Below are 56,722 nucleotides of genomic sequence, written 5' to 3' on the forward strand. Positions count from 1 at the left end.
TCAAGCGCTCAAGGAGTGGCAGCATAAGAAACCAGAGTTATTCGTCAAACGCGTTTATGACCAGGCGAGACTTGACATCTATGAACGCATGGGCGAGGCTATGAGCGAAGCAACGAGTATCATTTGCACATTACCTGAAAACGAGCGGACTGCGCACTTGCATGGCCTTGGCCACATGATGGGGCACCTCTGGCTGAAGCTTCAGCTTCCGATTGTTCGCGAACACAGCGATCTGGATCCGGATGGCGATCGTTTCCGGAAAAATCCGAGTGAAGAGCGATAAGATATGGCCACACGGGGTCGCTATTGAACGATCGAGACCCACTTGAACCGTGATCAAAGCGGTCACCCGAGCACGGTAGCGGGCTCTGCTGAAGCAGCGATTTGCCCCAACTTTTTTTGCAGCTATGGTTTGGTAGCATCTACCCGATGCGGAATCCCCGCGGCGCCTTGTGGAATCTTGAATTTTGCGACGTTGAGCTGCATCGAGAGATGCACGTAAAATGCAGTAAGACTGGTCAGATCGACCACGCCTTTGCTTCCGAATCGTCGTTTCACGCGATCAAACGTTTGATCCGCTACCTGATGATTCCGCACGATTTCGTTCACGAATGCATACACGGCATCTTCGTCATCGTTCATGTTCGTCGGCTTTTGACCGTAGCCAAGTGCGTCCACATTGGCCTGGGCGAGACCGGCCTTCAACGCCAAAGGTACATGCTGATACCACACGTAGTCTTGATTCCATTCCTTTGCGATGTAAAGAATTGCGAGCTCCGCCAGATTGCGCGGTATCGCCGAACCCGCCTTCATATAATCCCCCACTTCCTGGGCATTGGTCATCATTGTCGGGCTATACAACATCACTTCAAACGGCCCGAAAATTGGTGCCTTCCGAACGGCTTCATATTGCGTGACAGCTTGCTTTTGTTCGGCAGTGTACTGCTCAAGGGGAATCGCAGGAAGGCGATCTGCCGCCTGCGTTACTTGAAAAAAGAAAAGATTCGTAAGAGCCGCTCCGATGTAGAGCGCTCTGCGCAAAATAGTCGTCATAGTATTAAAATCAATTAAGAAACGTAAATTATAGAGGATTTTTGCCAAGCGTCGTGATAACGCGATGATGATTGCGCCAATGCGAATTGGGTAGCAGCACGATAATTGCGGGTATCGACTGGGTACACTGGATTGGACCCGGCAAAAAAACCGCTTCGGAGGAATAATTGCGTATGGATGACGCCGAAACGAAGCTCATTGCCAATGCGCTGTATGAAATACGTCTGCTCTTAAGTTGATACTTGGGGAGCGAGAATGACGCCCCATGTGACGTGCGCTTTGCGGCAATTCGTTTGCTGCTCTTCCAGCCTCCTTGGGTTTTGATCTGCGGTTGCCACAGGCTGCACCCGGCCCAAACTGTGTAAAGACGCAAAACGAGCAATTCTCATGGTAGGGGCGACCTTCCCGATCGCGCGAAAATGGCGCAGCGGCCGTTCGGAGAGGCCGAATTATTTGGATGCCTGCGACGCGGCCATGGCGCCGCTCTGTATTACGCCGCAGCGCAGCATTTGAGTTGCTTCTACGCCATTTTTCAGCTACGGTTCGTGGATTGCGCGACTACCCTGGATCCCGATGTTAGAGAACTCTCCTTTAAGCCGGCTGAGCGCGAGCGCCGTCGTCACTGCTTCCTGCCTGCTGGGCCTGCTTTACTTCGGCCGCGATGTGCTGCAACCGATCGCGCTGGCCTCGATTTTGAGCCTGGCCATTGCACCGCTGGTACGGCGCTTTCGTCGCAGCGGCCTGCCGCGCATGGCGGCGACGCTGGTGTCGGTGATGCTGGTGGGTATGTGCGTGGTGGGCCTGTCGACCATCCTGGCCTACCAGCTCGTCGCCGTCGCCGGCGACATGCCGAAGTACCGCGCGGCCATCACCACCAAGGTCGACAGCCTGCGCGCGCTGACCGAGCGGCCATTCGCCCTGATCCAGGCAGAGCTGTCGGCCGTGTCGCCCGCGCCGCCCGCGCCGGCGCCAACCCGGCGCGGCGCGGCCCTGGCCGCAAACCCGAACCAGCCGATTCCGGTCGAGATCCGCGCGCCCCGCGTCACCACGCGCGACGCGATTGCGCGCGCGTTCGCGCTGGCATGGGGACCGGTCGGCTCGGCCGGGGTGGTGCTGGTGCTGCTGGTGTTTATTTTGCTCGAGCACGAATCGCTGCGCGACCGCCTGATCCGCCTGGCTGGCCAGGGTGAAACCCGGCGCACCATCAAGGCGCTGTCGGACGCGACCACCGGCGTGTCGCGCTTTTTCTTTTCCCAGTTCATCGTGAATGTCACCTTCGGCGCGCTGATCGGCTTGTCGCTGTGGGCGGCCGGCGTGCCGCATGCGGCGCTGTGGGGGGTGCTGTCCGGCTTGCTGCGCTTTGTGCCCTATCTCGGCATCCTGCTGGCCGGCGCCGTCATCGCGCTGTTTGTCGCGGCGATCGACCCCGGCTGGAAGCTGGCCCTTTCATGCATGAGCCTGTTTGTCGCGCTCGAAATGATCGTCGCCAACTTCGTCGAGCCGAAGGTGTACGGCCAGAGTTCGGGCATGTCGCCGCTGGCGATCATCGTCTCGGCCCTGTTCTGGGCGGCGATCTGGGGCCCGGTCGGGCTGTTGCTGTCGACCCCGCTGACGCTGTGCCTGGTGGTGGCCGGACGCCATGTGCGTTCGCTCGAACTGGTCACCACCCTGCTTGGCGACACCCCCAGCGTGAACGCCGCCGAGCGCCTGTACCAGCGCTTCCTGGTGGGCGACACCAACGCCATCATCAGCGATGCGCGCGCCTTCCTGCGCCAGTGCAGCTTCGCGCGCTACTGCGACCAGATTTTGCTGCCGGGCCTGGCACTGTCGGCGGCCGACACCCGCGAAGGCAATATCGACCAGGCCCAGGAAGAGCGCGTGCGGCTCGGCATCGCCGATGTCGCGGCGGCCCTGACGCCGGTCTCGAGCGCGCCCGCGCGCCGCCAGCGCCGGCGCGACGTGTCGCTACTCGACACCAACGTCGGCGCCCACCTGCGCCGCATGCGCGAAGCACGCCTGGGCCAGTGGCAGGGTTCGCTCGACGTGCCGGTGCACTCGATCGTGCTGTGCTGCGGCCTGCGCTCGGCGCGCGACGACCTGCTCATGGAGTTGCTGGTGCGGGCTTTGCGTGAAGTGTCGGTCGACGCGCGCAGCGTCACGGTCGGCAGCGAAGACGCGCCCGGCGAAGACACGCCGGGGCTGGACAAGGCTGACCTGGTATCGTCGGTGTTTCTGGCCTATCCGACCGATGCCACGCTGGAAGCATGGCGCAAGGCCGCCATCGAACTGCGCGTGGCGCTGCCCGACGCGCTGTTCGTGACGATTCGCCTGCCGTTCGACGAGCGCGCCGCGCATCCGGGCGGCGTGGAAGATTACGTCGACATGATCCTGCGCTCCTACGAAGAGGGACTTGCCTTCGTGTCCCAGGAAAAGCCCGCCGCGGATTAAGCGCCGATCAGGGCCTGGCCGCAGACGCGGACGGTCTGGCCGCTGATGCCGCCCGCGCCCGGTGTGGCGAGGAAGGTCACCAGTTCGGCCACGTCGCGCGGCTGGCCGCCCTGCTTGAGCGAATTGGCGCGCCGCCCCAGTTCGCGCAGCATGAAGGGCATGGCGTCGGTCATCGGCGTTTCGATGAAGCCGGGCGCCACCGCGTTGATGCAGATGGCGCGCGCCGCCAGCCGCGGCGCCTGGGCCGCGACGTAGCCGATCAGCGCCGCCTTCGACAGCGCATAATTGCTCTGGCCGACATTCCCGGCAATGCCGCTGATCGATGCCAGGCACACGATGCGGCCGCCGTCGCGCAGCACGGCGCCGTCCAGCAAGGCGTGATCCAGCGCCGCCACCGCGCCGAAATTGATCTCCATGACCAGGTCCCAGTATGGCGCTTTCATATTGGCCAGGCGCCGGTCACGCGTGACGCCTGCATTGTGCACGACGATGTCGACGCCGCCGCATTGGGCGCGCAGGAAGGCGCTGATCTGGTGCGCGGCGCCCGCTTCGGCGATATCGAGCACCAATGGCGTGAAATTGAAACGGCTGCAGGCGGCGTGCAAGACGGTGGCCGCGGCGGGCACGTCGAGCGCCACCACGCGCGCACCTTCCTCCTGCAAGCGTTGCGCAATCGCCACGCCGATGCCGCGCGCTGCCCCCGTGACCAGCGCGACCTTGCCGGCCAGCGCCTGGCGCAACGGTGCGGCCTCGGCGCCGACGCCGCGCGCCAGGTGCAGCGCCTGCCCCGTCACATAGGTCGTGGCAATGCCGCAAAAAAAGCGCACCGGCCCGGCCAGGCGTTCGAGCGCATCCGGCGCGACATACACCAGGTTGACCGTGATGCCGCGCGGCCCCAGTTCCTTTGCCAGCGAGCGCACGAACCCTTCGATGCCGCGTGCCAGGGCCGCCGCGACCGGGTCGCCGGCCGCGCCCGGATCGGCCGCGGCAATCAGAACACGGCCGTTCAGCGCCAGGCGCCGCATCAGCGGGTGGAACGCCGCGTACAGGAGGCGCGTGGCATCGACGCTGGTGCAGGCGGTGGCGTCGAGCACGAAGATGTCCACCGGGCTGGTATCGGCCACCGCATCGGCGAGATGCAAGCGGGCTGGCGCGGCGCCGGCGGCTGCAAGCGCCGCGTCCAGGGCGCCGAGCGCATAACCGCCGGGCGCCTGGGCAGTGAGCACGCGCAGGCCGGCAAACGGCTGCGCCGTATAGCCGCCCGCAGCGCGCGCCAGCGCCACCGGCTTGGGCAGGCCGAGCGCGCGGACCAGGTGCCGCGTGAAGATATTTTCGTGCAGCCTGACCAGACCATCGCGCATCGCCCGCTCCTTGTTTTATTGTTGAGTCTTCATTCTACGTGTTGCCAGCTTGAATAGAAAAAAACCCAATAGTGCATTTACGGTAGCATGCAAATTTACCTTGTGAAGGGACCTTGACGCCATGTGCGGACGATTCGACCAAAGCCAGACGGCGCGCTATTACGCCAGCGTATTCGGCTGGGCCGATGCGCTGTACGACAGCGCTGCCGATCCCTTGTACAACGTGGCGCCCGGTACCTACCGCCCGCTGATGCATATCCAGGACGGCGTTCGGCGTGTCGACGACGTTTTCTGGAGTTACCGCGCCAAATGGGCGGAGGGCAAGGTGCCCATTTGCGTCAATGCGCGCATGGACAAACTGGCCAATCGTTACTGGGCGCCGCTGCTCAAGAAAGGGCGCGCCGTGGTGGCGGCCGAGGGCTGGTATGAATGGACCGGCGAGAAGGGCCACAAGCAGCCCTGGCACATCCACCGCAAGGACGGCCAGCCGCTGTTCATGCTCGCCATCGGCAACTTCGGCACGCTAGATGCGCAGCGCGCCGAACACCGGGCCGAGGCTGGCTTCGTGCTGGTCACCGACGACGCCGCCGAGGGCATGCTCGATATCCACGACCGCCGCCCGGTGGTGCTCAGCGCCGAGGATGCGGCGCTGTGGCTCGATCCGGCCATTTCGCCCGAGCAGGCGATCGAACTGGCGCGCCAGAGCGCGTTGAAGCCGGACCAGTTCGAATGGCACAAGGTCAGTCCGATGCTCAACCGCGCCGGCAGCGACGGGCCGCAAGTGGCGCTGCCACTGGAAGACTGACGCCCGGGCATAAAATCCCGGACGCCTTGCGGGTGGCCGGGCCTGTCGATGCAAAGTCTTAGTGCTGGTATGCACCGATATCGAAACCGACCGATGCATTGCGTGCCTTGCCGTCGATGTCCGTCGCAGGGGCATTCGTGGCCGTACCGCGCGCGATGGCCGGCGAGCTGGCACTCAGGTGGAAGTCCGGCGTGGTCGCCGTGGACGAATAGCCAATGAACAACGGGTCCGAGCTGACGGTACCGGTGGCCGTCAGGCCGTTGCGCAAGCTGATCGCGGTGCCGTTCTTGTACACCAGGTTGTTGGTGTAGCGGTTGCCGGTACCGGTCTTGCCCTGCTCCGAGATGCCGATGCCATTGTTGTACAGAATGTTGTTGGCCACGATGGTGTTGTTGTTGCCGCCCGAGGTGAAGTAAAAGTCGCCGCCGCCGACGATGATGCCGTAGTGCGAATCGGTCACCGTGTTGTTGGTGATGATGACATTGGTCGCGTCGTGCCAGAGGTGGATCGCCGCTTCGCCGACGCGGTAGACCAGGTTATTTTTCACGCTGCCGGAGGTCGACACATAGATGCCCTGGATGAATTTGCACGCCTTCGGCCCGATGTCGTTGACGGTGTTGGCGACGATGTCGTCATTGACCCCCTTGTAATAGCTGTCCACGCCGATGGCCGAGCCGCCGGCGCTGGTGCACGCGGCCGCATTGGCGATGTGGTGTACATGGTTTTCCTGGATCATGTCGTACGAGCCACCGCTATACAGGCCATGCAGCCAGAGCTTGCCCGTACCTGGCTTCGAGCCGTCGACATCGAAACCGACGATGCTGACGTAATTGCCGCGGTTATCCCAGGCATAGTCGGTCGACGAACTGGCCGGGGGCACGATCTTCGCGCCCCACTTGGTGGTCGAAACAAAATAGATGCGCGCGCCGGCCGTGCCGCTGGCGGTGGTCTTGATGCCGCCGGCATAGGTGCCAGGGGCGATCCAGACGGTGGTGCCGGCCTTGGTGGCCGCCTGTGCCGCACGCTTGAGGGTTTTGAAAGGTGCGGCCTTGGTACCGGCCGCGCTGTCGGAACCGGTCGGGGCGACGTAGTAATTGATGTTGGTGGCCGGGATGGTGGCGGCAGCGGTCACGTCGATGGCGACCGCGCTGGCCAGCAGTTTCGGGCTGCCGTCGGCGGCGAATGTGGGTGCGGCTTCTGGCGCGGCGTCGGCGCTCAATGGATGGCTGGCGTAACCGGCCAGGTCGAAACTGCCATCGGCGGCCGGGGCGCTATCGGCGACGGCCGGGGTGTTGCTGGCGGCATCGGTGACGATGCTGCTCGCGACGTAGCCGGCGGCCTGGCTGGTCTGGGCGGCGCCGCTGTCGGAAGGGCTGCCACCACCGCAGGCGGTAAGAAGAACAGCAGCGCTGCAGGCGATCAGGGCGTTGATGCGGACATCCGAAGCAAACGTGGTGAATTTCTTCATCTGAAAATTTCCCGAAGTAAAGTTGTTGTGAGCAAGGTTGGAGTGGCGGAAATTGATTTAGTTCAATTGATTTGCAGAATAATTTCAATGGAGTATCAAATAACCCATCAATCGCTTGTCACGAAAGAAATTAAACCGCTGAAGCGGACGCGTCCCACCCCGCCTGGGACGGCATGCTGCGGGGTGGGCTGACGGTGGGGTTAATGCTGGTATGCGCCGATATCAAAACCGACCGAGGCGTTACGCGCCTTGCCATCGATGTCTGTCGCCGGGGCATTCGTGGCCGTGCCGCGCCCGATGGCAGGCGAGCTGGCGCTCAGGTGGAAGTTCGGCGTGGCCGCCGTGGACGAATAGCCGACGAACAGCGGCTCCGAGCTGACGGTACCGGTGGCCGTCAGGCCGTTGCGCAGGCTGATCGCGGTGCCGTTCTTGTACACCAGGTTATTGGTGTAACGGTTGCCGGTACCGGTCTTGCCCTGCTCCGAGATGCCGATGCCGTTGTTGTACAGAATGTTGTTGGCCACGATGGTGTTGTTGTTGCCGCCCGAGGTGAAGTAAAAGTCGCCGCCGCCGACGATGATGCCGTAGTGCGAATCGGTCACCGTGTTGTTGGTGATGATGACATTGGTCGCGTCGTGCCAGAGGTGGATCGCCGCTTCGCCGACGCGGTAAACCAGATTGTTTTTTACGGTGCCGGAGGTCGACACATAGATGCCCTGGATGAATTTGCAGGCCTTCGGCCCGATGTCGTTGACGGTGTTGGCGACGATGTCGTCCTTGACACCCTTGTAGTAGCTGTCCACGCCGATGGCCGAGCCGCCGGCGCTGGTGCACGCGGCCTTGTTGGCGATGTGGTGTACGTGGTTTTCCTGGATCATGTCGTAGGAGCCACCGCTATACAGGCCATGCAGCCAGAGCTTGCCCGAACCCGGCTTCGAGCCATCGACATCGAAACCGATGATGCTGACGTAATTGCCGCGGTTATCCCAGGCGTAGTCGGTCGACGAACTGGCCGGGGGCACGATCTTCGCGCCCCACTTGGTGGTCGAAACAAAATAGATGCGCGCGCCGGCCGTGCCGCTGGCGGTGGTCTTGATGCCGCCGGCATAGGTGCCAGGGGCGATCCAGACCGTGGTGCCGGCCTTGGTGGCCGCCTGTGCCGCGCGCTTGAGGGTTTTGAAAGGTGCGGCCTTGGTGCCGGCCGCGCTGTCGGAACCGGTCGGGGCGACGTAGTAATTGATGTTGGTGGCCGGGATGGTGGCGGCGGCGGTGACGTCGATGGCGACCGCGCTGGCCAGCAGTTTCGGGCTGCCGTCGGCGGCGAATGTGGGCGCCGCCTGTGGTTCGGCGTCGGCGGTCAACGGATGGGCGCCGTAGCCGGCCAGGTCGAAACTGGCATCGGCGGCCGGGGCGGCATCGGCGACGGCCGGGGTGGTTTCTGCTGCGGACGTTGCAACTTCCGGAGAAGCGACTACGCCACTATTGTACGAATAGCCAGCGCTCTGCACCTGTTGGTCGGCGCCGGTATCGGACTGGCCGCCACCGCAGGCGGTGAGCAGGACAGCGGCGCTGCAGGCGATCAGGGCGTTGAGGCGGACATCCGTAGCAAACGTGGTGAGCTTTTTCATCTGAGAACTTCCTTACTGTGTGTATGAGCAAGGTTGGAGCCGGAGAAATTGATTTAGTTCAATTGATTTGGAGAAAAAATTTTGCGCCGTGCGAAACCGACCACGACCGTTAGCCCGATGGAAACCGAACAAATATTGCGCAATATCGACGTTTCGGAGGCAACTTCTGACGCCATGCGACGGTCTTACAAGGCCTTACCTCACTGCCTTGGGAGACGTCGCGATGGAATCCGTTTTACATTTGAAGCCGGCTTTGAAAGACGGCGAAATCTATGCTGGCCTGATCTTGGGGAAGGATGGCCAGCATGACTATCACGTCGTGCTGTTGCCCGACGACGCCGGCGATGTCAGCTGGACGCTGGCGCGCAGCTGGGCCGACCAGCACGGCGGCGAACTGCCCAGCTGCCGCGAGCTGTCGCTGCTGTTCGCCAATCTGCGCGAGCAATTTCAGCGCGAGTGGTACTGGTCGAGCGAGCAGCACCGCACGCGCATCCAGCTGGTGTGGGGAGAGAATTTTGCCAGTGGAATACAAACCGCGTATGGCCGCCAGTTCCGGGGCCACGCGCGGGCAGTGCGGCGCGTGGCCATCGACGGGCATTGACGGCGCTATCAGCCAGCGCAAAGCAACCGCGCCTAGGCCCCGCTTTACTTCACCAGCACGTCGGCCCGTCCGATCGGCTGGTCCGTATTGGCCAAAAACCACGCCGTCGTGCTCATCACGGCGACATGGCGGCGCAGGTTTTCGGGGTCGACCTTGTCGAAGGTATCGGCCGGCGAGTGGTGGTAATTAAAATAGTCCGAGCTGTCGATGAGCGGCTCGAAACTCGGCACGCCCGCCAGTTCCAGGCCCGACAGATCGCCGGTACCGAGTTCGTCTTCGCGGATGAAGCCACCTGCGCCGATCGGTAGCAGGGCCGCCTTCAGGGGCGCGAAGTATTGCACGGCCTGGCGCGACACACTGGCGCGCACGCCGAATGCGCGCCCCGAGCCATTGTCGTCTTCATAGGCGGCGAAATGTTTCTCGGTATTCCCCGCTTCTGCGGTCAAATAGGCGCGTGCACCCTTCTGGCCATTTTCTTCGTTCATCCAGGCAATCATGCGGATGGTGCGGCGCGGCTTGAAGTCGAGCTTTTTGAGCGTGTCGATCACCGCCATCGCGCTGGTGACACCGGTGGCGTCGTCGTTGGCGCCGGTGGCCAGGTCCCACGAGTCGAGGTGACCGGACACGATGACGATTTCATTGGCCTTGTCGGTGCCCGGCAGGTCGGCGATGACGTTGAAGCTGTCGGCATCGGGCAGGTTTTGCGGGGTCAGTGTCAGGTGCATCGTCAGCGCGCCGCGCTTGGCCAGACGCGTCATCAACAGCGCGTCTTCAATGGTGACGGCGGCAGCGGGAATGCGGGCACCGTCCTGCAGGCCGGCACTGCCGGCGTGGGTGAGCCGGTAGACCGCGCCGCCAACCGCGCGCACCAGCGCCGCCGCCGCACCCATTTCTGCAGCCATGCGCGGGCCGGCCACGCGGTAGGCGACCGCTTGTCCATAGGCTGTACCAGCCTGGCCGCGGTCGGCCATTTTCTGGTCGAATGGCACATCGAACAGCACGATGCGGCCCTTTACTTCGGCCGCGCGCGCCTTGAGTTCATCGAAGCTGTGCAGGACAATGACTTCGGCCGTGATGCCGGCCGCCGGCGTCGCGCCCGAACCGCCCAGCGCGGCCAGCACCACCTTTTGCGACACGCCGGCCGGTTTGCCGGCGTAGTTGACCAGCTCAGCGCTCTCGGCGCCGCGCACCCAATGTGGCACCTTGACTGGCTGCAAGGTCACCTTCGCACCGAGTTTGCGCATGGCCTCGGCCACCTGCGTCACTGCGGCGGCTGCGCCGACCGAACCCGACAGGCGCGGGCCGATCAGGTCGGTCATCTCTTCCAGGCGAGTGTAGGCATAGTCGCTTTTCATTGCGGCATCGCGCACCTGCGCCAGTGCCGCCGCTTCGTTGGCGGGCGCGGCAGCAAAGGCGGAGAGTGAAACCAGGGAACTTGCAACGGCAATAACGAGGGGCAGCGGGCGGCACTTCATGCGACAAATCCTTGAATGTTGAGTGAGACAAAACAATACCCCATTCAATGCTGCCGCGCAGCAAAATATTGCCGTACTTACATCACGCAGGAACCAGGCGCACCAGCGTGATTTCGGAGGGCGCGCCGAAGCGTTTCGGCGGGCCCCAGTAGCCGGTGCCGCGGCTGGTGTAGACCCACATCGCGCCGAGCCGGTTCAGGCCGCTGACGTAAGGCTGCTGCAGCGGCACGAACAGGTTCCACGGGAAAAACTGGCCGCCATGCGTGTGGCCCGACAGTTGCAGGTCAAAGCCGGCCGCCGCGGCGGCGGTCGCGCTGCGCGGCTGGTGCGCCAGCAGCACCCGCAGGGCCAGGCCCTTCGGCGCGCCATGGGCCGCCTGGTGCGGATCGCTCTTGTGTGCGGGATTGAAATGGTGCGCCGTGTAGTCGGCCACGCCGGCGATCATCAGGCTGGCCGTGCCGCGCGTACGCACCACGTGTTCGTTCATCAGCACCGTCACGCCGAGGCGGCGCAGCTCGGCAATCCAGGCCTCCGCGCCGGAATAGTATTCGTGGTTGCCGGTGACAAAAAACGTGCCGTCCGGCGCGGACAGGCGGGACAGCGGCGCCGTGTGCCGGGACAGGCTGGCCACGCTGCCATCAACCAGGTCGCCGGTGATGGCGATCGCATCGGCCTCCAGCGAATTGACCTTGTCGACGATGGCGCTGAGGTACTTGTGCTTGATGGTCGGGCCGACGTGGATGTCGCTGATCTGGGCGATCGTGTAGCCGTCCAGCGCGGGTGGCAAGCCCACCACCGGCACATGGACGTGCTTGACGTGCGCCAGCCGGCGCGCATTGACCAGACCGACCAGGGTGACGGCCACGGCCAGCACAGGAACGCCGACGGCTGTTTCGCGCGCCGCATCTGGCCAGGTGAAGGGCAGCAGCTGCAGCGCCAGCAGCAGCAGGTCGCGCCCGAAGGTGGCGACCAGCAGCGATGAAAACAGCCCCATTGCCAGCAGTCCGGCCCAGGGCAGCTGTTCGGCGCCACGGCGGCGCTTGAAGTATGGCGACAGCAAACCGGTGGGCACCAGCAGCGTCGACGCCACCAGCAGCACGATGCCGGTCAGCGCGCCGGCAATACCCAGCCCCATGGCGGGAATCAGGCGCAGACCGATATACAGATGCAGGATGACCAGCAGGAACAGAACGGTGGCAATGGTGCGGCGTGGTGGCATGAAGGATCCGGATTGTGCAAAAGAAGCTTGTACATGGGGCAATCAAGTCAATCCGCAAGCGCACCCGACAAAGGAATGTTGCATCAATTTAGGTAAATGTTACAAAGGGCTATTGACATGTAATAATCTGTATTAGCGCGTGGCGTGCGGCAGGTGCAGGCATATAGTCCATCCATGCCCTGGCGCTTAGCGATCATTCGATCACCGTTAAGGGAAAAGGATAATGCCATGTTCAAGAACAAAGTCTTTGGTGCGGTGCTGGTAGCCGCGGCCGCTGTTGCCACGGCAACCGTTTCGACCTCGGCCATGGCGCAAGATCGCGGTGTGAATACCGCCGTCGGCGCGGTGCTCGGTGCGGCAGTCGGCGGTAGCGCCGGTGGCCGCAACGGCGCCATTGTCGGTGGCGTACTCGGCGCCGCGGTCGGTAATTCGATTGGTTCCCGCAACGACCGCTATTACGATAATCGCAACTATGACAACCGCGGCTACGCCAGCGTCGGTTACTACCAGCCAGCGCCAGTGTATGTCGAACCGCGCCCGGTGTACGTTGAATCGCGTCCGGTCTACTACGCCGAGCCGCGCTACTACGCACCGCCAGTGGTCTACTACGGCGGCGGCCGTGGCTACTACGGCGGTGGCCGGGGCTACCACGATCGCGGCCACGGCGACCGCGGTTGGCACCACGGCCGTTAAGCTGCACCCGCTTGCAAACGAACCGCGTCCTGGACGCGGTTTTTTTTCGTGGCGCTGTTCGCGCACATCGGGCAGTCTTCCCGTCAGCCGGGCTCGGCAGTGGCAAGCAGCAAGCGTAATGCCTTCGGTATTTGCTGGCCGCGCCGCGAACCGGCTCAGCCAGCTCTTGAAGAAGGCATCCCAGCCGTTCACACTCTGGAGGTGAATCGCGCCGCGCGCGCGTTCTCCGGCCGCACATTGCCAATGCGTGCCGGATGCCGCTGCCTGCGCGAAACGCCGGTAGGCCATCGCGCCATCTGTGAAGGATGAAAAAAGTCATCACCGGCTGAGCGAATCCGACACCAGAAAAAGAAGAACATCACTTGCCGTATATGCAACTACGCTTTTACACTGTGCCTCGAGCGACTTGCGCCCTCGGCCAAAAGCTGTGGTTCGCCGCTAGCCCAAATCTCTCTTTATTGCGCAAAAAATTATGCATGCCAGGCGCTCGCGATAGCAAACAACGGTGCTGGCGATCAGCTGCTCTTCCTTCGTTCTAACGACTGGTACGAGGCAGAAGTTTACTACTGGTCACACGAAACCGGTGACTTGACTAAGGTGGCAGAGGATTTTGCCCAGCTCGAACGTCTGTACATGCCGCAAGAAACTGGCCGTGCTGCTCCACCGTCCGCTTTGGGCAGGGAGCTGCCTGGCTTGATAGTTTGCGGGTTTTTCGCCTTGGCAACCCGCTATGCTTGCTCGACAGGCCGAAACAGGGCAAAAGCTGTCACACCACGCCCAACTAGACATCCATAGTGAACGGATACAAATTTTGTTCGTAAATTCATCGGTACAAAAATGGTAATCGCCAGTAGTTTCAAGATGATACTATTAGTTTCTAATTAATTTTGAATCGGTGTCGTCGCATGAATTCGTCAACAGTATCCGGTGTAGTCACTCGCCGTACCTCCCGGGCCGTTTTCGACATCCTGCTGTTTTGGTTGGCGTTTCACTCTGTTGCGCAAGCCGACAGCCAATATCTGCAACGCGGTGCAGGCGCGGCAGGCGGCATCGTCGCAGGCATTTACATACACGAGTTAGGCCATGCGGCCGTGTCCGACTTCGCCGGTGCAGAACACATCCGCATCCGCATCCCGGGTGCGCACTGCAAGCTGCTTTGCGGGCAGACAGATGTCACCTGGTCGGCGCGTCCCAGCGCCCCGCAGAGGCGCCTGATTACTGTGGCTGGTTTTGTGAGCAGTAACGTGGCGGCAGAAATTATGCTTCAGCACGAAAGCTTGGCCCGCTCCGGCTTCGGCCAAGGGTTGATCGCGACCAACTTGTATTCGAACGCGGTGCACGTGTTTTCGTATTACACCAAGGTGCGCGGTCGGAACGGCTATCAAGGCAACGATATCGATTCCTTTGAATTGGCAGGTGGCAACCCCCACCTGTTGTCGGCGGGGCTGCTGGCCTATTCGGCGTATGCCCTGCATCGCATGCACAAGAAACATATACCGGTGCTGTTCGTTAGTGCCCGTTTCTGACGGGTGATCGCGTCTCGTGCTCTTGCCAAAGGCGAAAGTTCGCGTCTTGGCCCAGCGCAGCTCCCTTTTGGCTTTCTGGTTTGCGAAAATGCGCCACGACTTTAGCCAGGGTACAGAGGTATTTTCCCTCTCGAACCTTCCCTTTGGCTGTTGGATTCGCCACTACATCGGTAGTCACCTTTCAGCGATCATGTTTCGAACGGCTGCGATGGGTCGGATAGATACTGTAGGGCCAGCCTACGAGCTTTTACTGTTTACATTCTGATATGCCGAGCCGAAAACAGCCACGTTCGGCCAACTGTGGATACAGTTACAATGTAATAAATATTACTTTGGAAATACCCAAATTCTGAAAGAAGCAAGTGAAAAAATCCTCTCCAACGTGGAGTGATGTCAAAACGAAGTTGGGGGACTTCGACCGCGCTGGCATGCTGGCCTTGGTGCAGGATATGTACGCCGCCAGCAAAGAAAACCGATCATTTCTGCAGGCTCGATTTGGCCTGGGCGCGGATACCCTCAAGTCCTACAAAACGACGATTGCGCGTTGGCTTTGGCCGGACATCTCCAGGGGCCAGGACACTTCGATTTCTAAGGCCAAGAAAGCAATAGCTGACTACAAGAAGGCCGTCGGACGACCGGAGGACCAGGCTGAACTGATGACCTTCTATTGCGAGCAGGCGGCAGGCTTTTGCCGCGATGTTGGCTTCTCGGATGAGCGCTTTTTCGTTTCGTTGATGGGCATGTTCAGCAAGGCGCTGAAATTGACCCTAACCCTGGCCCCTGTGCCGCGCGATAGTTTGCTGGAGCGTCTCGACGAAGTGAGTCGAATCAGCCAGGACTTTGGCTACGGGGTGGGTGACGAAATGAACGACCTGCTCGACGAGTACTCGGCTAATGACTGAGTGGACGGCGACTATCGGTCGATTTCGGCCAGAACCGGACTTTCGCAGATCGATAGCGTTCGGCCAACAGCCGCCGTTCGCAAACAGTACTCCCGACGCCATTTCAATGATCACGACATGACCTCAATCGACGAAACTTCAAGAGCTATTTTCAGCGCTGCTCGAGAAGGCGACGCAGATACGTTGCTGAGTCTGATAGGCACGAGCCAAGACCGTTTACACGCGCAAACGCCTTTCGGAACACTTTTGCACATTACGTACGCACGCGGCGATATCGCACTTGTTAAGGAGTTAATTAACCTTGGCGCCGATATTGATCGACGCGGCGGCACGTTCGACGGTACCGCAATCAATCTGGCAGCATCAAAAGGACAGGTCGAGATCGTCGAGTATCTACTTGAATGTCAGGCCGAGTTGGACGTGAGCGATCCGGAGCGCAAACTTCTTTGGGGCGGAATCGACTCCGGCAGCGTCGAGATCGTGAAACTACTCGTGGCAGCAGGGATCGACGCAACGGTCAGATATTCAGGTAAGAACATGACGAATATGGGCGCACTCGATTTTGCTATCGAGAGGGGGCAGGTTGAAGTCGCCGAGTTTCTACAGACTCTGCCTTCGATGCGTGTCAATTGAGAGGCGCGTGTTTTGCCGGCGAACCTCGCTGCCGTAGCAATCGAGGCAACGTCTGGTTTTGGGCGAAACCGACTGGTCAATCACACACGGCTGGCCAGTGAAATTTTTATCACGTGTAGATCGCAACGAAACAATGACCTCCGCCGCGTCAGTGACGGCTATTAACCGGCGCAGCCAGCCCTTGAACCGGGCATGCCAGCCGTATTCATTCGGGATCTGGATCGCGCCTCGCGCGCGTTCTCCGGCCCGCACATTGACAAATGCGTGGCGGATGCCGCTGTCCTGCGCGAAATGCCAGTAGGCCATCGCGCCATCTGTGGAGGATGAAAAAAGTTATCACGGGCCGAGCAGAACCGTCCGCAGAAAAATAAAAACATCCCTTGCGGTATATGCAACTACTCTTTTACACTGTGTCTACGCTGTGCAGAAGAAGCATTCAGAACGGATTAAACGTTGGGACGAGGGACGCGCAGTACGTAGAAACAACCCCAAAAATTTTCAATGATTTGCAGACATGCGTCTCAGCTGCGAAGTTGCTTTGGACGGGGCCTACGTAAGTGCGCTGCACGTGCAGTCCACTTGGCTTCTGAGCCGCGACTTAATTGATCCGCCTTGGATCGGCAGCCGCCTGTCGAGACAGTCTGCAACTTTTCCAGCTCGGTAACGTGCTATGGTCAATCAAGAGGCTGGATTTTTCCACGACCTGCACCAACCAATTCAATGAGGACCAAGTTGGAGAGTGATCGCATAGCAGAATTCGTCGGCCAGACAAATGTATCTCCTGCGCAGTTGTCCGCGGCTGAGCGCGATACTGTAGTGCGGATTCTCAACAGCCAATTCGCCGTCAACGCAAAATCACTCAGGCCATGGGACGCAACGAATGCCCCAGGCGGCGTACAAACTGCAATCGGTTGTGCGTTGATATCAAATTACGTAGCTGACTCCCCGTGTCTGGTATTTTCGTCGGGTGCACCTTCGGTATGGAACTTTTCCAACGGGTCGGATTTACTGCTTTTCTTAAAGGCTTCGCCACCTTTCGAATTCTATGTCTGCGATGACTTAGCAACCTACATGCTTTGTTATACCGATCATGACTTCATTATTGGATGGGGGAAGAGCACTGCATGGGTGGAGCAACTTCGGGCAGATTGATCCATCAAACGGACTTGCCGGCATGTCCGCTCAGGGTCGTTTCCGGTCTGTCCTGGCTGCCGCTGAATTTTCGCCATGGCATGCTGTTATGCCGAGTCGACCGGCCGAATTCGGCCAAAAGCGGACATAAACTAACGGACCGGCTCTGTCATTACCATAATCTTCAAGATGTACACACATGAGAAAAATGTACACTGTACTCCTGCTGTCGACTTTCTTGGTGGGCGCCCGTGCGCAAGCTGAACATAAAGAAGACTGCGATCGGGCTGAATACTCCCAGCAGTATGCTGCCGGCTTTAATCGCGAGCTAAATGGCGCGCTGGATAGATTCAAAAACCAGGATAAAAGCTCTCGATCCAAGTTGGACGGGATGAAAGCTGCCAGTGATTTCAAGGTGCAACTTTTGTCGCTGGACGGTATTCCTATGATAGCCGGGGGCAACAAAGCTGCGGAATTGCGCGCGACGTGTTTGCTTGGGCCAAATGCGATCAGCAAAGCTGACGTTTTGTATGCTGTCACGGAGCGGGCGTGGAAGTTACTCGAATCCAAGGTCGCAGCGGAAGCGCAAGTGAAAAAAGTTACCATGCCATAAAGTACGTTAGTGCAGGCCTGGCTCGCTAGCCAGATCCGCTTTGGGACGTTTTCTGCCTGTGGCGCCACCCGCTCGATTTTCAACGTGCCCACCTGCTATGCCCGGCCGAAAGACCGGGTTGGGCCAAAATCGCTCCTGGATCAAGAAAGGAACTGCAATGCCTCAGCTTTTTGCGCATGACCAAATGGACGTTTGGCACGACGGTTCTGCGATTTGTGTTATCGCTGTAGGTTCACATGGTGATCCATTAGATCTATCCGAAAGCGAAGTCGAAGCTCTCATTGCGAAGCTGCAGGCGTCGCTGAAAAAAGCGCGTTCTTGATCTGTCGGCCTGGAATTCCGCTATGGGTTGTTTCCGGCCTGTGGCGCCGGCCGCTGTATTTCTGACCTGGCAACTCGCCATATTCGGCCAGTAGCTGACAAAAGGTGCCGGGATATGCCCACCGATTGTCGGGAGTGAGCTCGAGAACGCATTTGATACACAACAATATTAATTTTACGACAAGTATGGCGTGGTCAATGATTGCCGGACGGTACGGCATGTCGCTGCTGCCATCGATACGGGAACCGACACAATGAAACGATTCATTTTGGCCGCCAGCTTGCTGGCGGGTAGCTTGGCCGGCCTTGCACAGGCCGCCGACAAGGCCGACGATGCCCAGCTGCGCACGGCCATCGCAGGCAGCAACCGGAGTAGCACCAACGTGGCGCGCGATACTTGGCGCCATCCTTACGAAACGCTCACTTTCTTCGGCATCAAGCCGACCATGACGGTGGTCGAACTGATGCCGGAAGGCGGCTGGTACACCGAGATCCTGGCGCCCTACCTGCGCCAGGACGGCAAACTGATCAGCGCCGGCCTCATACTCAGGAACTTGCTGGAGTCAAACCCGGCGGTCTATGGCAAGGTCGTGCGGGGCGCCTTCAATCCGCCAAAGGCCATCTACAACTTCGCCCCGCCAAACAGCGTTGACATGGTGCTCACCCTGCGCAACGTGCACAACTTCGTCGAGCTTGGCGACGACAAGGTCAAGGACATGTTCAAGGCGCTATACACTAGCCTGAAGCCGGGCGGCGTGCTGGGCGTGACCGATCACCGCCTGCCAGAATCCATGCCGCAAGATGCCACGGCCACGAGCGGCTACGTCCACGAGTCGTATGTGATCAAAATGGCCGAGAGCGCCGGCTTCAAGCTGGCCGCCAAATCCGAGCTCAACGCCAATCCAAAGGACAAGGCCGACCACAAGGGCGGCGTGTGGGCGCTGCCGCCGACCCTGAGCAACGCCGCACTTGACCGCGACAAATACCAGGCCATCGGCGAGAGCGACCGCATGACGCTCAAGTTCGTGAAACCATAACCGGCCAGGGCTCGCCACCTGCGCAGGCGTGCCGGCGGCGTGCGCGTCAGCGCGTTGTGGCTGCGCCGGCAAGCGAGGCAGCGAAACCGCTGCAAGCCGCTGGCCTGGCCACAGCGGTGCACCCATTGGCTGGCGCAGTGCGGGCAGGCCAGCCATGCGCACAGTTGCGCCAGCGCCGCCGGCGCCAGCACGGCCCCTTCCAGGGCCTCGAGCAATTGATTGAAAGACAGTGCCTCCATCACCTCCCCCCCATGGCTTACCTCGACCATGGGTGAAAATGCGGCGGATGGATTTGGTTCGTCCACTTAACGCGAACCGTTCCTTTTTTCGGACGCCCCCGGCTACGCCCTGGCAGGATCAGCGACGGGGGCAAGCATGCAGGCAGCAGGACAGGCAATCACGATGGGCAGCGGCCAGTACATGCTGCGCGAACGCCTCGCCGCGTCCAGCTACGGCATTGTCTGGCGCGCCGACGGCCCGACCGGCCCGGTTGCGATCAAACTTGTCAATGCGGCGCAGATGGCCAGCGCCGACGCCACCGAACACCATGTCTGGACTGCGTCCGCCCAGCGCGAGATTGCCTTCCTGCGCGCGCTGGCGCCGTGGGATGCACGCCACATCGTGCGCCTGCTCGGCAGCGGCGAGGTCGACGGTTTGCCGGCCATGGCCCTTGAACTGCTCGACGGCGACCTGGCGCGCCACGACCTGTCACAACTCGATGCCGGCCAGGCGCTGGCCTGGATCGGCCAGCTGAACCAGGCGCTGGCCAAGGTGCACAGTCACGGCTGGCGCTATCTGGACCTGAAACCGGCGAATATCCTGCTCGACCGGCGCGCCAGCCTGGTCAAACTGGCCGACTTCGGCACCAACCGTGCACTGGCCGACGTTGCCGCCCACACCTACGCCGGCACCGCCAGCTGGCAGGCGCCGGAACAGTTTTTCCCGGATCCGCAGCAGCGCTACCGCAGCGACGCGAGAAGCGATTATTTTGCACTGGGCGCATTGCTGTTTTACCTGGTGTCGGGCGGCCAGCCGCTGCGCTACGGATCGGCGTGCGGCGCCGCATGGCGCGCCCACGGCCGCGCCGGCGCCGTGCAACTGCGCGACCAGCACCAGGGCGCCCTGCCGGCTGTCCTGCACGACGATGAAGCCGCGCTGTTCGCGCGGCGCGGCGGCGCGCGCGCGCTGCCACTCCTGCGCGCCCTGCTTGCCGTCGAACCGGCGCGGCGCCCGCGCCACGCCCTCGACATCAGCCGCGCCCTGGCGAGCGCCGCATGACGCTGCGCCGCGTCGGCATGGTCGCCGTCGCCGCCTCTGCGCTCGCGTTTCTATGCGCGCTGCAGCTGGTGGCGCTGCTGCGCGCGCCGCCAGCGTTCTATCCAGCCACCATCGAGGTGCCGCTGCGCGCAGGCGCATCCATCGTCCTCGGCCAGCAGGAACTGGCGGCCCCGGACGCCGAGAGCCGCCACCTGGCCGTGCGGCGCGACGCGTCCGGCGCCTGGCTGGTCCGCAACGTCAGCGCCGTTTCCGCACTGCGCCTGCTGCGCGGCCGCGCTGAACAGCGCACGGGCGCCACGGCGCTCAGGCAGGGGCAGACATTCCAGCTCGGCGCCACCATCTTCAGTGTCGATGGCGCAGGTAGCAGTGACCTCGCCTTCAGCGCAGCCGGCCAGCACTGGCGCTACGACGGCGCCACACTCTGGCGTGGCGGCGCGGCGCAGCCCCCCTGTCCTGATAGCCGCTTCGGCGCGCGCGCCCTCGCCGCGTGGAACCGCCTGGCGCCGGTAGCGCTGACGCTGGCCCGCCCGCTGGTCTTTGGCGGCAACCTCCACTGCGGCAATCGCCTCGGGCTGGGCGGAATCGACGGCGGTGCCGCGCTGGCCAGCCGGGCAGAACACGGCATCGTGCTGGCCAGCGCCGTGCAAGCCGCGCTGCTGGTCGACGGCGCGCTACTGGCTGAGACCGAATACAGCCTGGCCGGCGTGACCGGGCTGCTTGCCGGCCGCACCCGCCTGAGCGTTGCCATCGACGGCGACAGCTTGCACCTGCGTCCGCTCAGTCACGTGGCGCTGTTCATGGCGCCGCAGGCCGAGCTGCCGGCGCCGCTCGCGTGGCGCTGGCAGCAGCGCGCCGCGTGGGCGCTGCCGCCAGCGGCCGTGGGGCCGGCGGCCTTGCTGTTGCTCGGTGCCCTGGGCGCGGCAATCTTCAAGGCGCTCGGCGGCAGCGCGGCCTGGACCTGGCGCGTGGCCGGCCTGCTGATCGCCGCCGCCGGTAGCGTCGCGCTCTTTTTGCAGCGCGCCGGCTACGCGCCCGGCATCGGCATTTCCCTGCTGCTGGCCTGGGCGGCGCTGTGGTATCTGCTGCTCGCGCCTGGCAAACTGCATTTGGTGACGGCTGCCGCCGTGCTGCTGCTGGCGCTCGGCCTGCTGGCGCAACTGGAACTGGGGCTGGGTGGCGCCGAGTCGTCCTGGCTGCGCCATGTGCAAAAGACCGCGTGCCTGCTGGCCATCGGCGCCGGTCTCGGTGTGCAACCGCGCCTGTTCCGTCAAGCGCAACGGATGTCGCAGGCGCACCTCGAGTGGCTGCTGGTCGTGCTGGCCACCATGGCACTCGCGGCACTCCTGCTGCAAGTCGTGTTCGGCGACGAAACCGGTGTGTTCGACATCCAGCCGGTGGAATTCGCCAAGCTGGCCCTGACCGCGCTGACCGCCCATTGCCTGGCGCTGGGCATGGGCACGCAAGCGGCGCCCGGCGGCATCCACCGCTGGTTGCGCCTGGGCGCGCCGGCGCTGCTGTTCATGGTGCTGCTGGCGCTGGCGCTGGTCGAGGTCGATGATTTTTCGCCCCTGATCCTCCTGCTGGTGTGGAGCACGGCGATGGCCCTGGCCTACGCGCTGGCCAGCCGCAATGTGGGCCTGGCAGCGCTGGTGGGCGCAGCTGCGTTGATGTGCGTGGGCGGGGTAGCGATGCTGCACAGCGCCGCGCCGCAGCAGGTCGCCAACTGGCAGTTTTACGGCGACCGTTTCCTGGTCTGGCTCGATCCGGCCACGCACCCGCACACCGGCCAGCAGATGCTCGCCGGCGCACGCGCGATTGGCGCCGGTGGCTGGTGGGGCAGCGACGGCTTGCTCGGTTTCACCTCGCTGGGCCAGCACGCCGGCGCCGCCATGCGCATCGCGGCCGTGCAGGACGATTTCGCGCCGGCGTTTTTCCTGAACCGCCATGGCCTGGCCGCGGCGCTCGCGCTGTGGCTCCTGCAAGCCCTGTTCATCGGCGCGCTGCTGCAGGTTGCCGCGCGCGCGTGGGCGGCCAGCGTGGCCGCGCGCGACTTCCGCCGGGCATCCGTCAACAGGTTCTTCTGCTTTGCCCTGTGCGGCGGCGCCGCCTTCATTCTGGGCCACCTGCTGCTGTCGTGGGGAACCAACCTGGCCATCTTCCCCATCATGGGCCAGCCGATGTCCTTCCTGTCGGCGGGCGGCTCGCACCTGCTGTTTTTCATTTGCCCCCTGCTAGCGGTGGCTAGCTTCAGCGCGCAATCATTCGAGGAGAATTAATCATGCCGGTGTATGTTCAACACGAGATCCTGGGAAAAATCAGCGATGTCTTCAATGCCGATGCCTTGTGGCAGGCGCCCGGCATGTCCCTGTTTGCACGCCAGCCGCTGCTGCGCGACCTGCTCGAGCGCTCGCCCCGTGAACAGCGCGGGCGCGACCCCACCCGCTGCTTCGCGCACGTCACCCTGATGCTGCCGCAGGAAGACGTCGACGACGACCGCCACCTCACGCGCGGTGCGCGTGTGCGCGACCTGGCCGATTCACTGGCGGCCCTGCACCAGAAGGATTTCGGCGACCTGCTCAAGGGCGATGAGGTGCGCTACGACGTGGTCGGCGCAGAAGCCCTGGAACCAGGCCAGGTGCACGTCAAATTTGGCCACGCCGTCTACCTGCCCGCGCCCGCCGAAAAGCCGCTATATATGGTCACCGCCTCCACCGACTCGGCCATCTGGAAAGCCGTCTGCCCGGTGTATCCGCACCAGCGCCTGGCCCTGCTCGGGCCGGATGCGGACGGCGCCAGCCACGCGGTCGCCGACTGGCCGTTCGGCCTTGATGCCGCGATCCTGCTGATCAACGACGGGCCGGACGGCCAGCTGGAAGTGCAGGTGCGCCCGAAGGATGGCTACGAATGCCAGTTCGATCCGCTCAGCGGCTATTACACGGTCAAGGCCAGGGGTGCGCCAACAAGGCTGCTGCTGAAGGTGACGCGCACGGCGCCGCGACCGCCAGCGGTGCAGCCGGCGGCCGCGCCGGCAAAGCCACCCGGCGTCTGGAAAACGCGTGCGCTTGAACCGGCCGAGCAGACCGCGGTGCCGCTGGCACGGGTGCTGGGCGCGCCGAAACTCGACGAAGCGACCTATGCCCCGATCGCGCAACAGCGGGTCAGCCTGGCGGCGCTGGCACTGCCGCGCCTGTCGCGCTATCGTGACACCGGCGCGACCACGCTCAATGTGCGGCTCGACCGCCAGCTAGCGATCACGGCCCTTGATGCCGCGATCACCTTTGCGGTCGACGCCGACGACGCCCTGCACGCGATCACAGCGGCTGGCCGGCAGCGCATCACGGCGCCGGCCAGCTTCACGCCAGTCGATGCGCGCGTCGTCAAACTCGATTGCGTGGCGCCGGCCATGGCTGACCGCTACAGCGCGCTGCTGCATTTGCCGAACCCGCCCGCGCTGCCGGTCGCCGGTGGCGCACGCCTGGTGTTCGGGCGTGGCGCGCCGATGCTGGCGAGCCTGCGCGTGCTGGACGGCGCCGGGGCGCTGCGCTCGGACAGCGACGTCATTGAGAACGCCGACCGCCTGGGCCTGTCGCGCAAGGCGTTCAGTTTCGAAGTTGTCGAGGGCGGCTATCAGGTGACGCGCCTGTCGCCGACCCAGGCCCTGTTCCACCTCGACGCGCAATGTGCTTTCGTCGCCAGCATCGACGACGACCAGCCGTACTTGCTGCCGCCCGGCCACCACCTGGTCGCCGGCCATTACGTGCTGCGCTTCGACGCTTGAACCGCATGTTCTCCGCGCACATTCCAGCGCTCTGGGTCAGCGCCGCCTGCCTGGCCGGCGCCTTGATCCTGACGCTGATCCTGGCCGCGTTCCTGACGCCGCGCCACTGGTGGCGCCGCGCCAACGCGCGCGCGCTGGCGGTGCTGGTCGGCGGCACCGCCTTGTTCGGCGCGCTGTTCATGCTGGCCGCGGGCGTCTGGCCACGGCCGGCAACGCCAGTGGCCCTGACTGCCCTGCCCCAGGTCGTGGTCCCGACCCGCGCCTACCGCGTGTTCGACAACCTGAATTTGCGCGTCGCCAGCGGCACCGGAGCCGCGCGCATCGCGGTCGTCACGAAAGGCACCGTGGTCACGACGACCGGTCGTGTCGAGGGTGACTGGTGCGAGGTCACGGCCAGCGTGAACGGGCGCAGCACAACTGGCTGGGCCAGCAGTTTATGGCTGCGCCGGGGCGACGAACGCTAGCGATGGGCGTGCATCCGTGCCAATCACGCGTTGCGCGCGCGGGCGCAGACCATCGGCTGGAACGTCACGCCATTGCGGCATTGCGCGGCGCCGTCGCAGCGGAAGCCCAGCGCTTCGTAGGCCGGCACGGCATACGGCGATGAATTGACCGTAAAAATCGCGGCTGGCGCCGCTTGCGCGCAGGCCGCCCGCCACAAGGCGCGCGCCACGCCACGCCGGTGCCAGCGATGATCAACAAACAAGTGAAATACATGGCTGGGCGGCCGCAGTGCGATGTAGCCGGCCAGCCTACCCTCGATCTCTGCCACGCTGGCAACGTGTCCGCGGTCACGATATGCCCGCAGTGCCGCTTCATCGTTATCACGCAAAAAGGTGGCGCCCGCTTCCGGTGGCATACCGGGCACGATGAACGCCGTTGCCAGCGTGCGCAGCATGGCGGCCATGGCCGGATAGTCGGCATCCACTGCGGGCCGGATCACTATTTTTTTGTCCATTGTTATTAGGTCACGTTGGGAAAATCACGAAAATCGGCAAGCACAATGTAACAAATAATTGCATTTGTTGACTTGTGACATTAGTGCCCCGTAGACTTGTTTCCATGCGAAAAGCCAGTCTTACTGCCAGTTTTGCCACCGCCAGCGTCGCCGGCGTTGAGCATGCGCCAGCAGGATTGCCACGCCTTACCATACCACTGTCGCGCCCGCTACGCCATCCGCGCTACCGGCGCCTGTGGTGCGCCAACCTGGTGTCGAACCTGGGCAGCTGGACCCAAACATTTGCATCGGCCTGGCTGATCGCCTCGCTGTCACACTCGGCCTCGACCACCACGCTGGTGCAGACCGCCACCTATATTCCCATCTTTCTTTTCGCACTGCTGGCCGGCGTGGTCGCCGATGGCGTGCACCGTCCCAAATTCCTGTTTTTTTGCAACCTGTTCCAGGCCGCCTGTGCGTGCGTCCTGGCTGCGCTCGTCATTACCGGGCACGCCAGCATCGGCCCGGTGCTGGCCGTCACCTTTTGCCTCGGGGTGGGCTCGGCCTTCATGTGGCCGGCCTGGCAGGCAGCACTGTCCGGGCTGGTGGAGCCGGACGAAGTCGAAGCGGCGGCAACCCTGAACAACCTCAGCTACAACGTCTCGGCCATCCTGGGCCCGGCGCTGGGCGGCATCTTGTTCAGCTGGATCGGCGCGGGCGCGCTGTTCCTGGTGAACGCGATTTCCTTCGTGGGCTTGCTGTCCGTGTACTGGGCCTGGTGGCGCGAACAGCCGGCCCAGAAGGTGGTACCGACCCGCTTCATGGCGCGCCTGCGCGACGGCGTGAACCTGGCGCTCGGCTGCGCCCGCTATCGCTGCATCCTGGTCAATGTCTGCACCGTGTTTTTCGCGACAATTGCCTTCGCCGGCCTGTTGCCGGTATTCGTGCGCGACGTGCTGCACATGAATTCGGGCGTGTTCGGCACGCTGATGGGCAGCCTGGGCGCAGGGGCCGTCGCGGCCGCCTTTTGCCTGCCGTCGCTGCGCACCCGGGTCGGCAAAACCCGCTTGCTGGTGGGCGCACTGGTGGTCTACGGCATCATGCTGCTGGGTTTGTCGATGCTGCGCTCGCTGGCGCTGCTGATTCCCCTCATCGTCTGCGGCGGCATGGCCTGGTCGACCATTGTCTCCACTCTCAACGCGGCAGCACAATTGTCATTTCCGGCGCCAGTGCGGGCGCGCACCTTGTCGATCTACCTGTTCGTCATGGCGGGCGGCTACACGGCCGGCAGCATATTCTGGGGCAAAATCGCCGATCAGTTCGGCGTCAGCGCCGCGTTTGCCGGCGCCGGCGCCTGCGTTCTGGTGAATGCTGCGATGTTGTTTAAGGGAAAGCGGGAAAATCCCATCTGATTCACGCTTTGCTCAGTGCCCATCCGGGGTAAAGTAGCACCATGCCCATCTCCCCGCCTCTTCCGTATCGCATCGACCTTGCCGCCCGCTCCAGTATTGGCGCCGGTCCCGACGCCCGCGGGGAAAACCAGGATAACTATTTGACCATCGATGCCGACGGCAACGCCTGCTATCTGGTCGGGCAAGTTGCCTGCCGGCGCCACGTGGCCGGCTGGCCGCGCGGGCACGCGCGCATGGCCGTGCTCGACGGCATGGGTGGCCACGGCCACGGGCGCGAAGCGGCCGAAGCGGTGGTCGCGGGCCTGTTGTACCTGCCGGCCTGCAGCAGCCTCGCCGTCCTGGAACAGGCGCTCGACGCCATGCATGCCGACCTGCAGCACGCCTTTGCGCGCGATGCCGGGCGGCGTCCGGGCACCACCCTGACGCTGCTGGAAATTCCGCCAGGCCAGCAGGCCATGCTCTACCACGTCGGCGATTCGCGCCTGTACGCCGTGGCGGACAGCACCATTACCCCCTTGACGGTCGACCATGTGCCGGCCACGTCGTTCGCCATGGCTGGCACGCTGGGCGAAGACGACTGGTGGGAGCAAGTACACGGTGAACACCGCCCGCAGATTTCCCAGGCATTCATGCTGGGCAACGCGTTCAGCAATCCGGCAAGGTTGGCCGACGCCTTGTTTCCACTGACACCCGCCAACTTGCCACCGTGGCTGCGCCTGCTGGCCGACCGCCGCGTCCTCGTCCTGCAGCCGCATGTGGCGTATGTGCTGGCCACCGACGGTTTCTGGTCGTGTCCGCAGGCGCTGAAATGGATGGCGCGCTGGCCGGCGCTGGCGCGGGGCCGCAGCGACGCCAGGGCGATCGTGGCGGCGCTGTTCGACGCACTGGAAAACCATCCGCCCGCCGGCCTGCAGCCGGACAATGCCACGGCAGTGGCGCTGCGCCTGCTGCCGGTTGCCGCAGCGGACGAAACGGCGCTGCCGGAACGCCTGGGCAGCAACTAACATGCGCAAAAGCAACAATACCAGCGAAACCAGCAAGACAGCGCGCCCGCCACGTGCAAATACAGTTAAGCTGTCTTTGGCTGCACCGTGCTACCCTGTCCCCTCCCCCGCACTGGCCCGACGTTCATGAACAAGTGTTGCAATCCCGATCATCCGCACTGCACCGTCTGGGTCATGCCCGGCGCGGACAGTTGCGTGCACGGGCATGCGCAGCCAGCGGCCGCGGCAATGTCAGCGGCGCCAGCGCCAGTCGCGCTGACGCCGACGCTCGACAATCCTTTTGACATGTTGACGGCGCTGCGCCAGCGCCGCGACGATGCCCCGGCCGGCATCCATCCGCGCCATCCGGTGGCGCGCCGGCCGCATTTGCGCATCAGCGGTTTCGATCCGCGCGCAGCCGGCGGGCGCCAGTCGATCAAAATCGACCTGCGTGGTCTGGCGCCCAACACGGCGACCCAGATGCACATGACGCTCGCGTCCGACCTGTTTGCCCACGGCAGCGAGCGCCACACGTTTGCGCACAGCGTCGACGGTGACTGGCGCCCCGCGTTCGTGGAATTTTCTTCGCGCGGCCTGGAACATGGCCAGTACCGCATCGATGTCGAACTGCGCAGCGAAGAACCGGGCGAGCGTGGCCCGCGCGCAGCGCGCACCTGGGTGTGTACGCTGATGATCCTGGTGCCGCGCCTGGATGCGTCGCTCACCGATATCCACCAGACCTTCCTGGCCACGCACAAAAACGTGCGCGTGATGGCCGACGACGCCGGCATTGCCCGCGTCAACGCGCCGGGCGGCGCCAGCATGAATATCGACGTCACCGCACGCAATGCCTCGATCGCGCACCTGAATCTCGATACGCCCAGCGGCAAGGTCGACCACAGCATCGGCACCATCGCCTGGGACGAAGACCTGATCGAAATCGCTACGCGCCGCAACGAGCCGCATGCGTTCGCGGCCAGCGCCGCCAGCCTGGTCGACGCTGCGCCGGACCACGGTGCGCCGCGCCACGTGCGCCTGTTCGCGCTCGATGAATGCATCCTGGGCCGCTGGGAGAGCGCGGCGCCGAAGGCCGACGTGCTGCTGGCCCACTACGGTGAGAATGGCCAGGACCAGGCCGGCCTCACGCGCCGCCTGTCGGCCCGCCATGCCGTCATCCGGCGCGGTTCGCGTGGCTATGAAATCGAAGACGTCTCGCGCTACGGCATCCTGCTCGACGGCGTCTGGCCGGGCAAGCACCAGCCGATTCCGCTGCGCCTGGGCATGCGCATCGAACTGTCGGCCAGCATCAAGGGCATCGTCGTCATGGAGGTGGGCGCCCTGCTGCCGAACGGCGTCATCCTGCACCGCATCGACCAGGGCGCGGGCGCCGAGTGCCTGTACCTGATGGATCCGGAACGCCACCCCGGCTTTCCGGTGCCAGATTATCCATGCGCGCCGCGCGCCTGCGCGATGCCGGTGCTGTTCCACCGCGATGGCGGCTTCTGGCACCTTGACGCCAACACCGGACGCGAAACATCCCTCGGTCCGGCCACGCTGGTCGACCGCCTGACACGCTTCGGGCGCCACGTGCGCTTTGCGGGCAAGCCCTACCCGGAAGACCAGTCGGTGCGCACAACCGAACGCCGGCGCGCACCAGCACACTCGTAACACGCGGCGTCGTTCTACAGTATCAGGAACATCAGTATCCAGCCCAGCAGCAGCACCCCTTGCAGACCGAACACAAGTGCCGGAATTTCCAGTTCTTTGGGGATCTTCATGGCCGCTCCGCTTCTTTGCGCATACCCGTCTTAGTGTCGCCGCGAGGTGAAAAAGTTCCCGGCACCGTCGCAATGAAGGCAAATAAATCAGCTTGACGTGATATCACCAGGAGATGATAATTGAATCAGCCTGCGAACTGGAAGGTGTCTTTCCATGATGATTTCGATCCCGAGTTCGACGCGTTTGCAGCCGATGTGCAAGATGAGCTGCTGGCCGCCGCCGCTGCGCTGAAACGGCTGGGGCCTGCAGCAGACCGGCCGCACGTCGGCACGCTGGACAATCCCAGCCATCCGAACATGAAAGAACTGCGTTTCAAGGCAAACAACGGCGCGGAAATTTGGCGGGCCGCGTTCGCCTTCGATCCGCAGCGGGAGGCGATCATCCTGGTTGCGGCGGACAAACAGGGCGTCGATGAAACGAAGTTCTACAAGAATTTGTTGAAGAAGGCTAACAAGCGCTTCGACCAACATTTGGCGAGCCTGGCGGCGCAGGTACAAGCCGGCGGCGGCAAGCAAAAAAAATAGGAGAGTGACATGGGCAGAAACCTCGACGACATCATCCACAGTTTGCCGGCTGAACGCCAGGCAAAGATTGCCCGCGCGGCCGACCAAAAAGTCGCGGACATGCTGGCCCATGCCACCACACTCGCCGAATTTCGCAAGGCTGTCGGCAAGACGCAGGCCGAGGTTGCAAGCGAGCTCGGCATCGGGCAGAACGCCGTCTCACAGATGGAGCAGCGTGCCGACACCTATGTTTCCACGCTGCGACGTTATCTGAAGTCGCTCGGGATGACGCTCGAATTGTCGGTGGTCGACAAGGATGGCGATCGGTACGACTTGCCGTATTTCCTTCCCTGGCAGGCAACTGGACTGGAAGTGAATCAACAAGCGGCGTCCTACGCTGCCGAAAAAACATCCAGCGCGGCCACACCCGCAGTGCGCGCGAATCGGCGCAAGCCCGGCGCAGCATAAAAACACCTCAAACGAGCTCAGCCTGCCCGCGAAATCACACGCACCGGCGACAGGCAATGGTCGCGAAAGCCCATGCGTTTGTACAGGCCGTGCGCCGCCGCGTTGTCGTGCATGACATGCAGGAACGGCGTCTCGCCACGCATCAGCTGCAGGCGCGCCAGTTTGGCCACCAGCCGCCGCGCCATGCCGCGCCCCGCGTAATCGGGATGCGTGCAGACGCCCGACACCTCGCGCAAGCCATCTGCAGCGAGGCGTTCGCCGGCCATCGCGATCAGGCGCCCGCCTTCAAAATAGCCGAAGTAGTCGCCCAGTTCGATGGTGCGGATCCCGAAAGGTCCCGGCCTGGTCAGTTCGGCCAGCGCCAGTGCGGCCTGGGCGTGTTCGGGACCGAGTTTCACGGCGTCCGGCGCCTGGTCGTTGGCGGGAATCGGCGCATCCCACACCATGCGGTACATGCTCGCTTCGTGGTCGAGGCGCCAGCCGTGCGGCACCGGGCCGCTCCAGCCATCGCAGTAGATTTGCTCGCCCGGTGCGCACAGGTGCGCCAGCGCGATGAAGTCGGGCGAGGCAGCCTGCTCGAAACCCGCGATGGGCGAAAAACCCGGCGCGTAACGGCGCACTTCGCCGCTCCCGACAGCGTATTCGGCTTGCGGACCCTTGAGGGAATTCCAGAAAATATTATCGAGCAGGCTCATGGGGCGTTATTGTTGGTTAATTGATATTGACGACTCTAGCATGCGCTCCGAATGCATCAACTCGCGTACGACACGAAATCCGACGATATCGTTCGCCATTGTGGCGGAAAAGCCATTTCGTAATGCAGAGCGCAGATAGCGCGGGTGATACAGCCAGCAGCCGCCACGCAAAATATGGCGGCTCTGGTCGCCGCCGTTGCGCCAGGCACTGCCGTCCGTCGGCGCGCCGTCGTAGGTATCGTGCACCACATCCTGGACCCATTCCCAGACGTTGCCGTGCATGTCGAGCAGGCCCCACGGGTTCGGTGCGAACGCCCCCACCGGCGTGGTGCCGCGCCTGAACACGCCGGTGGCGCCGCCATTGTACGAAAAGCTGGCATCGTAATTGGCCTGGCCGGCATGGATCGTGTCACCGGTGGAAAACGCCGTGCGCGTGCCGGCGCGGCAGGCGTATTCCCATTCCGCCTCGGTGGGCAGGCGGTAGCGCTGGCCGGTCTGCTTGCACAACCAGACCAGGTATAGCTGGACGTCATTCCACGACACGCCAACCACGGGGTGCGTATCGGTTTGCGTGAAGCCGGGTGCTTCCCAGTCGACGTCGCCGTGGTGGCGCCAGCCGGTGGCGCTGGCAAAGCGGCGCCACTCGCCTACCGTGACGGGCGTGCGGCCCATGGCCAGCGGCCGCTCGATGCCGACCCAGTGCTGCGGCGTTTCGCGCGCGAGCCAGATGCGCTGCGCGCCGGCCGCCAAGGCGATCGCGCGCTCGTGCTCGGGCGAACCCATGTGGAAACGCCCGGTCGCGATCAGCACCAGTTCCGGGGCAGCTGCGCCATCGGCGAATGTGTCGCGCAAGATGCCTTGCGGGTCCGCCACCGGGCTGTCAGGCGACGGCAGCAGCTGCGCCAGCTCGGCCTGGTTGCGCGCGGCCGCCTCGGCGCGCGCGCGCTGTTGTTCGGACAGGTAGGCGGCGGCCGCTTTGGCCTGGTTGGCCTTGCGCTGGGCTTCGTCCTGCTCGGCTTGCGCCTTGGCCGCATCCAGCGCGCGCCGTTCGCGCAGCTGCTCGCGCAGGATCACCCGGCGTGCGCGCCTGGCCGTCTCGGCCTCGCGCTGGGCGATCTGCTCCTGCTCCTTGCGCTGGCGTACCACCAGCGCCCGCGCCAGCACGGCCTGCTCTTCCGCCTTTCTACGGGCCACCTGTTGGGCCGCCTGTTTTTCGGCACGGACCTGGGCCGCCACCTGGCGCGCGACCAGGTCGTCGGCCGATGGTGGACGCGGACCACGCAGGCGCGCCAGCAATTGCGTCACGCTGGGCTGGCGCAGCTTGGGATCGAAGGCAAAGCCCTCCTGCAGCGCGCCCCACTGGGCCGGGGTAAGCGAGCCCGGCGACTGGTCCGGCAAATGCGCCAGTTCGGCGCGGCCGGTGAGCATCTGGTAAATCATGACGGCCACCGCATACACGTCCAGCGTGCGCACCGGCACCATGGCGGCGTTATTTGATTCCGGCGCGCGGTACACCAAGGTACCCGAATCGGCCGGCGCCTCGCGGCTGGCCAACTGCTCCGGCTCGGCGCCACGCGAGCGCGCCGCGATGCCGAAGTCGAGCAGCTTGACGTCACCGCCCTTCGTGACGAACACATTGGCCGGTTTGATGTCGCGGTGGACCAGGTGCTGCTTTTCCCACGCATAATCGAGCGCCACGCCGACCGGCTCCAGCAGGTTCAACACGCGTTCGAGCGGCAGCGCGCCGGCATGCGACATCAGGCCGGCCAGGTCTTCGCCGTCGAGGTATTCCATGATGATGAAATAACTCATCGTCGCCGGATCCTGGGCCCAGTCGTAGACACGCACGATGTGTTCGTGCGCCAGCGCGCGCGCGCGCGTGGCTTCTTCGACCAGCAAGCGGGCGAAGTGCGGGCTGTGGGTCAGCTGGGGCGGGATGATCTTCAATGCCACCACGGCGCTGTGACCGAGTTCGGCGTGGGTGGCCAGGTCAAGGGCCTGCCACACCTGGCCCATGCCGCCCAGCGCCACCATGCGCTCGAGCCGGTAGCGGCGGTTTGCGGGCCCCACTTCCTGGCCGGTCATCAGGCCGATCTCGGTGCCCGACCCTGGCGCGCTGCCAGGCCCCGACCCCGCCGCGCCGGGCGTCCGGCCCGGCGGTGCGTACTCCGCATCGAGAATGGCGTTCTTGCGGCGCTCGAACTCGTCCCTGCTGAGCAGGCCGTCGTCGTGCAGCGCGCGCAGTTCGCGGATCTTGTCGATGGCGGTGTGCATCAAGAGGCTAGGTTCCCAACGGCGCGCCACAGACGCCGCAAACCTGTTCGTGCGCCAACCCAGGGTGACCGTGGGCGCAGCGCCGCACCAGGCCTGCCGCCAGCTGCGCCTGCGACGTCAACGCCGTCTTGTTGACGTCGTTCTGGATGGTCAGCAGGTCGAACTGGTGACGCCGGTCCTTGTCCACTTCCGCATCGCGGCGGGCGCCTGCTTCCCGCATGGCTTCCTGCGCCATGCGCTGCGCTTCCTGCGGCGTGACGCCGGCCTGCGCTGCCGCCACCTGGGCCAGTGCGGCCAGTTGGCTGGCATCCATACCGGCGTGGACACGTGTTTTCAGGTAGTCGGCCAGCACAGCGGCATTCGGTGCCGGCGCCATGGCCAGCTTGGTTGCATCGTCTACCGCGCTCATGGCCTGCATGCGCGCCAGGTCGTGGCTGTGGACCGCATCCTGGCTGTCGCGCGCCATGGCGTGGCGGCGCTCGTCGCCGTCGAGCGCGATGTCGCTGGCGATGCGTTGCGAGCGGGCGTCCGCTTCGATCGTGCGCAGCAGCTTTTCGTGCTGGGCCAGGCTGTCGCGCTGACCGCCGCTGCGGCGCATGTCGCCCAGCTGCTGCGCGGTGGTTTCGTCCTCAACCGATGCCGCGCGTTCGGTCTCGCGCAGGCGCGCCTGGTGGGCGGCCGCGAGCAACGCGCGCCGGCCCTGGTATGCATCCTCCTCGATGTCATGCTCACGGCGCGCGGCGGCCACTTCCATCTCGCGCAGGCGCGCCAGCTCGGCGCGCTGGTGCGCGGCGTCGGCAATCCCGCCGGCCTGCTCGATCTTGTTCCTGATTTGCTGCTGCAGCACCTGGTGCGCGAAACGCTGCTGCGCCAGCTGGCGCGACTGCAGTTCGTCCTGGTGCGCCAGCGCCAGTTCGGCGTGCATATGGACTTCGGCCAGTTTACGCAAGTGCTGCCACTGCGTTTTCTCGTCGCCGCGCGCCAGGCTTTTCTGTGCCATCTCGTGTTCGAGTTCAGCCAGCACTTCCCCCGCGCCACGCTCGACCGCCTGTTTTTTGGTGGCCGAATCCATGATGCGCGCATACAGTTCGATCTCGCGCGCGCGCATGGCCTGGCTGCGCTCTGCGCTTTGCAGCGTCAGTTCGGCCTGCTCGATGGACGCATCGGCGCGCAGTTCCTGGCGGCGCTTGTCCAGGCGCGCGTCCTGCTCCGCGCGGCGGATGCGCTGCCATTCTTCGTCGTCGTACAGCTGTTCGAGGTTGCGCGCGTGCTCCACCTGCACCTGACGCTCGTCGGCGGCCAGCCACAGGCTGGCGACCTTGTCGCGGTTGGCGTCGAATTTATCGTGGCGCAGTTCGATCGTGTCGACCTGGGTGACGGCCAGGCCGAACTGGGCCAGGCGCAGTTTCAGGGCGGCCTGCAGGCGCTCGTCGAGTTGCGGGCGCAGCGCGCGGTTGGCGGCCATCTCGCGCAGCGAACGGGCGCCCACGAATTCGGCCGCCAGCTGGCGCACGGACGGCGCCAGCAATTCGCGCAGCTGGGCGCTGGCCACCGTGCCCGGCGCGGTCATGAAGTGGCGCGCAAAGGCGGCGACGTTGTCGACCTGCACACTGATCGTCATGCGCGCGTCAACCAGTAAATGTTCGGAGGTGGCCAGCCCGCCAAAGCTGAACGACACCGGCAGCGCGCTGGTGCGGGTGATCAGGATCTCGGCATGGCCGTCGCGCAGCAGGTGATTGAGGCGCGTAAAAAAACCTTCGATTTCGTACTCGCCCTGAGGCACCTCGGTGGCCTGGTCGCCCTGCAGGATGTAGGCACGGGTGGTGGCCGGCACGCGCAGGGTTTTGACGAAGATGCCCGACAAGGCCGACACGCCAAAAAACACGGCCAGGTCGTCCGGGCCGGCGATCCAGCGGTTGTCCACCAGGACCGGGCTACCTCGTGCTGCGCCTGCATTTGCCATCTCGACCATCATTGACTCCCTCATTTCAAGCTGCGTCACCCTGCCGTTGCGGGCAGTACACGATTCTAGCAGGGGCGCCGCCTCAACACCCCCGGCACACCCGTCATTTTGTTTCTTTTCAGAAAATTCCGATTTGCGCGACACAGGCCAGGCTGGCGCCACGGGCGCGCACCGCATCGGCAAACTCTGGCGGCAGCATGGTCTGCCAGGCTTGCGGCAGCAAAATCCGGTCGCCCGGCGCGGCTTCGGCCGCGATCAGGGCGCATTTCGGCACTATCCCTTCGACCGTGTCGACCTGGCCCGTGTGCCAGCCATGCGAGGTACCCGAGGCGATGATGCGGCCGCGCGCCACATAGTCGCGCCCGCGCGCCAGCCGGTCGGCCAGCACCAGCGCCAGTTCGTACGAATTGCCCTGGAAGCGCTGCTGGCCAAACCTGATGGTGGTGCGCCAGCGCCCGGGGACGCAGCGGTCGAAATCGCGCGCCCCCAGCAGCGCCTGGCGCACTGCCAGCTGGCGCGTGACATCCAGGCCCGGGACGGTCACGGCGTCGTCGTCAAGGTCGCCCGCCAGCAGCGGATACACGCTGACCTCGACCCAGCACAGGCTGTCGTTGATGCCGCCGCTGTGCAGCGGGAACCAGGCGCGCGCGCTCGACACCACGTGCGCCGCATCCGGCTGGCCGGTCAGCGCGCCCAGGTGCGCCATGCCGCCTGCGCCGCCGAGCAAGGCGGGCGGGTCGGCGTCGATGGTGTGGCCGTCGATACGGCCCAGCTGCCACTGGTCGGACCAACCGTTGGCGCACGGCTCGTTAAGGTGCACCAGGCCGCGCACCATCCGGTCGGCCAGCACGGCGGCGAGTTCCCAGTCACGCGTGCCGGGGTCGATGTCGATGCTCAGCACGACCTGATCGCGGCTGTCGATGCGCGGCTCGGTGTGGCGTGCCAGGCGCACCACCTGCTGCATGCGCTCGGCCAGCCCCGGCACGCCGCTGCACTTGACGTCGGCACGGCCGGCGCGCGGGCGCCGCGTCGCCGTGACGGTGGCAAAGCTGCCGTTGGCCAGCAGGCAGCGGCAGGCGGCACGATCGGGACAGTTCATGCGCTCTCCATGGCGCGGCGCCCGGCCAGCGCAGCTTCGAGATTGGCGGCGATCCGTTCGGCGTCGTCGAGCAGGTCGGCATTCGCCCTGGACCCGGCGCGGGCCAGCCAAGCCCAGGTTTCGTCCAGTGCATCCGTGGCGCACAGCGTGTGGCGCGCGCGGCGCTGCTGAGCACCGAGCGGCAAGGGCCGGGCGGGTGCGGCCAGTGCCAGTGCGGGCATCGTCAATACGGCCAGGCTGGCATGGTCGAAACGCTGCACCAGCGCCCTCTGGCGGGCAAACCCATCGACATCGAGCAGGCGCAGGCGGCTGGTCACGACGGGTAGTTCGAGGAACAGGCGGCGCAGCGCGGCAGCGTCCGTGAGGCAAGCTGCCGGCTCCGGCAAGGGCGCAGTCACGAAGGCGCAAACGGGTACATCGGCCAGCGCGCGTGCTGCCAGCAACGCGGCGTAATCGACCTGCCCGGCCAGGTCGACCGGGATGCACTCGTCGACGGTGACGCCGAAGCGCATGTACAGCAATTCATTGAGGCCGGCGCGAAACGCGTTCCATTCTTCCAGCAAGGTGCAGGGTGGCAGGTCGAGGTGGCCCTGCGCCAGTTCGCGCTGCAGGGCCGCATCGAGTGCGGCACGAAAGGCGTCCAGCGCGACCGACTGCCCGCCTTCGCCGGCCAGGAATAAATCGAAGCGCTGCTGGGCAGCCAGCGGATCGGGACTGTCGACCACCACGCGCAGTTGCAGGCCAATTTCGGGCGCGGCCAAAAATGGCGTGAGAACCAGCTGGTACGGGCCGGGATGAAAACACCACGCGTGTCCACCGGCCACGAGCGCCATGCGCGCGCCCTCTGCGAAGCGGCGCGTGCGACCGGCCGCATCGACCGCCACGCCCACGCAGCCGGGCGGCACCACGCCCACCATGCGCGCGGCCATGACGGCGCCGCCCAGGGTGACGGGTGCGGGACGGCGCCGCTGGAACAGGTTTTTCACGGCAGCGCTTCGACGGCGAACCCGGCGCCACAATGCTGAAAGTGGTCGGCAGGCGCGCGCACGAACGGCCACGCGCTTTCGCATTCGCCATCGGCGTCAAGGCGGCCAGACAGCACCACCCCACCGGCGCCATCGAGCACGCGCAGCATCGGCTGCGCGGCCAGCAGCTGGCGCGCGAACGGCGCCGCTGCGGCCAGTTGCAGGATTACGCGGCAAGCATCCGGGGCCTTGATGAAGTGCAGTGTCCAGAAACCGTCGTCGGTGACCAGTTCATCCAGTGCAGCGCCACTGTCGGCGGCGCGCAGCATGCCGCGGCTGGCGCGCCAGGCGCCAGAGCGCTCGCCGACCAGCTGACGCAAGCGCCGGATCGTCAGGGGGGACGCCGCCAGCGCCGCTTTTTCAGCAGCCGACAGCGGCAGGCTGCCGTCGATGGCTGCGCGCAGTACGGCATCGGCCAGCACCAGGCGGTCGTTGGCCACGGGCGCGACCAGCAGCGCCGCGCGCAGCTTGCGTTCGAATGGATCGTTCGGTGTCATGTGGTCTCCTTTTCGCGCGCCGCCTGCATCAGGCGGGCGATTGCCGCATCGCGGCGTTTTCTCAGGGTCGGCAGCGACACGCCGGCCAGCACGGCCAGCTGCTGCATCGTCGGCAACGCGCGCGTCGCCGGGTCGCACCAGGCGTCCGGATACACATCATCCTCCGGGCCGGTCAATTTCAGGTACACCGCCAGCCGCACCGGCAAGCCATCGTCCATCATCATGCGGGCCGCCCAGCTGTGCCGGTCTTCGGCCAGTTGCGCCATCTGGATAAAGCCGGGGGGCAGTGCAACACTGGCGGCAACGGCGTCGCTGGCAGGGTCGAGCACCAGTGGCACGGTGTCGACGACGTCCATCGGCAGGTCGATCGGTTCCTGGCGCGCTTCCAGGATACGGTCCGGTGCGGGCGCCGTCTGTTCGGGCGCGGCCAGCACGCGCCAGTAGTCGTCCAGCCAGTCGGTGGCTTCACCGGCGTCGAGGCGCCAGTCGGCGTCGCGGTTGGCGGACAAGGCTTCGTACTCGGCGATTTCGGCCAGCATGACGCCGATCTTGGCCGGATTGTCTTTCAGCGCCTCGAAGCGCTTCGAGCGCGTGTGCAGCGGACCGCCGCACGACGCGCTCCAGCGCAGGACCCATTCGGGGCGGCACCCGGCAATCGACGTCATCTGGCGCACCTCGATCGGGGCAGCGAGTACTTCGCGCCCGAGAATCGCACCCACCTGCAGCGCGTGGCTGCGCCAGTCGGCAAACAGGCGGGCAATCTCATGGTAGGCCGTGTCGAGCATGCGGTAGGCGTAGATGCGGTTCGGGCTGCACGCGCGCCCGCACGCGACCTGGTAGTTGTCCGAGTCGACCTTGTCGCGCAGCGTGGCATACATGTCGTTGACCTTCTTGCGCAGCAGCGCTTCGCCCGCATCGACCGGCAACGATGCCTGGAACTCGTCCCAGTCGCCGGGCCGCGCCTGCAATTCGTACAACAGCGTCAAAGCCAGGTCGCGCACGCTGTCGCCGTAGCTGTTGCCGGGACCGTCGAAGCGGCTGCCAACGCGGTACAAGGCCGCTGACATCTGCTCCACATACGCGTCGAGGCACAGCGCGGGGGCGGCAAAAGCGCCGAGCGAGCACTGGCCGAGCAGTTTGCGCACCTGCTCCCAACCGTGTTCCTGGTACCGGGTTCCCGGCAAACGCATAGGCTCCCTTCGACGGCGCCCGCGCACGGGCGAGCTGGTAAATTCATGCTACATCTTGCCATATCCACTCAAGGGACAAGGCGTCCGTCAGAACCGGATTTCCCCTTCTTTTCCTGATTCTGCAGCATCGCCCGCAGCACGGCCGCGACAACCGGCGCCGCGTGGTCGCCGCCGCTCGCCTCCGAGTGGCTGACGAACGTGGCGAACCCCAGCCGGTGGCGCTGGCCGGGCAGGCTGCCCGGCTCCAGCCAGCCAGTGAACCAGACCGTGGCGGTGGCGCCATCGCTGCCCGAGGCCGGCCCGGTTGGCGCGGTGCCGGTCTTGCCCGACAAGCCGCGCCGCACCAGCGCCAGTTCCGGCGCCCCGAAAGCATGGGCCGCCGTGCCGACGTCGACCACGCCCTTCATGCCGGCGCGGATCCGGTCCAGCCGCACGCCCGTCGCGGGCGCGTCGGCGGCGACTGCCGGCCGGCCATCGAGGGCCAGCAACAGGCGTGGGGCCGGGATGCGTCCCTGCCCGACAGCGGCGGCGGCCAGCGCCATCTGCAACGGCGTGGCCTGCATGCGCAGTCCAATGGCCATCTGGCGCAGTTCGTGGCGCGAGTGGATCGGGTCGATATGGGCAGCGCTGGTCTGCAAGGCATCCCACGCCGACCAGTTGAAATCATCAGGCAACAGGCCGCCATCGAGGCGCAGCTGCCGCTCGAAGCCGAGCCGGTGCGCCATGGCGACAATCGGCCGCACGCTCTCGAGCGCCGCCGGCTCAAGCCCGGCCAGGTCGGGGGCGCCGCCGGCGCCGCGTCCGAACAGGCTGCGGTCGGACAGCTCGCCGGTCCAGGCGAACCAGGTATTCAAACTCCAGGTCAGCGCCTGCGCCATGCCAAGGCGCCCATCCTGGGCGCGCCGGCCCGCCAGCTGCTCGCGGTAGTTGGTGATGCGCGCCTGCCTGACGGCCGGGTCCCACGGATAGGCCGGCGCGTCGGTCTGAAAGGCGAAGCCGCGCGAGCGCGCCAGCCGGTCGATTTCTGCCAGCGGTATGCCATTCATGAGCGCGTCGAGTTGCGGGTCGCGCTGCGCGGCCAGCTCCAGGCCGAGCGCGCTGATCACCTTGAAGCTTGACCCCGGACTCCGGTGGGCGCCGCCATCGTGCTGCAGCGCCGGCAGGCGCAAGGGACTGCGGGCCGGATCGAGCCGGTCGAAGTCGCGCACCTCGGCCCAGTTGGCGGCGTCGACCTGGCCCGTGCCGGCGCCAGCGGCAGCCAGCACGTCGCCGGTTTCCGTGTCAAGGATAACCATGCCGGCGTGGCGGCCGTCCGGCGCCGCCATGCCACCCGTGCAATGGCTGCCGTCCCAGCGGCCGCGGCGCATGCCAATGCAATCGAGCGCGCCCTGGCTGGCCGCCTGCAGCGCCAGGTCGAGCGTCAAGGTGGCGGCATGCGCGCCGCCGTCGCCCACCCGCCCCAGCATGCCCGCAATGCTGTTGGCCTGGTCGGCGCGGTAGCCCAGCAGCGGCGCCAGCCCCGCCGCGCTGGCAGCGGCGCTGGGTGCGCCGTCGCGCCACAAGGCGGCGCCGTTGCGGTCGACCAGGGTCACTGGCGCCAGGCTGGCGCGCGCCACGGTCGGGCGCGCAGCCATGCTTTGCCAGGCCAGTTTGCCCCCGGCCAGGCCGATGTGGCGGTAAGCCGCGTCGCCCGGCGCCGCCAGCGTTTGCATGGGCGCCACGTCCAGCCGCACGCTGGTGGCACCCGGCAGCAGCCCGAGGCGCAGTTCCTGGGCCGCATCGGCTGCCGGACACGCGCGCCCGGTGCAGGCCGGCTCGCTGGCCAGCAGCCGCGCGCCTGCTACCGAACCGACGCCACCGAGCACTATCAGGCGCAAGATTTCCGTGCCTTGCGCCGGCTGCGCCAGCGTGTAGGTCAAGCGCGCCGGGCCGGACCCGGGCCAGTCCTGGATCCGGCGCCAGGCATCCCAGCCCTGCGGCAGCTGGGCGAACAGGCGGGCGGCAGCGGCCGGCATCGTCTGCGCAACGGTGGCGGGCGCGCCACCCACGCTCGCTTGCCAGGTGCCGGCCAGCGCCTGCGGGCGCGTGCGCCATGCCAGCAGGCGCCGCTCACTATTAAACAGTTCCACCTGGGCGCGCACGAAATCGCCGTCGGCGCGGTGGTACAGCCGTTCGAGGCGTTTCAATGCGGCTGGATCGAGCGCCGTGTGCTCCCAACCGGCCAGCGCTGCGGCGCGCGCCGGCCCGGGCGCTGCGCGCCATGCGGCCAGGTCGCGCGGCGCCAGCATGATCAGGCCATCGGGGCCCAGGCGCAGCAGGCCGCCGGCGACCAATTGCGCGAACAAGGCCTGGTCTTCCAGCGCCGGCGCGGCCACCACCGGCACCTGGTAGCGCCCGGCCGGCAGCCAGGCAGTGTCGGTGACGGCGCCGTACGCCATCACCAGCGCCCGGCCCGCTAGCGCCGCCGCGGGACGCAGCAACTGCACCTGCAACTCGCCCGCGGCCGCACAGCTGGCACTGGCCCGGCGCTGCAGGCGCAGCGCCGCAGTTTGCCCGCCCGTCGTCCACAGCAGCCAGCCGTCGCGCCCGAGCGGCACCGATGCCGCCGCGCCCGACACGATGCGGCCGGCGCCGGCGTCGCCGATCCAGTGTACATTCTCCACCCCGGCCACGCCTTCCCAGCGCAGCCGCGCGGCCTTCGCCACGCCACTTACTTCCACCCGCGGCGTCAGCGCGCCGGGCGCAGCCAGCACCACATTGCGCGGCGTGACACTGGTGCTGCCCGATGCATTGCGCGCGACCCACGCCGCGACATCGCTGAACTGGTAACCGAGGCGCAGCGGCAGCAGGCGCCCGGTCGCGCTGTCGGCCATCTGGCTGCACAGGTCGATCCGCAGCGGCGCCTCGCTGCGCATGTTCGACGCAATCAGCAATGCCGCCGCGCCGCGCTGCTCGAGCGTGATGCCGGGCATGGCGGCGACCGTGAAGGCGGCGCCGGGCAAGGTGGCGTGGAAGGCGGCGGCCGCGTACACGCCCTCGACCGCGCCCACGGGTCCGGCCGTCACCGACAGATGGCGCGCGTGACCGGCGATGACGAACGCGCCGGCGAGCGCACCGAGGACGCTGGCGGCGGCGATCCATTCAGCGGGACGTGGCGCCCGCAGCCGCGCCAGCCTGAAGCGCGGCGCACTGCCCTGCAGCGCCGGCGCGGTGTCGGCGCGGCGGGCGCCATGGCGCAGGTTGCGCGCGCGCCGCCCCGCGGTCCGGCTGGCGCGCCACGCTTCGAACACTGTCCTCGATCCCCGCATGTGCATCCCGTCGCTGTTGTTCCTGCAAGCGAGCTAGCCGGGGGCGCCTGAAACCAGGCTCGCCCCGCGCTTTTTGCATCCTGTTCCGCCCATTCGGCGGCCCGTCGCAATCCGGTGTTGTGGCAAGGGGAGCAAGCCTAAAGTGAACACATCGAAACACCCCCAACCCAAGGAGAAACACCATGAATGCACTGAAACATATGGAAGCCGTTTTCGTCATCGCCCTGTCGGTTGCCAGCGTCAGCGGCTACCTGGCCGCCACCACGCAGGACGCCAACGCGAGTCCGGCGCCGGTCGTCAGAGATGCACAGGTGGCGCCACAAATGGCCGTCGTCAACGTTGTCGCGAAACGCTTGAGCGCCGCCGAGAAGGCGCAGTCGCTGCGTGAAGAAGCCGCTGCCACCGTCGTCGCGAGCCGCTGATGGCGGGCCCGGGCAAGGCGGCGCGCCGCCTTGCGCACATTCTGTTTCAAATGTAAGCACATGCATCACTTCTGCCCTGTCCGCACATCGCTTGTTATATTCGATGCATCCACTTCGGACAAGGAGACAGACATCATGAAACGCACCCTCACACTCGCTGCCTTGCTGGCCCTCGGCTCAGCCGCTTTCGCACCATTGCCAGCAATGGCCCAGCCCAACATCAGCGTCTACGTCGGTGGCCCGCCGCCACCGCCGCGCTTCGAGCGCGTGCCTGAGGCCCGTCGTGGTCATATCTGGTCGCAGGGCCATTGGGAATACCGCGGCCGCCGCCATCAATGGGTGCCGGGCGTCTGGATTGTCGAGCGCCCGGGCTATGCCTACGCGGCGCCGGTCTGGTACGAGGAGCGCGGGCGCTGGCAGATGCGTCCGGCCGCATGGTCGCGCGGTGGCCCTGACCGTGACCGCGACGGCATCCCGGACCGCTTCGAGCGCCCACGCCACGGCGGCGACCGCGACCGCGACCACGATGGCGTACCGAATCGCTACGACCGCGACCGCGATGGCGACGGCGTCCCGAACCGCCACGACCGCCAGCCGGACAACCCGCGCCGCGACTAAACGGATAAACTGGCGGGATGAACGATAACGTCCTGCTGGCTCTCTCTTACAAAACCGAACGCGCCGCCAGCCGGCGCCTGATGGCCAGCGGGCTGTCGGAACACGAGGCCCTGCACCAGACGCTGACCATCAGCGCCGGGCGCCAGGGCCTCGACGCATTGCTGACCCAGCGTGCGGCCTTGCAGCAGCACGCGCAGGTGCGCGCGGACGCCAGAGCCGCCGCGCAAGCGCTGCGCCGCAGCGCGCCGGCCAGCACGGCCACACCGTGGCGCGCCTGGTTCGACGGCTCGGCGCACCCGAATCCCGGTCGCTGCGGCATCGGCGCCCTGCTGCACGGGCCCGACGGCCAGCGCATCGAGGTGGCGCAGGCGGCCGGTTACGGCAATAGCAGTGAAGCCGAGTACCGCGCCTTGATCACCCTCCTGCAAGCGGCCGTCGCCCACGGCGCGAATGGCCTGACCGTGTACGGCGACAGCCGCGTCGTCATCGACGATGTGGCGCTGCCGCCGCACCTGGCCGCGCCGTCGCTGCTGCCCCTGCACGCTGCCGCCCGCGCCTTGCTGGCGCAGCTGGACGACGTCCGCCTGCGCTGGATTCCCCGCCACAAAAACGTCGATGCCGATGCCTTGTCACAGCGCGGCAGCGCCATGCACCTCGAGAGCCCCGATGGAAACTGAACCACGACCGGCCGACTGGCTGCCCCGCCTGGTGGCGATTGCCAGCGCCGCCAGCGGCGACGACGCCGCTCACGATCTGCAACACCTGCAGCGGGTCTGGTCCAGCGCGCAGCTGTTGTTGGCCCGTGCACCCGGGGCGGATGCGCTGGTCGTCATGGCCGCCTGCTTCCTGCACGACCTGGTGAACCTGCCGAAAGATGCACCGGACCGCGCCCAGGCGTCGAAGCGCTCGGCGCAACTGGCGCGCCACCAGTTGGCCTGGCTGGGCTTTCCGGCCGATAAACTGGACGCAGTGGCGCATGCCATCGAAGCGCACAGTTTTTCGGCGGCAATAACACCCACCACGCTCGAAGCCCAGCTTGTGCAGGACGCCGACCGGCTCGACGCGCTCGGCGCGGTTGGCCTGGCGCGCATGTTTTATATTTCCGGACGGCTGGGGCGCGCGCTTGCGCACCCGACGGACCCGCTCGCGCTGCACCGCCCGCGCAACGACATGGCGTATGCACTGGACCATATCGAGGAAAAACTGGCGCAATTGCCGGCCATGATGCAGACGGCGGCAGGACGGGAACTGGCGCAGGAACGCTTGCAGTTGATGCTGGCGTTCCGGGACGCGTTTGTGGCCGAATGGTCGCAAGCACATTCGCCTGCCCAGCCCTCTGATCACTGACCAGCGATGACCAAATCCGCCCCCAACCTCAACTTCGTCCTGGTCTGCGTCTTCATCGACATGCTGGGCATCGGCCTGATCGTCCCCGTGTTACCCCTGCTGGTCGGCGACTTCGTCGACGGCCGCGAGCAGCAGGCGCTGTGGTTCGGCGTGCTGTCGATGGTATTCGGGCTGATGCAGTTCATTTTCATGCCCATGTTGGGAGCAATCAGCGACCGGGTCGGGCGCCGCCCCGTGCTGATGTATTCGATGGCTGGCATGTGCATCAATTTTCTCGCCACGGCCTGGGCGCCGAATCTGGCCTGCCTGTTCATCGGCCGCGTGATCGGCGGCGCGTCGTCAGCCAGCATGGCCGTGGCTTCGGCCTACGCGTCCGACATCACGGCCCATGACAACCGGGCGCGCAGCTTCGGCATGATCGGCGCGGCCTTCGGCCTGGGGTTTATCTGCGGCCCGGCGCTGGGCGGCCTGCTCGGCAGCGTCAACCTGCACCTGCCCTTTTATGTGGCAGCGGGCCTGTCGGCGGCCAATCTCGCCTACGGCTACCTGTTCGTGCCCGAATCGCTCGCGGCCAGCCGGCGTGCACCGTTCGACCTGCACAAGATCAATCCTTTCACAGCCCTGCTGAAACTGGTGCGCCGCCGGGATATCCGCGGCCTGGTGGTGGTCTACACCCTCACCACGTTCGCCGCCATGATGCTCAATGTGACCTGGGTGCTGTACACCACGTTCCGCTTCGACTGGACCCCGCGCGAGAATGGCATCGCGCTGTTTTGCGTCGGCCTGTCGGCAGCCGTGGTGCAGGCCGGCCTGCTGTCCTGGCTGATGCGGCGCTTCGGCGAGGTGCGCCTTTCTCTGCTGGGCATGGCGTCGGGCGCCATCACTTACGTCCTGTACGGCCTGGCCACCCAGGGCTGGATGATGTACCTTTTCATCGTCTGCAACCTGCTGGCGTTTGCCGCCGGCCCGGCGCTGCAGGGCATCATCTCGAAAGCATCGGGCCCCGACGAACAGGGAGAGCTGATGGGTTCACTGCAATCGATCAGCAGCCTGGGCGTGGTTGTCATGCCGCTGATCGGCACCACCATCCTCGGCGCGGTGAGCCATTTGCCGCCCGCCGACTGGCGCGTGGGCAGCACCTTCTTCCTGTGCGCGTTGATGCAGGCGGCCGGCATCTGGGTCGCGCGGCGCTATTTTGCGGCGCACCATCGCGCCGCTACAGCCACGCCAACGGCGACGCCCCCCTGAATCCGGGTATTTCACCGCTATAATGTTGGATCGCCATCGTTTGAGGTTCGCGCCGTGTCTGATCGCCTGAAAGTATTACCGCAGTACCTGATGCCCAAGCAGGCCATGACGGCGTTCGCCGGCCGCGTTGCCGGCGCGAAGGGCGGCGCGCTGACGACCCGCCTGATCCGCTGGTTCGTCGGCAAATACGGCGTCAACATGGACGAAGCGGCCAATCCCGACATCGCCAGCTACGCCAGCTTCAACGCATTTTTCACGCGCCCGCTGCGCGCGGGTGCGCGACCGCTGGCCAAGGCGCCGTTCATCTGCCCGGTGGACGGCGCCATCAGCCAGTTCGGCGCAATCGACGACCACCAGATTTTCCAGGCCAAGGGCCACACCTTCAGCACCGCGGAACTGGTCGGCGGCGACCAGACGCTGGCAGCGCATTTCCAGCACGGCAGCTTTGCCAACCTGTACCTGAGCCCGAAGGATTACCACCGTCTGCACATGCCGTGCGACGGCCGCCTGACGCGCATGATCTACGTGCCCGGCAAACTGTTTTCGGTGAACCCGACCACCGCGCGCGGCGTGCCCGGCCTGTTTGCCCGCAACGAGCGCGTGGTGTGCGTGTTCGACTCGCCCGAACACGGCCCGTTTGTGCTGGTGCTGGTCGGCGCGACCATCGTCGGCAGCATGGCCACCGTCTGGCACGGCGTGGTCAACCCGACCCGCACGGGCGCCGTCGCCGAGTGGACCTACGCAGACCAGAACATCGTGCTGAAAAAAGGCGACGAGATGGGCCGCTTCCTGCTCGGCTCGACCATCGTCATGCTGTTCCAGGCCGACACCGTCCGCTTCAATCCGGCCTGGCAGCCGGAAGGCAGCGTGCGCCTGGGCGAGGTCATGGGCACCAACACGTAAACCGCGTCAGACCGGCAGGCCGGCCTTGCGGGCTTGCTCGCAGCCCATCTCTTCCATCATGTCGAGGAATACCCGGGTTTTGGCGGGCATCAGGCGCCGCCCCGGGAACACCGCCCAGCCGATCGCCACCGGCAAATCCCATTCGGGCAAGATGCGCACCAATTCGCCCTTGTCCACGTGGGGGCCGGCAAACAGGTCGGAGCTGGCCGCGATGCCCACGCCATTACACGCCATGCGCGCCAGCACTTCGGGCGAGTTGGCGGTCAGGCGCGCGCGCAGGCTGCGCTCCCAGGTTGTCTTGCCGCGGGTGAGCGTCCAGGGCATGGCGCCGCCGGACCGGCTCAGAATGCACAGCAAATCGTGGTTCAGCAAATCATCGGGCTGCTCCGGCAAGCCGCGCAAGCCGATGTAGGAAGGCGCGGCGTACAGGGCCAGTTTTTCGACGATGACCCGGCGTGCCGACAGGCTCGAATCGTCCGGCAGGTCGCCCATGCGGATCGCAATGTCAAAATTTTCCGCCACCAGGTCGACCCGGCGCGGCGACAGATCGAGTTCCAGACTGACCAGCGGATACTTGGCCAGGTAGCGCGCCATCACGCCGCCCATGCTCAGGTTGGCCAGGTCGGCCGGCATCGAGATGCGCAGGCGCCCGCTCGGCGCCACTTGCCGGTGCTGGGCCAGCGCGCCGGCGGCCTCCACTTCATCGGCCACCTTGCGCGCGTGCTCGAGCAAGCTGGCGCCGAACTCGGTCACCATCAGCTTGCGGGTAGTGCGCTGCAGCAGGCGCTCGCCGAGCGTGGCTTCGAGCAGGGCCAGGCGGCGCGACACGGTCGACTTTGGCAAGTCGACGCGCAAGGCCGCCTGCGTAAAGCTGCCGGTCTCGACGATCCGGGCAAACAGCAATAAATCGTTCGGTTCGATATCCATCGATTGTCCCACTGTGCGAATAATGTTATCCATATTATGCTCTACCGGATGGATTTTGGAACTGATAAAGTCTACCCGTCGCAGTTCCATTTACCCAAGGAAATTAAATGAACATTTTGCAAATCAATTCCAGCGCCCGCAGCAGCGGTTCCGAATCGACCCGCCTGGCCGACGCCATCGTCGCCAAGCTGAGCGCCGCCAATGCTGGTGCGCAAGTCACCCGCCGCGACCTGGCCGCCGCACCGCACCCGATCCTGGACGAAGCCGCGCTGGGCGCCCTGTTCACCCCGGCTGACGCCCGCACCGAAGCGCAAAACGCGCGCGTGGCGCTGGACATGGCGCTGGTCGCCCAGGTGCAGGCTGCCGACGTCATCGTCATCGGCGCGCCGATGTACAACTTCGGTATGACCGTGCAATTGAAGGGCTGGTTCGACGCCATCGCCAAGGCCGGCGTGACGTTCCAGTACGGCGCCAACGGCCCTGAAGGCCTGTTGACCGGCAAAAAAGTCTACGTGACCCTGTCGCGCGGCGGCATGCACAAGAACGGCGCTTCCGACGCGCTGGTACCGCACCTGAAAACCCTGCTCGGCTTCCTCGGCATGACCGATGTCACGCTGATTTACGCGGAAGGCCTGGGCATGGGTCCGGAAGCCGTCGCCAAAGCGCAGGCCGAAGCCGACGCCGAAATCGCCGCGCTGGCAGCGTAAGGAGAACCTTGTGGAAGAGATCAAGGTGGCCCGCTCGCGCGGCGTCGAACGCATCATCGCCGGCCAGGCTGTGATGGATGGCGCGGGCGTGCGCATCAACCGCGTGCTGACCCAGCCGCTGCAGCGCCGCCTCGATCCTTTCCTGATGCTCGACGCCTTCGGCAGCGACAAGCCGGGCGACTACATTGCCGGATTTCCGGAACACCCGCACCGCGGCTTCGAGACCATCACGTATATGTTGGCCGGCAAAATGCGCCACCGCGACAGCTTTGGCAACGAAGGCGTGATTACCGATGGCGGCGTGCAGTGGATGACGGCCGGGCGTGGCGTGATCCATTCTGAAATGCCGGAGCAGAACGAAGGCCTGATGGAAGGCTTTCAATTGTGGCTGAACCTGCCGGCGCGCGACAAAATGCAGGCGCCGTGGTACCGGGATATCCCGGCTGCCGAGGTGCCGCGCTTCACCACCGAGGCGGGCGTCACGGTGCAGGTCATGGCCGGCGCCTCGCACGGCGTGCAGGGCGCCGTCGAGCGCGCCGGCACGGAAATCGTCTATCTCGACCTGGCGCTGCCGGCCGGCGCCCGCTTCGACCAGCCGCTGCCTGCCGGACACAATGCATTCCTGTACGTGTTTCGCGGCGAAGCGGTGGTTGGCGGCAAGGGCATCGGCCAGGCGCGCATGGCCATACTCGACAATGCGCCGCAAGCCGATGGCGTCAGCATCAGCGCAGCGTCGGACTGCCGCGTGCTGCTGCTGGCCGGCCGCCCGCTGCGCGAACCGATTGCCCAGCACGGGCCGTTCGTGATGAACACCCAGGCCGAACTGGTGCAAGCGTTCGAGGATTTCCGCGCGGGACGCTTCGCCGCCTGACCTTGTGGCGCCGTCGTTCGTGCCAATAGGGCCCGGATGACGGAAACAAATGCCCGCCATTGCCGCCTTCGCGGCCGCGCGCCAGGCTACACTGGCGCATCTTCCTCATTCTTTATTTTCATGCCGCTGCTTCCCGTCATCATGAACCTGTTGGGCCGCGCCAGCCGCGCGCTCGGGTTCGAGACCATCGATGCTTTCCCGCCCGGCCACGTGCATGCGCGCACGCGCTGGGACCGCGCCTATTTTGATATTGCCTCCGACGTCAAGGCGGACCAGATCGAGTCGGCCGTGTGCGAAGCCATCGCCAACACACCACTGGTATTCGGCCGCATCGTCAACCCGACGCCACGCATGCAGCGCACCGTGCTGGGTATTATCGATGCGCGCCTGCGTGGTTCTGGCGGCGCGCCGGCCGACCTGGTGCGCCTGCTGATCGAGGCCTACCGCAGCGCCGACACGGTCGAAGCCATCCCCGGCCTGCGCGCGGCGATCGCCTCGACCGGACACCTGGAGATGCCGGTGCGCGTGGTGCGCCTGCTCGATTACCTGGCCGACATGCCGTCAGCGTTTGATGTCATTCAAGCCCAACCGTAGAGCACGCACGCTGGTCGGAAAATAGCGCTCGCGCAGCCGCATGAAGGGCGTCTCGACCGCGTAGAACAGCACAGCGCCGGTCAGAACCGACGCAAGCAGCAGGACGCCAACCGCGATCACGCTGTCCGGCGCGTAACCGTATTGTTTCAGCACGCCCGCGCCCAGCACGCACACCTGGCGGTGCAACAAATAGATCGCATACGACCACAACGCGATGCTGGCTGCGCCGGGAATCCGAACCGCCCGCAGCAGCGACTTTTCGGACAGCGCGGCCAGGATCAGCAGGCTGAAGCCGAGCGCCAGCAGCGGGTAGCCGAACACGGTCGGCGCGCGTCCGTACCGGTCATCCAGAAACAGCCAGCTGGCCAGACCCAGCACCGCCAGGCCCAGCAGCGCGCTCAGGTTCCCCTGGCGGGTCAGCCAGGCCCATGTACGCGGATGATATTGCCGGACCAGCGCCAGCGCCACGCCAGCTAACAGTTCATCGGCGCGGCACAAGGTGGCGTAGTAGATGAACTTGAAGTAATGATTTTCGCCGTAAGGGTTGGCGTCGACGACGTCTTGCCAGAGCTGCGCGCGCCACAGCATGCCGCCCATGACCAGCAGCGCCAGCGCCACCCAGGCCAGCCGCAGCGTCCCGCGCAGCATGGGGCACAGCCACGCAGCCAGCAAGGCGACTGCCGGCAACACCATATAAAACTGTTCTTCGATGCACAGCGACCAGGCATGCGAAAACGCGGTGCCGGGCGGCAGCCGGAAATTGAGCGTGAAGGTGAGCAGGCGCCACAGGTCCGGCAGGGGCGCTTCGCCGCGAAAGCCGGGCAGCAGGAAATACAGCGCTACCACCACGTAGAAATTCGGCAGCGTGCGCAGTAGGCGGCGCGCATAAAAGCGCCCCAGCGACAGGCCGCGCGGGTCGGCCATTGCGGCGAAGATCTGGCGTCCGATCAGGTGGCCGGACAGCGCGAAAAACAGGTCGACACCGGCCCAGCCCATCTGCCCGACCCAGCCGAAGGTGTGCGCGTCGCGCGTGACGAACAGCGTGTAGTGGTGCAGCACGACCAGGGTCACGGCGAGCGCGCGCAGGGTGTCGAGGCCGGCCAGGCGGGTAGAAGGGTGAAACGTCGCCATGCAGTTTTGCGTCGAAGGAAACCCGGATCATGCCACGCTGCCCCGCCCGCCGCCATGAATTCCCGATAAAATGGTACCACCTTGTTTATTTGGAATACAGCAATGACCAGCGTCCCTGAGCTTCAGTTTAAATCCATCAACTACACCGGGCTGGGGAATGGCCCGCGCCTGATCGTCACTGGCGCCGTGCACGGCAATGAAACCTGCGGCACCAAGGGGATCCTGCGCGTGATGGCCGAACTCGACAGTGGCGCCCTGCTGATCAGGAGCGGCAGCGTCACCTTCGTCCCCATCGTCAACCCGCTGGCCTATCAGAAACAGCAGCGATCGGGTGATCGCAACCTGAACCGCAACCTGTTCCCGAATCCCGATCCGCAGGATTTCGAAGACCGTATTGCCAACTGGCTGTGCCCCCTGCTGGGCCAGCACGATGTGCTGCTCGACCTGCACTCGTTCAATGCTGCCAGCGAACCGTTCGTCATGGTCGGCCCACAAAACAATGAAGGCAGCTTGCAGCCGTTCGGCCATGCCGCCAAGGAACGCGCGCTGGCGCGCCGGCTGGGCGTGCGCAGGTTTGTCGACGGCTGGCTGGCCACCTACGGCGAGGGCGTGCAGCGCCGCAGCCGTGGCGACGCCGCTGCACTCGAGACCAATTTGCGCTACGGCGTCGGGACCACCGAATTCATGCGCAGCACTGGCGGCTACGCGCTCACGCTCGAATGCGGTCAGCACGCCGACCCGGCTGCACCGGATGTCGCCTACCGCGCCATTCTGAATGCCCTCGCGCACCTGGAACTGATCGATGCGCCCCGCCCGGAGCCGATCGCGCTCGATGACATGGACGCACTGTCGATGGTCGTGGTGTACGATAAACTCGAAGCCGGCGACCGTTTCACGCGCACCTGGTCGAGCTTTGACCCGGTCGCTGAAGGTGAGCAGATCGGTGTGCGCGCCGACGGCACGCCGGTACTAGCGGCATTCGCTGGCCGCATCCTGTTCCCGGACGTGAACGCCCAGCCCAACCACGAGTGGTATTACCTCGCGCGCCCGAACGGCAACTTCGTTTGATGAAGGCGCCTGCGTGCAGGCCAGCGACGCCCCGCAGCGGGGATGGTAATCGTTTAAACGCTGAACCGCGCCCGCTCAGCGCGGCGCCATACGCCGTTCCATCGCCACTGGCCACATGCCCGGCAGAGCGGGGGCGACACGGCGCTCAACCCGGACTGTCGTCTTGCTGCGCCCGCCGATGGCAAGCGAGAATGGGCCGGGCATGACCCGCATCGCCATTTTGTAGAGTGCGATTAAGATTGCCACGACGACGAATGGCATCACGACCGTGAATACAGGAACCGGAACCGGCGCGCCTGCCAATTTGTTCAATTTCCACAGGCCGAACAGTAAGGGGGCGTGAGAAATGAAGATAAAAAAGCTGTAGCGGCTCTGTTTTACAGCCCATTGACCGAAGCTGGTTTCGACCAGCACGGCGCTGATCGGCCAGATCAAGAATGGCGCCACCAGACGCAGGACGAGGATACTACCGTCACCAAACCACACTGCGTACATACATAACGCAACGAATGCTGCAAATGCGGGATAAGCGTATCGATCGATCGCGCGGAGATTAGATTGATGCAATGCAATTATTCCGCCCGCATAAAACATGACCGGCATATCGCCGCGCAAAATCAATAAGCCGTCCAGGTCGGACAAGAAGAATACCGCAACGGCGGCCAGTCCGACAAAAGGTGTGCGGCGCAAAACCCATCCGAACAGTGGCGTCAATAGAATGAGCACCATCAAGTCGCGCAGGAAATACAGCGGAAGATTGATCGGATAGCCAAATATGCCAAACATGGAAGTCAGCCAGGCGCGCGCATCCTGCATGGCGGCGCGGTCATAAACAATCGACGCGCCAAAAAAACGATCAGCCAGGACATCGATCAACAGCATACCCAGGTTAAAGATCAGGAAGGGCAACAGCAGCGTGCGGGCTTTTTTGGCAATCAGCTTGCGAAAATTAGTATCCAGGCCAGATTTGAACAGGCAATAACCTGAAATAAGCGTCAACACGGGCACCGTGGCGCGGAAAAAACCATTCTGGAAAAATGCGACCAACAGCGGAAACCATTCATTTGGCACCGCGCCATATGGCGCGTACGGTGGCGTATGTACCACGACGACTCCGAAAATCATCAGGAATCGAAGCATATTGATTCGCTGACTGACCGCACCTTGAATTGCCACGCGATTTCCTTTGTAATTACATGCTGAATCTGAGATGGGATCAGAAAGATACCACGAAATTCACATAGTTGCCCAAATAATATTATGGTTTTTTCTAGGTAATTTTTTACGAGCCGGTTTACGATTGCCGTTTCTGAAGACCGCTTCCGAGACACGCCCCCCGCCCGTATTGACGGCTGAGAAACCAGTGCCAATGGATGAGTAATGCTGCTGTGCAAGATGTGTACATTATAATATTAATTTACGCATGTCCAGCGTAGCTCTATTGAATCAGTATAAAAGTGTGTCCTGTTGAACAAGCGGCGCACGCCAGTTCAGCCATGTCAGCAGTTTTTCTGTCGCGTGTTCTTGTGCGGGTTTTGACACGGGGTTCGTGGTTTCAAGAGGCTTTCACGATATGCAACCGGGCGCCCGGCGATCAAGTCGAGCAAATGCCTGAGCCGAATTGCCGATCGGGTATCATCAGCGCCACCTATCGCTTTCTGGTGCAATCATTGATTGCCGCCGTGGCGCTGAAACCCGCATCGATCAAGAGTCTGGAGCAAAAAATGAAGATTGCCACCTTTAACATCAACGGCATTGGCAGCCGCCTGCCGGCCCTGCTCCAATGGTTGGAAGAAACCCAGCCGGATGTCGCCTGCCTGCAGGAACTGAAAGCCCCGACCGAGAAATTCCCAGAGCAAGCGCTGCGCGATATCGGCTATCACGCGATCTGGCAGGGCCAAAAAAGCTGGAATGGTGTGGCGATCCTGGCACGCGGCGTGCAGCCGCAGGAAGTGCAACGTGGCTTGCCGGGTGACACCAGCGACGAGCAAAGCCGCTACCTGGAAGCGGCTGTCAACGGCGTGCTGATCGCATGCCTGTACCTGCCCAACGGCAACCCTGCGCCCGGCCCCAAGTTCGACTACAAACTGGCCTGGATGGAGCGCTTCATCGAGCGCGCCGCCGGCCTGTACGCCAGCGGCGCGCCGGTGGTGCTGGCCGGCGACTACAACGTCATTCCGACCCCTGACGACGTCTACAAACCCGAACGCTGGCTGACAGACGCCCTGTTTCGCCCCGAAACCCGGGCCGCATTCGAGCGCCTGATGGCGCAGGGCTGGCTCGATGCGCTGCGTCACATGCATCCGGACGAAACGATCTACACCTTCTTCGACTATTTCCGCGAAGCCTACAAGCGCAACGCCGGCCTGCGCATCGACCATTTATTACTCAGTCCGGCCGTCGCCCGGGGTCTCGTTGCAGCGCAAGTCGACCACGATGTGCGCGGCCGCGAGAAGCCGAGCGACCACGCGCCGACCTGGATCGAACTGGATATGACGAAAGTGCACGGTTAGCGCGAGGACGGATAGACAACCGGGTTCGTCACGCTGCGCACCTGTTTTTTTGGTTACCTTACATGATGGGCGCCTGAATTTTCCGCGCACTGCGGTGCACTGCGGAATTGATAATAAATTGCCATTCGGCTACACTGCCGCCCAGCCATGACATCCCTTACTGCCCCACACATCCTGCCCCGCCCTGCCGCTCCCTGCGGCCGGCCGGCGTGGGCGGCGTGGCTGGCACGGCTGCTCGCCATCGTCCTGCTGGTGCAGCTGTTCGCACTGACGCAGCATGACCACCCCGTCTCGTCCAAATCGCAGCACTGCGCTGCCTGCGCACTGCATGCGCAGCCGCATGCCGGGCCGCCCCAGGCGCTGCCGGCGCCTGCGCCATTCAGCTGGACGCTATTACACGCCGCGTTGCAGGTTCCCCCTCTCGCAGCGCCGGCCCGTGCGGCGGCCTGGCTGCTGCCGCCCGCACACGCCCCGCCCGCTTTCCTGCCGCTAGCCTGATCTGGCGCGCGCCCCGGTGCGCGCCATCCCTCTCATTTTGCGGAACTTGCACGCAGGCCTGGCTTCGTGCTGTCCGCTAGCGCAGGAAACATGTATGCACCACTTCTCCCTCCGTTGCCTGGCGTATCTCGCCGGCAGCATGCCGCTCATCGCCCTGGCCGATCCGGCCACCGACACCGTCATCGTCACTGGTGAACGCGCGGCCTACCGCAACCTGTCCGTGGCCGGCGCCACCAAGACCGACAGCTTGCCGCGCGACTTGCCGCAAAGCGTACGCACCCTCAACGCCGACCTGTTGCAAGACGCCGGCGTCAGCTCGCTGTCCGGCGCCCTCGAACTCACCAGCGGCATCAGCCGCCAGAGCGACCTGGGTGGCCTGTGGGACAGCTACGCCATGCGCGGCTTCACGGGCGACCCGAATTTCGGGTCCGACTATATGGTCAACGGCTTTTCCGCCAGCCGTGGCTATAACGGCCTGCGCGACGTCGCCGGCACCCAGGCGATCGAAGTGCTGAAGGGCCCGAGTTCGGCCTTGTACGGGCGGGGCGAACCGGGCGGCACCGTCAACATCCTCACCAAAAAGCCGCGCTTCAAGCCGGACGCCACGCTCGAGCTGTCCATCGGCAGCCATGCAAGCAAGCGCGGCGCCATCGACGTGACGGGGCCCTTGTCCGAGACCGTCGCTTACCGTCTGAACGCCGCGCACCAGGCCGGCGGGTCGTTCCGCGACACGGCCCACACCAGCCGCGATTACCTGGCGCCCTCCTTCGTCTGGCTGGCCGGGCGCGATACCACCGTGTCGTATGAAATCGAGGCCACGCGCCAGCGTGCGCCGTTCGACCGCGGCATACCGGCCATCGGGGGCATCCTCGGCGCGGTGCCGGTCGAGCGCTTCCTTGGCGAGCCCGGCGACGGCCGCAGCACCGTCCAGTCGCTTGGCCAGCAACTGTTCGTCCAGCACGTCCTGGCCGAGGGCTGGTCGCTGCAAGGCGGCGCCGCGTATCGCAACAGTGCCCTGCAAGGTTTTTCGAGCGATGCAAACGACTTGCTGGCCGATGGCCACACGCTGCGCCGCCAGCGCCGCTACCGCGACTGGTCCGCACTGGACCGCTCGGCACGCATCGAACTGCTCGGCAGCGCCAGCCTGCTCGGCATGCGTCATGCCTTCCTGGCCGGCGTCGAGGGCTACCGTTTCGACGACTACCGCGTGCAACTGCGTCGCAATCCCTCGGCCGCCAACCCGTACGCGATCGATGTGTTCAACCCCGTCTACGGCGCCGTGGCCGCGCCGCTGACGCTGTCGATCGACACGCTCGAGCACCAGCGTGCCAGCGGCCTGTATCTGCAGGATCAGCTCGACCTGGCGCCACGCTGGAAGGCACTGCTCGGGGTGCGCGCCGACCAATATCATCAAACCGTCATCAATCGTCGCACGGCGGCCGTCAACCAGCAGGATCTGAGCGCCGTCAGCCCGCGCGCCGGGCTGGTGTACCAGCCGAGCGGCGCCGTGGCGCTGTACGCCAGCGTCGCGCGCGGGTTCCGGCCGAACAGCGGGATCGCGATCGACAACAGCGCCTTCCCGGCCGAACAAAGCCGCTCGCACGAACTGGGCGTCAAGGTCGACACGCCAGCTGGCCTGGCCGGCACGCTCGCGGTGTACCGGATCGACAAGGACAATGTGCTCACACCCAACCCCGCCAACACCGATTTCTCGATGCCTGCGGGCGCCGTCGCCAGCAAGGGTGTGGAATTCGATGTGGCCGGCCAGTTGC

The 56,722-nt window shown here is 64.9% G+C and carries 50 protein-coding genes and 1 pseudogene (1 of these 51 cut by a window edge); 32 read left to right on the plus strand and 19 right to left on the minus strand.

All coding sequences use genetic code 11. The features are described 5' to 3' along the window. Window positions 1-283, plus strand: a 283-nt coding sequence (locus V6M87_RS09230) for a hypothetical protein (RefSeq protein ID WP_332876323.1), incomplete at its 5' end; no start/stop codon positions are given. 122 nt (window positions 284-405) lie between these two features. Here V6M87_RS09230 and V6M87_RS09235 read toward each other — a convergent pair. Beyond that, complete coding sequence (locus V6M87_RS09235) at window positions 406-1,101, minus strand: carboxymuconolactone decarboxylase family protein (RefSeq protein WP_332876324.1); 696 nt, start codon at window positions 1,099-1,101, stop codon at window positions 406-408. 525 nt (window positions 1,102-1,626) lie between these two features. Between V6M87_RS09235 and V6M87_RS09240 the strand changes: the two genes are divergently transcribed. Next, entirely contained in the window at window positions 1,627-3,501 is a 1,875-nt protein-coding gene (locus V6M87_RS09240) for an AI-2E family transporter (protein ID WP_332876325.1), read from the plus strand. On the opposite strand, the gene V6M87_RS09245 is transcribed toward V6M87_RS09240, so the two are convergent. Further along, window positions 3,498-4,862 carry a 3-oxoacyl-ACP reductase gene (locus V6M87_RS09245; protein ID WP_332876326.1) on the minus strand — a complete coding sequence of 455 codons (1,365 nt, stop codon included), beginning with the start codon at window positions 4,860-4,862 and terminating at the stop codon, window positions 3,498-3,500. The genes V6M87_RS09240 and V6M87_RS09245 overlap by 4 nt on opposite strands. 121 nt (window positions 4,863-4,983) lie before the next feature. On the opposite strand from V6M87_RS09245, the gene V6M87_RS09250 reads away from it, so the two are divergent. Beyond that, window positions 4,984-5,667, plus strand: a complete 684-nt coding sequence (locus tag V6M87_RS09250) for an SOS response-associated peptidase family protein (RefSeq protein ID WP_332876327.1) — start codon at window positions 4,984-4,986, stop codon at window positions 5,665-5,667. Window positions 5,668-5,725: 58 nt separating this feature from the next. On the opposite strand, the gene V6M87_RS09255 is transcribed toward V6M87_RS09250, so the two are convergent. Next, window positions 5,726-7,135, minus strand: coding sequence for a choice-of-anchor Q domain-containing protein (locus V6M87_RS09255; RefSeq protein ID WP_332876328.1), 1,410 nt, complete (start codon window positions 7,133-7,135; stop codon window positions 5,726-5,728). Window positions 7,136-7,335: 200 nt separating this feature from the next. Next, on the minus strand, window positions 7,336-8,763 hold the full coding sequence (locus tag V6M87_RS09260) for a choice-of-anchor Q domain-containing protein (RefSeq protein ID WP_332876329.1): 1,428 nt from the start codon (window positions 8,761-8,763) through the stop codon (window positions 7,336-7,338). 223 nt (window positions 8,764-8,986) lie between these two features. Here V6M87_RS09260 and V6M87_RS09265 point away from each other — a divergent pair, with 223 nt between their 5' ends. Continuing rightward, the gene (locus tag V6M87_RS09265) at window positions 8,987-9,364 is read left to right on the plus strand and encodes a DUF1566 domain-containing protein (protein WP_332876330.1); all 378 of its coding nucleotides are present in this window, start codon (window positions 8,987-8,989) and stop codon (window positions 9,362-9,364) included. Between the two features lie 44 nt (window positions 9,365-9,408). Here the strand turns inward: V6M87_RS09265 and V6M87_RS09270 are convergent, their stop codons facing one another. Both V6M87_RS09270 and V6M87_RS09275 read right to left on the minus strand, forming a co-directional pair. After that, a complete protein-coding gene (locus V6M87_RS09270; protein WP_332876331.1) occupies window positions 9,409-10,839 on the minus strand; it encodes a M20/M25/M40 family metallo-hydrolase in 1,431 nt (476 codons plus the stop codon). A gap of 82 nt (window positions 10,840-10,921) precedes the next feature. Further along, the gene (locus tag V6M87_RS09275) at window positions 10,922-12,058 is read right to left on the minus strand and encodes a metallophosphoesterase (protein ID WP_332876332.1); all 1,137 of its coding nucleotides are present in this window, start codon (window positions 12,056-12,058) and stop codon (window positions 10,922-10,924) included. Window positions 12,059-12,286: 228 nt separating this feature from the next. On the opposite strand from V6M87_RS09275, the gene V6M87_RS09280 reads away from it, so the two are divergent. From V6M87_RS09280 to V6M87_RS09305, 6 genes are all read left to right on the plus strand, one after another. Next, the gene (locus tag V6M87_RS09280; RefSeq protein ID WP_332876333.1) at window positions 12,287-12,751 is read left to right on the plus strand and encodes a glycine zipper domain-containing protein; all 465 of its coding nucleotides are present in this window, start codon (window positions 12,287-12,289) and stop codon (window positions 12,749-12,751) included. A gap of 905 nt (window positions 12,752-13,656) precedes the next feature. After that, the gene (locus tag V6M87_RS09285; protein WP_332876334.1) at window positions 13,657-14,277 is read left to right on the plus strand and encodes a hypothetical protein; all 621 of its coding nucleotides are present in this window, start codon (window positions 13,657-13,659) and stop codon (window positions 14,275-14,277) included. Window positions 14,278-14,639: 362 nt separating this feature from the next. Continuing rightward, window positions 14,640-15,179 (plus strand): hypothetical protein, encoded by a 540-nt coding sequence (locus tag V6M87_RS09290; protein WP_332876335.1) that lies wholly within the window; start codon window positions 14,640-14,642, stop codon window positions 15,177-15,179. Between the two features lie 117 nt (window positions 15,180-15,296). Next, window positions 15,297-15,812 (plus strand): ankyrin repeat domain-containing protein, encoded by a 516-nt coding sequence (locus V6M87_RS09295; protein ID WP_332876336.1) that lies wholly within the window; start codon window positions 15,297-15,299, stop codon window positions 15,810-15,812. A gap of 1,339 nt (window positions 15,813-17,151) precedes the next feature. Next, window positions 17,152-17,556 carry a hypothetical protein gene (locus tag V6M87_RS09300; protein WP_332876337.1) on the plus strand — a complete coding sequence of 135 codons (405 nt, stop codon included), beginning with the start codon at window positions 17,152-17,154 and terminating at the stop codon, window positions 17,554-17,556. A gap of 575 nt (window positions 17,557-18,131) precedes the next feature. Continuing rightward, entirely contained in the window at window positions 18,132-18,914 is a 783-nt protein-coding gene (locus V6M87_RS09305) for a class I SAM-dependent methyltransferase (RefSeq protein ID WP_332876338.1), read from the plus strand. 62 nt (window positions 18,915-18,976) lie between these two features. On the opposite strand, the pseudogene V6M87_RS27245 reads toward V6M87_RS09305, so the two are convergent. Further along, window positions 18,977-19,183: pseudogene (locus V6M87_RS27245) on the minus strand (transposase-like zinc-binding domain-containing protein); the annotation flags it as partial. A 106-nt stretch (window positions 19,184-19,289) separates the two neighbouring features. Between V6M87_RS27245 and V6M87_RS09315 the strand changes: the two are divergent. The 4 genes from V6M87_RS09315 to V6M87_RS09330 are packed head-to-tail and all read left to right on the plus strand — an operon-like array spanning window position 19,290 to window position 24,434. Continuing rightward, window positions 19,290-20,192: a protein kinase domain-containing protein gene (locus V6M87_RS09315; RefSeq protein ID WP_332876339.1), complete on the plus strand. Its 903-nt coding sequence runs from the start codon at window positions 19,290-19,292 to the stop codon at window positions 20,190-20,192. Then, entirely contained in the window at window positions 20,189-22,468 is a 2,280-nt protein-coding gene (locus V6M87_RS09320; RefSeq protein WP_332876340.1) for an FtsW/RodA/SpoVE family cell cycle protein, read from the plus strand. The genes V6M87_RS09315 and V6M87_RS09320 overlap by 4 nt, the downstream gene beginning before the upstream one ends. Before the next feature lie 2 nt (window positions 22,469-22,470). Beyond that, a complete protein-coding gene (locus tag V6M87_RS09325; RefSeq protein ID WP_332876341.1) occupies window positions 22,471-23,970 on the plus strand; it encodes a hypothetical protein in 1,500 nt (499 codons plus the stop codon). 5 nt (window positions 23,971-23,975) lie between these two features. Further along, window positions 23,976-24,434, plus strand: a complete 459-nt coding sequence (locus tag V6M87_RS09330) for an SH3 domain-containing protein (RefSeq protein WP_332876342.1) — start codon at window positions 23,976-23,978, stop codon at window positions 24,432-24,434. A 23-nt stretch (window positions 24,435-24,457) separates the two neighbouring features. Here the strand turns inward: V6M87_RS09330 and V6M87_RS09335 are convergent, their stop codons facing one another. Next, window positions 24,458-24,928 (minus strand): GNAT family N-acetyltransferase, encoded by a 471-nt coding sequence (locus V6M87_RS09335; protein ID WP_332876343.1) that lies wholly within the window; start codon window positions 24,926-24,928, stop codon window positions 24,458-24,460. Window positions 24,929-25,032: 104 nt separating this feature from the next. Here V6M87_RS09335 and V6M87_RS09340 point away from each other — a divergent pair, with 104 nt between their 5' ends. The 5 genes from V6M87_RS09340 to V6M87_RS09360 all read left to right on the plus strand — a co-directional run bounded on the left by V6M87_RS09340 (window position 25,033) and on the right by V6M87_RS09360 (window position 30,052). Next, on the plus strand, window positions 25,033-26,319 hold the full coding sequence (locus V6M87_RS09340) for an MFS transporter (protein ID WP_332876344.1): 1,287 nt from the start codon (window positions 25,033-25,035) through the stop codon (window positions 26,317-26,319). A 41-nt stretch (window positions 26,320-26,360) separates the two neighbouring features. Continuing rightward, the gene (locus V6M87_RS09345; protein ID WP_332876345.1) at window positions 26,361-27,323 is read left to right on the plus strand and encodes a PP2C family protein-serine/threonine phosphatase; all 963 of its coding nucleotides are present in this window, start codon (window positions 26,361-26,363) and stop codon (window positions 27,321-27,323) included. A 126-nt stretch (window positions 27,324-27,449) separates the two neighbouring features. Then, on the plus strand, window positions 27,450-28,970 hold the full coding sequence (locus tag V6M87_RS09350; protein ID WP_332876346.1) for an FHA domain-containing protein: 1,521 nt from the start codon (window positions 27,450-27,452) through the stop codon (window positions 28,968-28,970). Window positions 28,971-29,200: 230 nt separating this feature from the next. Continuing rightward, window positions 29,201-29,605 (plus strand): type II toxin-antitoxin system RelE/ParE family toxin, encoded by a 405-nt coding sequence (locus tag V6M87_RS09355; protein ID WP_332876347.1) that lies wholly within the window; start codon window positions 29,201-29,203, stop codon window positions 29,603-29,605. A gap of 9 nt (window positions 29,606-29,614) precedes the next feature. Beyond that, entirely contained in the window at window positions 29,615-30,052 is a 438-nt protein-coding gene (locus V6M87_RS09360; RefSeq protein ID WP_332876348.1) for a helix-turn-helix domain-containing protein, read from the plus strand. Window positions 30,053-30,069: 17 nt separating this feature from the next. Here V6M87_RS09360 and V6M87_RS09365 read toward each other — a convergent pair whose 3' ends face one another. The 8 genes from V6M87_RS09365 to V6M87_RS09400 form a co-directional block, all read right to left on the minus strand. Further along, a complete protein-coding gene (locus V6M87_RS09365; protein ID WP_332876349.1) occupies window positions 30,070-30,747 on the minus strand; it encodes a GNAT family N-acetyltransferase in 678 nt (225 codons plus the stop codon). A gap of 6 nt (window positions 30,748-30,753) precedes the next feature. Beyond that, a complete protein-coding gene (locus tag V6M87_RS09370; RefSeq protein WP_332876521.1) occupies window positions 30,754-33,021 on the minus strand; it encodes an SUMF1/EgtB/PvdO family nonheme iron enzyme in 2,268 nt (755 codons plus the stop codon). 7 nt (window positions 33,022-33,028) lie between these two features. Then, window positions 33,029-34,984 carry an SPFH domain-containing protein gene (locus V6M87_RS09375; RefSeq protein WP_332876350.1) on the minus strand — a complete coding sequence of 652 codons (1,956 nt, stop codon included), beginning with the start codon at window positions 34,982-34,984 and terminating at the stop codon, window positions 33,029-33,031. Window positions 34,985-35,102: 118 nt separating this feature from the next. Further along, the gene (locus V6M87_RS09380) at window positions 35,103-36,083 is read right to left on the minus strand and encodes a hypothetical protein (RefSeq protein ID WP_332876351.1); all 981 of its coding nucleotides are present in this window, start codon (window positions 36,081-36,083) and stop codon (window positions 35,103-35,105) included. After that, window positions 36,080-37,069, minus strand: a complete 990-nt coding sequence (locus tag V6M87_RS09385; RefSeq protein ID WP_332876352.1) for a hypothetical protein — start codon at window positions 37,067-37,069, stop codon at window positions 36,080-36,082. Before V6M87_RS09385 ends, V6M87_RS09380 begins: the two co-directional genes overlap by 4 nt. Next, a complete protein-coding gene (locus V6M87_RS09390) occupies window positions 37,066-37,605 on the minus strand; it encodes a hypothetical protein (protein WP_332876353.1) in 540 nt (179 codons plus the stop codon). Before V6M87_RS09390 ends, V6M87_RS09385 begins: the two co-directional genes overlap by 4 nt. Next, window positions 37,602-38,795, minus strand: a complete 1,194-nt coding sequence (locus V6M87_RS09395; RefSeq protein ID WP_332876354.1) for a hypothetical protein — start codon at window positions 38,793-38,795, stop codon at window positions 37,602-37,604. Before V6M87_RS09395 ends, V6M87_RS09390 begins: the two co-directional genes overlap by 4 nt. Before the next feature lie 68 nt (window positions 38,796-38,863). Next, window positions 38,864-42,103: a penicillin-binding transpeptidase domain-containing protein gene (locus V6M87_RS09400; protein ID WP_332876355.1), complete on the minus strand. Its 3,240-nt coding sequence runs from the start codon at window positions 42,101-42,103 to the stop codon at window positions 38,864-38,866. Window positions 42,104-42,285: 182 nt separating this feature from the next. Between V6M87_RS09400 and V6M87_RS09405 the strand changes: the two genes are divergently transcribed. The 6 genes from V6M87_RS09405 (at window position 42,286) to asd (ending at window position 46,641) form a co-directional block, all read left to right on the plus strand. Beyond that, the gene (locus tag V6M87_RS09405) at window positions 42,286-42,525 is read left to right on the plus strand and encodes a hypothetical protein (RefSeq protein ID WP_332876356.1); all 240 of its coding nucleotides are present in this window, start codon (window positions 42,286-42,288) and stop codon (window positions 42,523-42,525) included. Between the two features lie 135 nt (window positions 42,526-42,660). Beyond that, window positions 42,661-43,143 carry a thrombospondin type 3 repeat-containing protein gene (locus tag V6M87_RS09410; protein WP_332876357.1) on the plus strand — a complete coding sequence of 161 codons (483 nt, stop codon included), beginning with the start codon at window positions 42,661-42,663 and terminating at the stop codon, window positions 43,141-43,143. A gap of 17 nt (window positions 43,144-43,160) precedes the next feature. Then, window positions 43,161-43,820: a ribonuclease HI family protein gene (locus tag V6M87_RS09415; RefSeq protein WP_332876358.1), complete on the plus strand. Its 660-nt coding sequence runs from the start codon at window positions 43,161-43,163 to the stop codon at window positions 43,818-43,820. Next, the gene (locus V6M87_RS09420) at window positions 43,810-44,490 is read left to right on the plus strand and encodes an HD domain-containing protein (RefSeq protein ID WP_332876359.1); all 681 of its coding nucleotides are present in this window, start codon (window positions 43,810-43,812) and stop codon (window positions 44,488-44,490) included. Before V6M87_RS09415 ends, V6M87_RS09420 begins: the two co-directional genes overlap by 11 nt. 6 nt (window positions 44,491-44,496) lie before the next feature. Next, window positions 44,497-45,738 carry an MFS transporter gene (locus V6M87_RS09425; RefSeq protein WP_332876360.1) on the plus strand — a complete coding sequence of 414 codons (1,242 nt, stop codon included), beginning with the start codon at window positions 44,497-44,499 and terminating at the stop codon, window positions 45,736-45,738. Window positions 45,739-45,792: 54 nt separating this feature from the next. Beyond that, entirely contained in the window at window positions 45,793-46,641 is an 849-nt protein-coding gene (gene asd, locus V6M87_RS09430; RefSeq protein ID WP_332876361.1) for an archaetidylserine decarboxylase, read from the plus strand. Window positions 46,642-46,647: 6 nt separating this feature from the next. Here the strand turns inward: asd and V6M87_RS09435 are convergent, their stop codons facing one another. Then, window positions 46,648-47,568, minus strand: a complete 921-nt coding sequence (locus V6M87_RS09435) for a LysR family transcriptional regulator (protein ID WP_332876522.1) — start codon at window positions 47,566-47,568, stop codon at window positions 46,648-46,650. 107 nt (window positions 47,569-47,675) lie between these two features. Between V6M87_RS09435 and V6M87_RS09440 the strand changes: the two genes are divergently transcribed. The 3 genes from V6M87_RS09440 to V6M87_RS09450 all read left to right on the plus strand — a co-directional run bounded on the left by V6M87_RS09440 (window position 47,676) and on the right by V6M87_RS09450 (window position 49,740). Then, window positions 47,676-48,275 carry an FMN-dependent NADH-azoreductase gene (locus V6M87_RS09440; RefSeq protein WP_332876362.1) on the plus strand — a complete coding sequence of 200 codons (600 nt, stop codon included), beginning with the start codon at window positions 47,676-47,678 and terminating at the stop codon, window positions 48,273-48,275. A gap of 73 nt (window positions 48,276-48,348) precedes the next feature. Continuing rightward, window positions 48,349-49,146: a pirin family protein gene (locus V6M87_RS09445; RefSeq protein ID WP_332876523.1), complete on the plus strand. Its 798-nt coding sequence runs from the start codon at window positions 48,349-48,351 to the stop codon at window positions 49,144-49,146. A gap of 120 nt (window positions 49,147-49,266) precedes the next feature. Then, the gene (locus V6M87_RS09450) at window positions 49,267-49,740 is read left to right on the plus strand and encodes a hypothetical protein (protein WP_332876363.1); all 474 of its coding nucleotides are present in this window, start codon (window positions 49,267-49,269) and stop codon (window positions 49,738-49,740) included. On the opposite strand, the gene V6M87_RS09455 is transcribed toward V6M87_RS09450, so the two are convergent. Continuing rightward, window positions 49,708-50,871: an acyltransferase family protein gene (locus V6M87_RS09455; protein ID WP_332876364.1), complete on the minus strand. Its 1,164-nt coding sequence runs from the start codon at window positions 50,869-50,871 to the stop codon at window positions 49,708-49,710. The two genes, V6M87_RS09450 and V6M87_RS09455, sit on opposite strands and share 33 nt — an antisense overlap. Window positions 50,872-50,973: 102 nt before the next feature. On the opposite strand from V6M87_RS09455, the gene V6M87_RS09460 reads away from it, so the two are divergent. Further along, complete coding sequence (locus V6M87_RS09460) at window positions 50,974-51,939, plus strand: succinylglutamate desuccinylase/aspartoacylase domain-containing protein (protein ID WP_332876365.1); 966 nt, start codon at window positions 50,974-50,976, stop codon at window positions 51,937-51,939. A 75-nt stretch (window positions 51,940-52,014) separates the two neighbouring features. On the opposite strand, the gene V6M87_RS09465 is transcribed toward V6M87_RS09460, so the two are convergent. Continuing rightward, entirely contained in the window at window positions 52,015-53,115 is a 1,101-nt protein-coding gene (locus V6M87_RS09465) for an acyltransferase (protein ID WP_332876366.1), read from the minus strand. 548 nt (window positions 53,116-53,663) lie between these two features. Here V6M87_RS09465 and xth point away from each other — a divergent pair. The 3 genes from xth to V6M87_RS09480 form a co-directional block, all read left to right on the plus strand. Next, window positions 53,664-54,452, plus strand: a complete 789-nt coding sequence (gene xth / locus V6M87_RS09470; protein ID WP_332876524.1) for an exodeoxyribonuclease III — start codon at window positions 53,664-53,666, stop codon at window positions 54,450-54,452. Between the two features lie 147 nt (window positions 54,453-54,599). Then, window positions 54,600-54,950 (plus strand): hypothetical protein, encoded by a 351-nt coding sequence (locus tag V6M87_RS09475; protein WP_332876367.1) that lies wholly within the window; start codon window positions 54,600-54,602, stop codon window positions 54,948-54,950. 94 nt (window positions 54,951-55,044) lie between these two features. Then, a protein-coding gene (locus tag V6M87_RS09480) for a TonB-dependent siderophore receptor (RefSeq protein WP_332876368.1) crosses the window boundary here: on the plus strand, window positions 55,045-56,722 show its 5' portion. Its footprint extends 395 nt past the window's final position; 1,678 of the gene's 2,073 nt are visible here — the first part of the coding sequence; its start codon is at window positions 55,045-55,047; its stop codon lies off the right edge, out of view.

Origin of the sequence: Massilia sp. S19_KUP03_FR1, assembly GCF_036688685.1 — a bacterium.
Lineage (GTDB): Bacteria > Pseudomonadota > Gammaproteobacteria > Burkholderiales > Burkholderiaceae_D > JALYUM01.

Bases quoted from the DNA above. Each gene is read 5' to 3' on its own strand.
- V6M87_RS09305 (WP_332876338.1), top strand. From the start codon at position 18,132: ATGAAACGATTCATTTTGGCCGCCAGCTTGCTGGCGGGTAGCTTGGCC.
- V6M87_RS09285 (WP_332876334.1), top strand. From the start codon at position 13,657: ATGAATTCGTCAACAGTATCCGGTGTAGTCACTCGCCGTACCTCCCGG.
- V6M87_RS09420 (WP_332876359.1), top strand. From the start codon at position 43,810: ATGGAAACTGAACCACGACCGGCCGACTGGCTGCCCCGCCTGGTGGCG.
- V6M87_RS09395 (WP_332876354.1), bottom strand. From the start codon at position 38,795: ATGCGTTTGCCGGGAACCCGGTACCAGGAACACGGTTGGGAGCAGGTG.
- V6M87_RS09390 (WP_332876353.1), bottom strand. From the start codon at position 37,605: ATGACACCGAACGATCCATTCGAACGCAAGCTGCGCGCGGCGCTGCTG.
- V6M87_RS09365 (WP_332876349.1), bottom strand. From the start codon at position 30,747: ATGAGCCTGCTCGATAATATTTTCTGGAATTCCCTCAAGGGTCCGCAA.
- V6M87_RS09250 (WP_332876327.1), top strand. From the start codon at position 4,984: ATGTGCGGACGATTCGACCAAAGCCAGACGGCGCGCTATTACGCCAGC.
- V6M87_RS09315 (WP_332876339.1), top strand. From the start codon at position 19,290: ATGCAGGCAGCAGGACAGGCAATCACGATGGGCAGCGGCCAGTACATG.
- V6M87_RS09265 (WP_332876330.1), top strand. From the start codon at position 8,987: ATGGAATCCGTTTTACATTTGAAGCCGGCTTTGAAAGACGGCGAAATC.
- V6M87_RS09255 (WP_332876328.1), bottom strand. From the start codon at position 7,135: ATGAAGAAATTCACCACGTTTGCTTCGGATGTCCGCATCAACGCCCTG.
- V6M87_RS09330 (WP_332876342.1), top strand. From the start codon at position 23,976: ATGTTCTCCGCGCACATTCCAGCGCTCTGGGTCAGCGCCGCCTGCCTG.
- V6M87_RS09435 (WP_332876522.1), bottom strand. From the start codon at position 47,568: ATGGATATCGAACCGAACGATTTATTGCTGTTTGCCCGGATCGTCGAG.
- V6M87_RS09370 (WP_332876521.1), bottom strand. From the start codon at position 33,021: ATGCACACCGCCATCGACAAGATCCGCGAACTGCGCGCGCTGCACGAC.
- V6M87_RS09440 (WP_332876362.1), top strand. From the start codon at position 47,676: ATGAACATTTTGCAAATCAATTCCAGCGCCCGCAGCAGCGGTTCCGAA.
- xth (WP_332876524.1), top strand. From the start codon at position 53,664: ATGAAGATTGCCACCTTTAACATCAACGGCATTGGCAGCCGCCTGCCG.
- V6M87_RS09260 (WP_332876329.1), bottom strand. From the start codon at position 8,763: ATGAAAAAGCTCACCACGTTTGCTACGGATGTCCGCCTCAACGCCCTG.
- V6M87_RS09405 (WP_332876356.1), top strand. From the start codon at position 42,286: ATGAATGCACTGAAACATATGGAAGCCGTTTTCGTCATCGCCCTGTCG.
- V6M87_RS09240 (WP_332876325.1), top strand. From the start codon at position 1,627: ATGTTAGAGAACTCTCCTTTAAGCCGGCTGAGCGCGAGCGCCGTCGTC.
- V6M87_RS09475 (WP_332876367.1), top strand. From the start codon at position 54,600: ATGACATCCCTTACTGCCCCACACATCCTGCCCCGCCCTGCCGCTCCC.
- V6M87_RS09360 (WP_332876348.1), top strand. From the start codon at position 29,615: ATGGGCAGAAACCTCGACGACATCATCCACAGTTTGCCGGCTGAACGC.
- V6M87_RS09275 (WP_332876332.1), bottom strand. From the start codon at position 12,058: ATGCCACCACGCCGCACCATTGCCACCGTTCTGTTCCTGCTGGTCATC.
- V6M87_RS09345 (WP_332876345.1), top strand. From the start codon at position 26,361: ATGCCCATCTCCCCGCCTCTTCCGTATCGCATCGACCTTGCCGCCCGC.
- V6M87_RS09410 (WP_332876357.1), top strand. From the start codon at position 42,661: ATGAAACGCACCCTCACACTCGCTGCCTTGCTGGCCCTCGGCTCAGCC.
- V6M87_RS09425 (WP_332876360.1), top strand. From the start codon at position 44,497: ATGACCAAATCCGCCCCCAACCTCAACTTCGTCCTGGTCTGCGTCTTC.
- V6M87_RS09380 (WP_332876351.1), bottom strand. From the start codon at position 36,083: ATGAACTGTCCCGATCGTGCCGCCTGCCGCTGCCTGCTGGCCAACGGC.
- V6M87_RS09400 (WP_332876355.1), bottom strand. From the start codon at position 42,103: ATGCGGGGATCGAGGACAGTGTTCGAAGCGTGGCGCGCCAGCCGGACC.
- V6M87_RS09460 (WP_332876365.1), top strand. From the start codon at position 50,974: ATGACCAGCGTCCCTGAGCTTCAGTTTAAATCCATCAACTACACCGGG.
- V6M87_RS09450 (WP_332876363.1), top strand. From the start codon at position 49,267: ATGCCGCTGCTTCCCGTCATCATGAACCTGTTGGGCCGCGCCAGCCGC.
- V6M87_RS09270 (WP_332876331.1), bottom strand. From the start codon at position 10,839: ATGAAGTGCCGCCCGCTGCCCCTCGTTATTGCCGTTGCAAGTTCCCTG.
- V6M87_RS09300 (WP_332876337.1), top strand. From the start codon at position 17,152: ATGTACACTGTACTCCTGCTGTCGACTTTCTTGGTGGGCGCCCGTGCG.
- V6M87_RS09455 (WP_332876364.1), bottom strand. From the start codon at position 50,871: ATGGCGACGTTTCACCCTTCTACCCGCCTGGCCGGCCTCGACACCCTG.
- V6M87_RS09350 (WP_332876346.1), top strand. From the start codon at position 27,450: ATGAACAAGTGTTGCAATCCCGATCATCCGCACTGCACCGTCTGGGTC.
- V6M87_RS09445 (WP_332876523.1), top strand. From the start codon at position 48,349: ATGGATGGCGCGGGCGTGCGCATCAACCGCGTGCTGACCCAGCCGCTG.
- V6M87_RS09325 (WP_332876341.1), top strand. From the start codon at position 22,471: ATGCCGGTGTATGTTCAACACGAGATCCTGGGAAAAATCAGCGATGTC.
- V6M87_RS09245 (WP_332876326.1), bottom strand. From the start codon at position 4,862: ATGCGCGATGGTCTGGTCAGGCTGCACGAAAATATCTTCACGCGGCAC.
- V6M87_RS09375 (WP_332876350.1), bottom strand. From the start codon at position 34,984: ATGGCAAATGCAGGCGCAGCACGAGGTAGCCCGGTCCTGGTGGACAAC.
- V6M87_RS09335 (WP_332876343.1), bottom strand. From the start codon at position 24,928: ATGGACAAAAAAATAGTGATCCGGCCCGCAGTGGATGCCGACTATCCG.
- V6M87_RS09295 (WP_332876336.1), top strand. From the start codon at position 15,297: ATGACCTCAATCGACGAAACTTCAAGAGCTATTTTCAGCGCTGCTCGA.
- V6M87_RS09320 (WP_332876340.1), top strand. From the start codon at position 20,189: ATGACGCTGCGCCGCGTCGGCATGGTCGCCGTCGCCGCCTCTGCGCTC.
- V6M87_RS09340 (WP_332876344.1), top strand. From the start codon at position 25,033: ATGCGAAAAGCCAGTCTTACTGCCAGTTTTGCCACCGCCAGCGTCGCC.
- V6M87_RS09415 (WP_332876358.1), top strand. From the start codon at position 43,161: ATGAACGATAACGTCCTGCTGGCTCTCTCTTACAAAACCGAACGCGCC.
- V6M87_RS09280 (WP_332876333.1), top strand. From the start codon at position 12,287: ATGTTCAAGAACAAAGTCTTTGGTGCGGTGCTGGTAGCCGCGGCCGCT.